General features: G+C 46.4%; 48 protein-coding genes (1 of these 48 running past the window's edge). 18 read left to right on the top strand and 30 right to left on the bottom strand.

Annotated elements, in window-relative coordinates:
* From rpoN to NTX75_09120, 9 genes are all read right to left on the bottom strand, one after another.
* Nucleotides 1–433, bottom strand: the start of a protein-coding gene (gene rpoN, locus NTX75_09160; protein ID MCX5816392.1) for an RNA polymerase factor sigma-54. It extends 932 nt beyond the left edge of the window; 433 of the gene's 1,365 nt are visible here — the first part of the coding sequence; it begins with the start codon at nucleotides 431–433; its stop codon lies off the left edge, out of view.
* Entirely contained in the window at nucleotides 420–1,163 is a 744-nt protein-coding gene (gene lptB / locus NTX75_09155) for an LPS export ABC transporter ATP-binding protein (protein MCX5816391.1), read from the bottom strand. Before lptB ends, rpoN begins: the two co-directional genes overlap by 14 nt.
* Nucleotides 1,163–2,074 (bottom strand): LPS export ABC transporter periplasmic protein LptC, encoded by a 912-nt coding sequence (gene lptC / locus NTX75_09150; GenBank protein MCX5816390.1) that lies wholly within the window; start codon nucleotides 2,072–2,074, stop codon nucleotides 1,163–1,165. Before lptC ends, lptB begins: the two co-directional genes overlap by 1 nt.
* A gap of 110 nt (nucleotides 2,075–2,184) precedes the next feature.
* Nucleotides 2,185–3,162: a KpsF/GutQ family sugar-phosphate isomerase gene (locus NTX75_09145; protein ID MCX5816389.1), complete on the bottom strand. Its 978-nt coding sequence runs from the start codon at nucleotides 3,160–3,162 to the stop codon at nucleotides 2,185–2,187.
* A gap of 145 nt (nucleotides 3,163–3,307) precedes the next feature.
* Complete coding sequence (kdsA, locus tag NTX75_09140; protein ID MCX5816388.1) at nucleotides 3,308–4,120, bottom strand: 3-deoxy-8-phosphooctulonate synthase; 813 nt, start codon at nucleotides 4,118–4,120, stop codon at nucleotides 3,308–3,310.
* On the bottom strand, nucleotides 4,105–5,754 hold the full coding sequence (locus NTX75_09135) for a CTP synthase (protein ID MCX5816387.1): 1,650 nt from the start codon (nucleotides 5,752–5,754) through the stop codon (nucleotides 4,105–4,107). The genes kdsA and NTX75_09135 overlap by 16 nt, the downstream gene beginning before the upstream one ends.
* Complete coding sequence (locus tag NTX75_09130; GenBank protein MCX5816386.1) at nucleotides 5,751–6,947, bottom strand: cofactor-independent phosphoglycerate mutase; 1,197 nt, start codon at nucleotides 6,945–6,947, stop codon at nucleotides 5,751–5,753. Before NTX75_09130 ends, NTX75_09135 begins: the two co-directional genes overlap by 4 nt.
* A 37-nt stretch (nucleotides 6,948–6,984) precedes the next feature.
* Complete coding sequence (locus tag NTX75_09125; protein ID MCX5816385.1) at nucleotides 6,985–8,277, bottom strand: homoserine dehydrogenase; 1,293 nt, start codon at nucleotides 8,275–8,277, stop codon at nucleotides 6,985–6,987.
* Complete coding sequence (locus NTX75_09120; protein MCX5816384.1) at nucleotides 8,274–9,458, bottom strand: aminotransferase class I/II-fold pyridoxal phosphate-dependent enzyme; 1,185 nt, start codon at nucleotides 9,456–9,458, stop codon at nucleotides 8,274–8,276. Before NTX75_09120 ends, NTX75_09125 begins: the two co-directional genes overlap by 4 nt.
* Nucleotides 9,459–9,589: 131 nt before the next feature.
* Between NTX75_09120 and uvrA the strand changes: the two genes are divergently transcribed.
* Nucleotides 9,590–12,400: an excinuclease ABC subunit UvrA gene (gene uvrA / locus NTX75_09115; GenBank protein ID MCX5816383.1), complete on the top strand. Its 2,811-nt coding sequence runs from the start codon at nucleotides 9,590–9,592 to the stop codon at nucleotides 12,398–12,400.
* A gap of 140 nt (nucleotides 12,401–12,540) precedes the next feature.
* Nucleotides 12,541–13,317 carry a 3-deoxy-manno-octulosonate cytidylyltransferase gene (gene kdsB, locus NTX75_09110; protein ID MCX5816382.1) on the top strand — a complete coding sequence of 259 codons (777 nt, stop codon included), beginning with the start codon at nucleotides 12,541–12,543 and terminating at the stop codon, nucleotides 13,315–13,317.
* 1,168 nt (nucleotides 13,318–14,485) lie between these two features.
* Here the strand turns inward: kdsB and NTX75_09105 are convergent.
* The 7 genes from NTX75_09105 to NTX75_09075 all read right to left on the bottom strand — a co-directional run bounded on the left by NTX75_09105 (nucleotide 14,486) and on the right by NTX75_09075 (nucleotide 25,656).
* Nucleotides 14,486–18,535, bottom strand: a complete 4,050-nt coding sequence (locus tag NTX75_09105) for a DUF4365 domain-containing protein (GenBank protein MCX5816381.1) — start codon at nucleotides 18,533–18,535, stop codon at nucleotides 14,486–14,488.
* 1,027 nt (nucleotides 18,536–19,562) lie between these two features.
* Entirely contained in the window at nucleotides 19,563–20,696 is a 1,134-nt protein-coding gene (locus NTX75_09100; GenBank protein ID MCX5816380.1) for a Fic family protein, read from the bottom strand.
* A gap of 258 nt (nucleotides 20,697–20,954) precedes the next feature.
* On the bottom strand, nucleotides 20,955–21,872 hold the full coding sequence (locus NTX75_09095; protein MCX5816379.1) for a ParB/RepB/Spo0J family partition protein: 918 nt from the start codon (nucleotides 21,870–21,872) through the stop codon (nucleotides 20,955–20,957).
* 369 nt (nucleotides 21,873–22,241) lie between these two features.
* The gene (locus NTX75_09090) at nucleotides 22,242–23,789 is read right to left on the bottom strand and encodes a radical SAM protein (protein ID MCX5816378.1); all 1,548 of its coding nucleotides are present in this window, start codon (nucleotides 23,787–23,789) and stop codon (nucleotides 22,242–22,244) included.
* A gap of 169 nt (nucleotides 23,790–23,958) precedes the next feature.
* Entirely contained in the window at nucleotides 23,959–24,381 is a 423-nt protein-coding gene (locus tag NTX75_09085; protein ID MCX5816377.1) for a pyridoxamine 5'-phosphate oxidase family protein, read from the bottom strand.
* Nucleotides 24,382–24,392: 11 nt separating this feature from the next.
* Nucleotides 24,393–24,878, bottom strand: coding sequence for a ferritin family protein (locus NTX75_09080; protein MCX5816376.1), 486 nt, complete (start codon nucleotides 24,876–24,878; stop codon nucleotides 24,393–24,395).
* A 37-nt stretch (nucleotides 24,879–24,915) separates the two neighbouring features.
* A complete protein-coding gene (locus tag NTX75_09075) occupies nucleotides 24,916–25,656 on the bottom strand; it encodes a hypothetical protein (GenBank protein ID MCX5816375.1) in 741 nt (246 codons plus the stop codon).
* A 173-nt stretch (nucleotides 25,657–25,829) separates the two neighbouring features.
* On the opposite strand from NTX75_09075, the gene NTX75_09070 reads away from it, so the two are divergent.
* The 3 genes from NTX75_09070 to NTX75_09060 all read left to right on the top strand — a co-directional run bounded on the left by NTX75_09070 (nucleotide 25,830) and on the right by NTX75_09060 (nucleotide 27,857).
* Entirely contained in the window at nucleotides 25,830–26,171 is a 342-nt protein-coding gene (locus NTX75_09070; GenBank protein MCX5816374.1) for a phage holin family protein, read from the top strand.
* Between the two features lie 24 nt (nucleotides 26,172–26,195).
* Nucleotides 26,196–27,125: a hypothetical protein gene (locus NTX75_09065; protein ID MCX5816373.1), complete on the top strand. Its 930-nt coding sequence runs from the start codon at nucleotides 26,196–26,198 to the stop codon at nucleotides 27,123–27,125.
* An 84-nt stretch (nucleotides 27,126–27,209) separates the two neighbouring features.
* Entirely contained in the window at nucleotides 27,210–27,857 is a 648-nt protein-coding gene (locus tag NTX75_09060; protein MCX5816372.1) for an EF-hand domain-containing protein, read from the top strand.
* Between the two features lie 47 nt (nucleotides 27,858–27,904).
* Here the strand turns inward: NTX75_09060 and NTX75_09055 are convergent, their stop codons facing one another.
* The 3 genes from NTX75_09055 to hcp are packed head-to-tail and all read right to left on the bottom strand — an operon-like array spanning nucleotide 27,905 to nucleotide 30,583.
* The gene (locus tag NTX75_09055; GenBank protein ID MCX5816371.1) at nucleotides 27,905–28,735 is read right to left on the bottom strand and encodes a 4Fe-4S binding protein; all 831 of its coding nucleotides are present in this window, start codon (nucleotides 28,733–28,735) and stop codon (nucleotides 27,905–27,907) included.
* The gene (locus NTX75_09050) at nucleotides 28,710–28,946 is read right to left on the bottom strand and encodes a hypothetical protein (GenBank protein ID MCX5816370.1); all 237 of its coding nucleotides are present in this window, start codon (nucleotides 28,944–28,946) and stop codon (nucleotides 28,710–28,712) included. The genes NTX75_09055 and NTX75_09050 overlap by 26 nt, the downstream gene beginning before the upstream one ends.
* 11 nt (nucleotides 28,947–28,957) lie before the next feature.
* Nucleotides 28,958–30,583: a hydroxylamine reductase gene (gene hcp / locus NTX75_09045; GenBank protein ID MCX5816369.1), complete on the bottom strand. Its 1,626-nt coding sequence runs from the start codon at nucleotides 30,581–30,583 to the stop codon at nucleotides 28,958–28,960.
* Between the two features lie 181 nt (nucleotides 30,584–30,764).
* Between hcp and ahbC the strand changes: the two genes are divergently transcribed.
* The 4 genes from ahbC to NTX75_09025 all read left to right on the top strand — a co-directional run bounded on the left by ahbC (nucleotide 30,765) and on the right by NTX75_09025 (nucleotide 36,044).
* A complete protein-coding gene (ahbC, locus tag NTX75_09040) occupies nucleotides 30,765–31,949 on the top strand; it encodes a 12,18-didecarboxysiroheme deacetylase (protein ID MCX5816368.1) in 1,185 nt (394 codons plus the stop codon).
* Between the two features lie 291 nt (nucleotides 31,950–32,240).
* The gene (gene hemB / locus NTX75_09035) at nucleotides 32,241–33,227 is read left to right on the top strand and encodes a porphobilinogen synthase (protein ID MCX5816367.1); all 987 of its coding nucleotides are present in this window, start codon (nucleotides 32,241–32,243) and stop codon (nucleotides 33,225–33,227) included.
* Nucleotides 33,203–34,213, top strand: a complete 1,011-nt coding sequence (locus NTX75_09030; GenBank protein MCX5816366.1) for a radical SAM protein — start codon at nucleotides 33,203–33,205, stop codon at nucleotides 34,211–34,213. The genes hemB and NTX75_09030 overlap by 25 nt, the downstream gene beginning before the upstream one ends.
* Nucleotides 34,214–34,235: 22 nt before the next feature.
* Nucleotides 34,236–36,044 (top strand): thioredoxin domain-containing protein, encoded by a 1,809-nt coding sequence (locus tag NTX75_09025; protein ID MCX5816365.1) that lies wholly within the window; start codon nucleotides 34,236–34,238, stop codon nucleotides 36,042–36,044.
* Nucleotides 36,045–36,866: 822 nt separating this feature from the next.
* On the opposite strand, the gene aroE is transcribed toward NTX75_09025, so the two are convergent.
* From aroE to NTX75_09000, 5 genes are read right to left on the bottom strand one after another with little or no spacing between them, the layout of a single operon-like run.
* Nucleotides 36,867–37,736: a shikimate dehydrogenase gene (gene aroE, locus NTX75_09020; protein ID MCX5816364.1), complete on the bottom strand. Its 870-nt coding sequence runs from the start codon at nucleotides 37,734–37,736 to the stop codon at nucleotides 36,867–36,869.
* 40 nt (nucleotides 37,737–37,776) lie between these two features.
* On the bottom strand, nucleotides 37,777–39,549 hold the full coding sequence (locus NTX75_09015; GenBank protein ID MCX5816363.1) for an aldehyde ferredoxin oxidoreductase family protein: 1,773 nt from the start codon (nucleotides 39,547–39,549) through the stop codon (nucleotides 37,777–37,779).
* 27 nt (nucleotides 39,550–39,576) lie between these two features.
* Nucleotides 39,577–40,755 carry an iron-containing alcohol dehydrogenase gene (locus NTX75_09010; protein ID MCX5816362.1) on the bottom strand — a complete coding sequence of 393 codons (1,179 nt, stop codon included), beginning with the start codon at nucleotides 40,753–40,755 and terminating at the stop codon, nucleotides 39,577–39,579.
* Between the two features lie 16 nt (nucleotides 40,756–40,771).
* A complete protein-coding gene (locus NTX75_09005) occupies nucleotides 40,772–41,737 on the bottom strand; it encodes a branched-chain amino acid ABC transporter permease (protein ID MCX5816361.1) in 966 nt (321 codons plus the stop codon).
* Nucleotides 41,734–41,976 (bottom strand): hypothetical protein, encoded by a 243-nt coding sequence (locus NTX75_09000; GenBank protein ID MCX5816360.1) that lies wholly within the window; start codon nucleotides 41,974–41,976, stop codon nucleotides 41,734–41,736. Before NTX75_09000 ends, NTX75_09005 begins: the two co-directional genes overlap by 4 nt.
* Here NTX75_09000 and NTX75_08995 point away from each other — a divergent pair.
* Complete coding sequence (locus tag NTX75_08995) at nucleotides 41,975–42,430, top strand: hypothetical protein (GenBank protein ID MCX5816359.1); 456 nt, start codon at nucleotides 41,975–41,977, stop codon at nucleotides 42,428–42,430. The genes NTX75_09000 and NTX75_08995 overlap by 2 nt on opposite strands.
* Nucleotides 42,431–42,609: 179 nt before the next feature.
* Here NTX75_08995 and NTX75_08990 read toward each other — a convergent pair whose 3' ends face one another.
* From NTX75_08990 to NTX75_08975, 4 genes are all read right to left on the bottom strand, one after another.
* Nucleotides 42,610–43,314 carry an ABC transporter ATP-binding protein gene (locus tag NTX75_08990; GenBank protein MCX5816358.1) on the bottom strand — a complete coding sequence of 235 codons (705 nt, stop codon included), beginning with the start codon at nucleotides 43,312–43,314 and terminating at the stop codon, nucleotides 42,610–42,612.
* Between the two features lie 24 nt (nucleotides 43,315–43,338).
* Nucleotides 43,339–44,061, bottom strand: a complete 723-nt coding sequence (locus NTX75_08985) for an ABC transporter ATP-binding protein (GenBank protein MCX5816357.1) — start codon at nucleotides 44,059–44,061, stop codon at nucleotides 43,339–43,341.
* 62 nt (nucleotides 44,062–44,123) lie between these two features.
* Nucleotides 44,124–45,425 (bottom strand): ABC transporter substrate-binding protein, encoded by a 1,302-nt coding sequence (locus NTX75_08980; protein ID MCX5816356.1) that lies wholly within the window; start codon nucleotides 45,423–45,425, stop codon nucleotides 44,124–44,126.
* Nucleotides 45,426–45,445: 20 nt separating this feature from the next.
* A complete protein-coding gene (locus tag NTX75_08975) occupies nucleotides 45,446–46,018 on the bottom strand; it encodes a cupin domain-containing protein (protein ID MCX5816355.1) in 573 nt (190 codons plus the stop codon).
* A gap of 514 nt (nucleotides 46,019–46,532) precedes the next feature.
* Between NTX75_08975 and NTX75_08970 the strand changes: the two genes are divergently transcribed.
* The 3 genes from NTX75_08970 (at nucleotide 46,533) to NTX75_08960 (ending at nucleotide 50,828) form a co-directional block, all read left to right on the top strand.
* Nucleotides 46,533–47,054, top strand: coding sequence for a nitroreductase family protein (locus NTX75_08970; GenBank protein ID MCX5816354.1), 522 nt, complete (start codon nucleotides 46,533–46,535; stop codon nucleotides 47,052–47,054).
* A gap of 487 nt (nucleotides 47,055–47,541) precedes the next feature.
* Nucleotides 47,542–48,486 (top strand): alpha/beta hydrolase, encoded by a 945-nt coding sequence (locus NTX75_08965; protein MCX5816353.1) that lies wholly within the window; start codon nucleotides 47,542–47,544, stop codon nucleotides 48,484–48,486.
* Nucleotides 48,487–48,704: 218 nt separating this feature from the next.
* Nucleotides 48,705–50,828 (top strand): PAS domain S-box protein, encoded by a 2,124-nt coding sequence (locus NTX75_08960; GenBank protein ID MCX5816352.1) that lies wholly within the window; start codon nucleotides 48,705–48,707, stop codon nucleotides 50,826–50,828.
* A gap of 536 nt (nucleotides 50,829–51,364) precedes the next feature.
* On the opposite strand, the gene NTX75_08955 is transcribed toward NTX75_08960, so the two are convergent.
* Nucleotides 51,365–52,048: a DUF1847 domain-containing protein gene (locus NTX75_08955; protein ID MCX5816351.1), complete on the bottom strand. Its 684-nt coding sequence runs from the start codon at nucleotides 52,046–52,048 to the stop codon at nucleotides 51,365–51,367.
* 104 nt (nucleotides 52,049–52,152) lie between these two features.
* Between NTX75_08955 and NTX75_08950 the strand changes: the two genes are divergently transcribed.
* The 5 genes from NTX75_08950 to NTX75_08930 all read left to right on the top strand — a co-directional run bounded on the left by NTX75_08950 (nucleotide 52,153) and on the right by NTX75_08930 (nucleotide 55,528).
* Nucleotides 52,153–52,440: a DUF134 domain-containing protein gene (locus tag NTX75_08950; GenBank protein MCX5816350.1), complete on the top strand. Its 288-nt coding sequence runs from the start codon at nucleotides 52,153–52,155 to the stop codon at nucleotides 52,438–52,440.
* Between the two features lie 81 nt (nucleotides 52,441–52,521).
* Nucleotides 52,522–52,899 (top strand): diguanylate cyclase, encoded by a 378-nt coding sequence (locus tag NTX75_08945; protein MCX5816349.1) that lies wholly within the window; start codon nucleotides 52,522–52,524, stop codon nucleotides 52,897–52,899.
* Between the two features lie 90 nt (nucleotides 52,900–52,989).
* Nucleotides 52,990–53,220, top strand: a complete 231-nt coding sequence (locus NTX75_08940) for a zinc ribbon domain-containing protein (protein ID MCX5816348.1) — start codon at nucleotides 52,990–52,992, stop codon at nucleotides 53,218–53,220.
* Between the two features lie 35 nt (nucleotides 53,221–53,255).
* Nucleotides 53,256–54,926 carry a cytochrome c3 family protein gene (locus NTX75_08935; protein MCX5816347.1) on the top strand — a complete coding sequence of 557 codons (1,671 nt, stop codon included), beginning with the start codon at nucleotides 53,256–53,258 and terminating at the stop codon, nucleotides 54,924–54,926.
* Nucleotides 54,923–55,528 (top strand): cytochrome b/b6 domain-containing protein, encoded by a 606-nt coding sequence (locus NTX75_08930; protein ID MCX5816346.1) that lies wholly within the window; start codon nucleotides 54,923–54,925, stop codon nucleotides 55,526–55,528. Before NTX75_08935 ends, NTX75_08930 begins: the two co-directional genes overlap by 4 nt.
* 213 nt (nucleotides 55,529–55,741) lie before the next feature.
* On the opposite strand, the gene NTX75_08925 is transcribed toward NTX75_08930, so the two are convergent.
* On the bottom strand, nucleotides 55,742–57,520 hold the full coding sequence (locus tag NTX75_08925) for an IS1634 family transposase (GenBank protein MCX5816345.1): 1,779 nt from the start codon (nucleotides 57,518–57,520) through the stop codon (nucleotides 55,742–55,744).
* Between the last annotated feature and the right edge of the window lie 151 nt (nucleotides 57,521–57,671).

The following is a 57,671-nucleotide window of genomic DNA, read 5'->3' as shown; positions in this document are numbered from 1 at the left end:
ATTTTGCTATCTCCGGTATGGGGCACGCCAGATACCCGTTATCATCGATATTTTCTATGATCCATTCAGCAACAATGCGCTCGTTTGGATCAAAAGCGGAAAGCCCCACCTGCCATCTTACATAATCCCTCAGATTGGAAGGCTTTTTTACAACATTTTCGTAATCAGGGTACTCCCGGTCCTCTCTTCCCATGAATTCCTCAGAAGAGGTGTATCTGTTGAGGAATTCCGTCATATCCACTTCTTCCTGAACCGGTTCTTCTGGTTCTTCCTTCTCTTCCTTCTCTGTTACTTCGAGAATGGGGTTTTCATTGAGTTCCTGCTCTATGGCCTCTGTGAGCTCTAATTGTGACAGTTGCAAAAGCTTGATTGCCTGCTGGAGTTGCTGGGTTAAGACAGGCAATAACTTCTGGGTCTGTTTAAGTTCCAACATCAATGTAAAATTCCTCTCCCAGGTACACCTCTCGAACCATTTTATCCTTTGCTACTTCATCAGGAGTTCCCTCAAGAAGTACCTGGCCGTTGTTTACCACATATGCCCTGTCGCAAATCGGCAAGGAGTCTCTTACATTGTGGTCCGAAAGGAGAATGCCGATACCTCTCCTTTTTAACCCGTTTATTATCTTTTTCAGATCTGACACAGATATGGGGTCAATACCCGAAAAGGGCTCATCAAGAAGCATGAATTTAGGGGAAATCATAAGGGCCCTCGCTATTTCCAGCCTTCTTCTCTCCCCGCCTGAGAGTGAATCAGCGTTATTCTTTGACAGGTGTTCCAGTTTGAAGGATTCAAGCAATTCCAAGGTTTTGTGCTCCATCAATTCCTTCTCCACATTATTGAATTCAAGGATAGACTTGAGGTTATCTTCAACTGTCATTTTTTTAAATATTGACGGTTCCTGTGGCAGATAGGTAATCCCCTTTCTTGCCCTCATGAACATGGGCAGTGTGGTAATATCTTCTGTATTAAGGAGAATCTTCCCGGAGTTGGGTTTGATAAATCCTATTATCATAAAAAAGGTGGTTGTCTTGCCTGCACCGTTAGGGCCAAAAAGCCCTACGATTTCTCCTGTTTTCATGTGTATGGAAATATCGTTAACGACCCTCCTTGCATTATAGGATTTTGACAAATGCTCTGCAAAAAGCGTTAGCGTACCGGACATTATTTTTCAATCCTCATCTTTGGTTTATTTATAAAGAACTTTCCACTGGAAAGGCTGTATACAATCGATTCACCTTCCATCTCAACATTATCTTTAAGTATCTTCGGTCTGTCGGTAAGCACTATCCTGTCCTCTTTAAAATGATATACTGCCTTTTCGCTTTTCGCAATAGTCCCTTTTGAAATTAATCTCACCTTTCCTTTTGCGTCGATTTTCTCAACCTCATCTCCCTTCGAAAAGATAATCAATTTATCACAGAGGAGGTTCATCTCTTCACCTTTCATGACAACCCTGCCGTCAAGAATGTATGCACTATCTTTCAAGAAGTATATGAAACTGTCAGATTCAAACCGGTATTTCCCCTTTTCCGTTTCAATGTAGCCTGTCACGTCCTTTTCGATTCTCACGGTCTCCTCATTCGTGTTGGCCGTCAAACCAACACCCCTGAGGGTAAGCTTAGCGCCTTTTATGTCCACAGGGGCCGTTGTTGAGGTAACACCTTTCTTGAAATCAAAGTCCATGAACCTGCTCTTCAGCGTATAGTTACCCTTATATATGATATCAACATTTTCAACGGTGCCTTTTTCCGCTTCAGTGTCCATAGAACCGCTCGTGCCTTTAAAAAAGACAGTGACATCCGGTTTTGGCTTATACATGCCATCGATGTCTTCCATTTCCACAATGGGTTTATCGATAAATTTTCTCGTAATCTTCGATTTTATTTCCCAGTCAACAATACCTCTTTTTTCACCTGAATACTTCACATCTTTGAAAACAATGACCTTGCGCTCCTGGTCTAAAAAGGGAGTGCTTATTTTGAGAGGTTTTTTAAAGAAGAAATAGAAAGCCAGAACAAGGCTTGAAATGACAAATCCTAATGCAACATACACTACAATATTTCGGTCTTTCATCTATCTCCATGGCTATCTTACATGATACGCGATACCCGATAAACGATAACATCCTATGTTTCTTTAGTTTTTCTGGTTTCCAGAGAAACTGCAGATCGTGCATCGTTCTTTCATACTATTTTAGCTTTCAAAAGGTCGTGGATGTGGATAATGCCCACCGGACGATTTTCACCTTCTTTCTCCATTACGAAAAGTGAGGTTATGGAAAACTCCTCCATATTTTTTAACGCAAACGCTGCAAGGGCATCCTTTTGAATAGTTTTTGGGTTACGGGTCATCACATCAACAGCGTTCTTTTCAAGGACATTATCAAATTTTTCGATGGCCCTCCTCAAATCACCGTCTGTTATTATCCCTGCCAACTCTTCCTTCTCGTTGAGGACGGCTGTAACGCCCATCCTTTTTGACGTTATCTCAAAGATAGCATGTTTCATAGGCATGTTTTCATGTACCCGGGGAACGGCTTCCCCTGTGTGCATAAGATCTTCGACCTTTAAAAGAAGTTTTCTCCCGATTGTACCCCCAGGGTGGAGAGAGGCAAAATCCTCCATCTTGAAGTTCCTTTTTTCCATAAGGGCCATTGAGAGGGCGTCACCAAGGGCAAGGGTGGCTGTGGTACTCGATGTGGGCACCATATTAAAAGGGCATGCCTCATCAACATTAACATCAAGGACAGTGTCACCATAGTTTGCGATAGTCGAGTTTATATTGCCTGTAATAATGATCGTAGCGATATCCATCCTTTTTATCCAGGGGAATATCTTTATGACCTCCTCGGTTTCACCGCTATTGCTTACAATAATAAGCACATCGCCTTTTTGAAGCATACCGAGGTCGCCGTGAAGTGAATCAGCGGGATGAAGAAACAACGCAGGAGTACCCACACTCGAAAGGGTCGATGCAATCTTTTTACACACAAGACCCGATTTACCGATACCGGTGAGCACTACTCGTCCGGTACAATGATAGAGGGTATCGACAGCCTTTTCAAATGAACCGTCAAGCCCGTCAAGGACCTTGAGAATCGCTTCGGCCTCTTTCTTGAGGACATTCTTCCCTATGTCGATTGAACGGGATTTACCGGACATCAGCAATCCCCAGGACTATTAGTTTTGAGTTTTGAGTTGCTCGTACGCAGGCTCCTGTCCGCCAGAACCGAGGGGCAGGCGGGAAAGCCTGCAGATCCCTGACCCTCGAACCCTCGAACCTTCGAACCCTCGAACCCTGCTTTTTTCATAACGCTTCTTCTATCCTCTTCAATACCTCGAGATACCGGTAAAGGTCAGCAAGCGCTACAGAATTTTCGCCATCACAGAGCGCCTTGGATGGGTCAGTGTGTACCTCCATGAAAATCCCGTCTGCACCTGTTGCAACAGCCGCTTTTGATAGCGGAAATATAAAATCAGGTTCTCCGCCCGATCTGCCTGTTGCTCCACCCGGTTTTTGAACACTGTGGGTAGCGTCAAAGATAACGGGATAACCAAACCCCTGCATAATCGGGATTGCCCTGAAATCATTTATGAGTGTGTTATATCCGAAGGACGTTCCCCTCTCTGTAACCATTATCTGGAAATTACCTGTAGATTCTACCTTTTCAATGGCATATCGAATGTCATGGGGAGATAGGAACTGGCCCTTTTTGATGTTAACAGGCTTGCCCGTATTTCCGCATGCAACAAGCAAATCTGTCTGTCTTGAAAGGAGCGCCGGTACCTGTAACACATCAACAACACCGGCTGCCATGCCTGCCTCATATACTGAGTGAACATCAGTTAAAACCGGCACACCAAGGTCTTCCTTTACCTTCGAAAGTATTGTTAATCCCTCTTCGATACCCAATCCACGGTAGCTTTTTACGGATGTCCTGTTCGCTTTATCGTATGAGCTTTTAAAGATAAAGGGGATGTTAAGATGCGCAGTAATGCCCTTGAGGCCTTCCGCTATCCTTAAGGTGATATCCGCACCCTCGATTACGCAGGGTCCACCGATAAAAACAAATGGTTTGCGTCCAATCCTGATATTTCCAACTGTCACTTCTTTTTGCATTTCTGCTTTTCTTGCCTCTGCTTTAAAGATGCCTTGATAAATTCCCTGAAAAGGGGGTGTGGATCAAAGGGCTTTGATTTAAATTCGGGATGGAACTGACAACTCAGAAACCAGGGGTGATCTTTAAGCTCCACGATTTCTACAAGCTTGCCATCCGGGGATATGCCTGAAATGATCATGCCGCATTGCTCGAGCCTTTCACGAAAATCCATATTGAATTCATATCTGTGTCTGTGCCGTTCATGGATCAGATCCTGACCATATGCCTTGCTGGCAAGACTCCCAGGTAAAAGCTCACATGGATATGCACCAAGACGCATAGTCCCGCCTTTATCGGAGAATTTATCCCTTTTCTGAACTGTGTTATCCCTGTCAACCCACTCTTCGATGAGATATATGACCGGATAAGGGGTATTTTCATCGATTTCACATGTATGCGCACCTGTGCACCCTGCAAGATGCCTTGTCATTTCCACAACGGCAAGCTGCATTCCCAAACACAAACCGAAATATGGTATTTTATTTTCCCGTGCATACCGGATTGCATTTATCTTTCCTTCGATGCCCCTGTCACCGAAACCGCCCGGCACCAGCACTCCGTCCACTTCAAGAAGTTCTGCCGTTAATCCTTTTTCCAGGTCTTCAGAATCTATATAGTGAAAATTCACCCTGCAGTTGTTTGCAATCCCGCCATGTACAAGGGCTTCGTTGAGACTTTTATAGGAATCTTTCAGTTTTACATACTTGCCGACAATCGCAATATCTACCTGCTTCTTCGGGTTTTTAATCACATCAACAATCTTTTCCCATTGGGAAAGGTCGGGTTTTTTCGCCCATATGTTGAGGAGTTTCGTAATCTTGTCGTCAAGCCCCTCATTATAGTAAATGATAGGAACTTCATAGATAACATTCACATCCTTGGCTGCAATGACCGCATCTTTATCCACATTACAAAAGAGGGAAATCTTATCCTTTAAACCCTGTGAGAGATCCTTTTCTGTGCGGCACAAAAGGATGTCTGGTTGAATGCCTATCTCCCTTAATTCCTTAACGCTGTGCTGAGTCGGTTTTGATTTCATCTCATCTGCAGTTTTAATGAAAGGTACAAGGGTAAGATGAATGAAAAGTGAATTTTCCTTGCCCAGATCATTCCTGAGCTGACGTATTGCTTCAAGAAACGGAAGGCTCTCAATATCACCCACGGTACCGCCGATCTCTACGATGACTACATCAATACCATCATCCACACTGAGGATTCTTTTCTTTATCTCATCCGTGATATGGGGGATAACCTGAACTGTCCCCCCAAGGTATTCTCCCCTTCGCTCTTTGGAAAGGACCGTATCGTATACCTGACCTGTTGTGAAGTTGCAGTTCTTTGAAATGGGAGCGTGCGTGAACCGCTCGTAATGGCCGAGGTCAAGGTCGGTCTCTGCACCGTCTTCGGTAACAAAAACCTCACCATGCTGAAAGGGGTTCATTGTACCCGGATCGACATTAATATAGGGATCAAGCTTTTTGATCATTATATTCAAACCCCGGGCTTCAAGGAGGGCTCCTATTGATGCAGAGGCAAGGCCCTTGCCGAGGGATGATACAACACCGCCTGTCACAAATATGAATTTTTGTCTCATGGTTTCTGCCCCCTTATAAAAAAGGTGATAAGCTCTTCGCCGGTAAACTCCTCCTCTCCTGCATTTTCATTATAGCCGGAAGGGGAAGAACCTCCGCTTTCCCCCTTGCCTTTTGTGAATATGATAAAAGGAACGGGGCAGCCATAGTGCGTTTTCATGGAGATGGGGGTTGCGTGATCTGTAACTATTAGAAACTTAACCGGTTCATTGAGGGATTCATACATAGTGCTTACAATTTCTCTGTCAATGTGTTCAATTGCCTGTATCTTTTCCTGGGTATTCCCGTTATGTGATGCCTCGTCGGGGGCTTCAACATGGATGTAAACGATGTCGTGATCCCGAAGAAGTTCCAACGCCTTTTGTGCTTTCCCTTTAAAGTTTGTATCAATATATCCTGTTACGCCTTTAACAAATGGGGTATCAAAGCCTATCATGCTGCTTATTCCCTTAACCAGGTCAACAGCAGCAACCGTTGCCCCTTTCAGTTGATATTTATCAAAAAATGATGGAAACTGCGAGCTTTTTCCCTGCCCCCAGAGCCAGATGCTGTTTGCGGGAAGCCTGCCCTCTTTGATCCTCTTTGTGTTGAGCGGATGCCCTCCGAGAATTTTCTGTGATTTATTCATCAAATCGACGAGTGTTTCTGAGCCGTTGCCTGACGGTATATATGGTGCAATGTCTTTTTCCGTTATATCGTGGGGCGGCGTTGTTTTCATTTGCCAGAGACCGTGCTTCCAGAGCATGATATGCCGGTAGCTTACCCCCGGATAAAAAACAAATTCATTATTCCCCAGCTTTTTGTTTATGTCTTCAATGAGGATTTTTGCTTCCGGCGTTGTGATGTGGCCTCCGCTGTAATCACCCATAACCGTTCCGGCAGAGGCAAATTCAAGGTTTACGAGGTTGCACCTGAAAGCCACGTCATTTTCGTCCATTGCTATTCCCATACCGAATGCCTCGATGGGCGCCCTTCCGGTATAATACTTAGCCGGATCGTAGCCGAATATGGACATGCAGGCCACATCACTTCCGGGCAAAAAGCCTTCAGGTACTGTGACAACCTTCCCGCAGAATCCTTCCCTTGCCATCATGTCCATGTATGGTTTTTCCGCAGCCATGAGAGGGGTTTTGCCGTCCAATTTTTCAAGGGGAAAATCCGCCATCCCGTCGCCGATAATCACTACATATTTCATTTGCTGTTCCTCATTATGTCAAAAGATGCATCGGATATTAAAGGTTTCCTTCCTCAATCCGTATATGTACACTCTCTCCCTTTATAAAAGGTAACCGGTCTATCTCGACTTTTGCCATTTTCAGGTTTTTTTCTACTGCTTCATGGGTGAGCATTATGATGGGAACGTGTCCCTTTTCTTTTCTTCCTTTCTGAATAACGGTAGAGATGCTTATATCGTAATTTGAAAGAATACCGGATATTTTTGAAAGAACACCGGTCCTATCCTCGGTTGTAATTCTCATATAAAATGGAACCAGGGTATCTCCCCCTTTCCGCATCATTGTCTCACCGTTTTTGAATCTGGGGATACGTGCCTTCAGGTCCTTTGCCTTGATCCTGTACGCCATATCCATGATGTCACTTACCACTGAACTGCCCGTAGGATCTGCCCCTGCCCCCTTTCCGTAGTAAAGATTCGGACCCACCCTGTCTCCTATGACATAGACGGCATTGTATACACCGTTTACATTACTCATGGGGTGGGTGGTGGGTATCATTGCCGGCTCAACGCGGGCATCGATTAAGCCGTCCTGTTCTTTTGCCAGACCAAGGAGCTTAATCCTATAACCGAATTCCTTTGCAAACTCTATGTCGATAGGCTCAATCTTTGATATGCCACCGGTTGTAATATCAGCCATGGTAACGGGACAATGAAAGGCCAGACGGATAAGTATGGACAGTTTGTGCGCTGCATCAATGCCTTCAATATCGAGAGTGGGATCTTGCTCAGCATATCCCAGCATCTGTGCATCTTTCAGAGCATCAGTGAAGGAAACGCATTCTTCCGTCATTTTCGTGAGGATGTAATTGCTTGTGCCATTCAGGATGCCGAGGATGTAATTAATTTTATTCCCCACAAGGCCATCCCGTATAGCCCTTATGACCGGTATGCCACCGCATACGCTCGCCTCGAAACCTATTTCACAATTCTCTTTTTCAACAAGCCCGAATATCTCGTCGCCCCTTTCTGCGAGGAGCGCCTTGTTTGCCGTGACGACCCATTTCTTGTTTTTGATAGCAGCGGTGATGTAGTCGAATGCAGGGGTTATCCCGCCGACAAGCTCCACAACAATATCCACATCTTTATCTTCTATCACTTCATAGGCATTCTTTGTGAGGATATTCCTGTCAATATCGATTCCCCTGGCACGTTCGAGGTCTATATCTGCAATTTTAATGACTTTGACTTCAAGCCCGGTCTTTTCAGTTAAAAGGGAACTATTCTGGCTGAGAATTTTGTACGTTCCTACGCCAACGGTTCCAAGACCTATAATGCCAACGCCGATCATTTCTTAGTTGCGGAATACAAAAGATTTCTGATGCCTTTTACAGCCTGTCTGATCCTGTGTTCGTTTTCAACAAGTGCAAACCTGATATAACCTTCGCCATATTCTCCAAACCCTATCCCCGGTGATGTAGCCACCTTCGCTTCCTGCAAAAGGAGTTTCGAAAACTCCAGAGAACCCATAGATGCAAACTGTTCGGGGATTTTTGCCCAGACAAACATAGTGGCTTTTGGTTTATCTACTGTCCATCCATAGCGGGTAAGTCCTTCACAGAGAACGTTTCTTCTTCTCCGGTATTTTTCAACAATGTCTGTAACGTCGTCGTCTCCTTCGTTGAGTGCGATGATAGAGGCAATCTGGATAGGCTGGAAAACACCATAATCAAAATAGCTTTTGATTCTGCCCAGCGCTGAAATCATCTTTTTGTTCCCTACAACAAAACCTACCCTCCATCCTGGCATGTTATAACTCTTCGACATGGAAAAAAACTCCACACCCACTTCCTTCGCCCCCTTTATCTGGAGAAAACTCGGCGCATTGTAACCGTCGAAAACCAGGTCCGCATACGCTAAATCATGGACTACCATGATGTTGTGTTCTTTTGCAAATTCATATATCTTCTCGAAAAAGTCGATTTCTATGACCTCTGTGGTAGGATTATTCGGGAAGCTGATAATAAGCATCTTCGGTTGCGGCCATGTGGTCTTTACAGCGATGCTCAACCTGTCAAAAAATTCCTCTTTGGGAATAAGCGGGATTGTCCTTAAATCGCCACCGGCAATAACTACGGAATACATATGGATAGGATAACCCGGGTCAGGAACAAATACAACTTCGCCCTGGCTTATCGTTGCGAGCACAAGATGACCTAAGCCCTCTTTAGCCCCCATAGTGACAACTATTTCTGTTTCCGGATCTATATCTACGTTATATTTCCTTTTATACCAACTTGCTACGGCTACCCTTAATTTGTATATCCCTTTGGTAACGGAATATCTGTGATTCTTAGGGTTTCGTGCAGCCTCTACAAGTTTTGAAACAATATATTTCGGTGTCGCCATGTCGGGATTGCCCATGCCAAGGTCAATGATATCCTCGCCCTTTCTCCGTGCCTCAAAAAGAAGATCTCTTACTACACCCAGACCATAGGGCGGCAATCGTGAAATTCTGTAAAATTCATCCATTTCATTGAAAACTACCATATTAAGATGGGAACAATCAATATTTAATCCATGACGGGTAATCCGCATTGCATAATCCGTCACGGTCTTTCCAGTCTTTACTACCACCACTAAATCTGTTACATTTTAACGCTATGGATAGAATATTTGTGAAAGGCGCCAGAGAGCATAACCTTAAAAATATAGACGTGGAGCTTCCCCGGAATAAGATGGTGGTTATTACAGGTCCCAGCGGCTCCGGGAAATCCACCCTCGCCTTTGATACGATCTATGCAGAGGGCCAGCGCAGGTACGTCGAGTCCCTGTCTTCCTATGCAAGACAGTTTCTGGAGCTCATGGAAAAACCCGATGTGGATTATATAGAAGGCCTGTCCCCTGCAATCAGTATAGAGCAGAAAACCCTCAGCAAAAACCCTCGGAGCACCGTGGGAACGGTAACGGAGATCTATGATTATCTGAGGCTTCTTTTTGCACGGATAGGCCATGTGTTCTGCTATGGCTGCGGCAAAGAGATAAAAAGCCAGCACGCCCCCCAGATAGTAGACATAATACTTTCACTTGGCACGGGAGCCATGCTGACAGTGCTTGCGCCTATCGTGCGCGGGAGAAAAGGAGAATACAGGAAGGAACTGGATGAATTGCGGAAGCAGGGCTTTACAAAAATAAGATTGAATGGAAAAGTAACCGATCTATCTGAAGAAATTCAACTCGACAAGAACAAAAAACATGAAATTGATGTCATAATCGACAGGATTACCATCAGGGAGGGGATCGAGAGGAGACTTTTTGAAGCGGTAGAACTTGCCCTCCAGAAGGCCGATGGCATTATTAAGATACAAACAGATAAGAGCATGCATGTCTTCAGTGAAAAGTTTGCCTGTCCGGACTGCGGGATAAGCTATCCTGAGATTGCCCCGCGGATGTTCTCCTTTAATAACCCTTATGGGGCCTGTCCCACCTGCAACGGTCTCGGCGTAAAGGAGTATTTTGACCCTGTCCTTATCGTACCGAATCTGGACCTTTCTTTGAGGGAAGGTGCGGTAGTACCCTGGGGCGAGAAAAACCCCGTCAGTTTCCTGCCGTTTCTCGAAGCCTTTGTGAATCATTACAAGATAGACATAAGAACCCCTTTCAAGGGTTTACCAAAGAATGTCCAGGACGTTATCCTCAATGGCTCAAAGGGTGAGGAGATCGAGTTTTTCGTTGACAGGGGCGGGAGGAGATATTTTACGAAAAAACCTTTTGAAGGGGTCATCAACGAACTCCAGCACGAATGGGAAAATGCCCAGTTCTATGAAAAAGAGAAGCTTGAGAGGTTTATAAATCTCATACCATGTCCAACATGCAACGGTGCGCGTTTAAAAAAGGAGATGTTGTGGGTAAAGATTGACGGTTTGAATATTGACGATGTTGCGAGGATGACCTTAACAAAATCCCTCCGTTATTTCAGTGAATTAGCCCTCAGCGAAAAGGAAAGGGAGATAGCACGGAATATCCTGAAAGAGATTATATCACGCCTGAAATTCCTTATAGATGTGGGTCTTGATTATATAGCGCTCAACAGGAATTCTTCTACCCTGTCGTCGGGGGAATCCCAGAGGATACGGCTTGCAACCCAGATAGGATCAGGTTTAACCGGGGTCCTCTATGTACTTGACGAGCCGAGTATCGGCCTCCATCAGAGGGACAACGAGAGACTCCTTGCAACGCTGAAACGGCTCAGAGACCTTGACAATACGGTGATTGTGGTAGAGCATGACCACGACACTATTGTTTCGTCTGATTACGTCATCGACCTCGGGCCAGGCGCCGGCGAAAACGGAGGCTATCTCGTGTTTCAGGGCACACCTTCCGAGCTTGTGAAGCACGATGAATCAATTACCGGCCTCTATATATCGGGCAGGTTAAAGATTGAGCTTCCCGAAGAAAGAAGAGAAGCAAAGGGGTTTCTCACCATTAAGGGTGCACGGGAACACAATTTAAAGCATATCGACGTGGAAATACCACTCGGTGTTTTTACCTGTATTACCGGCGTTTCAGGGTCAGGTAAAAGCACATTGGTGGTTGATACCCTCTACCCGCTCCTCAAGCAGAAATTGTACAAATCTAAGGATAGGGCCGGGGAGATAGATACAATAACAGGTCATGAAGCCATAGACAGGGTAATAGACATAGATCAGTCACCCATTGGCAGAACGCCAAGGTCAAACCCTGCCACATATACAGGCATTTTTACACATATCCGTGAGCTTTTTGCAAAACTCCCCGAATCGAGAATCAGGGGATACAAGGAAGGCAGGTTCAGCTTCAACGTGAAAGGCGGCAGGTGTGAAACATGTACAGGGGAAGGCTTTGTCAAGATTGAAATGCAGTTTCTCCCCGATGTGTATATTGTCTGCGATATCTGCAAGGGAAAACGGTACAATAGGGACACCCTTGAGGTAAAATACAAAGGTAAGAGCATTGCCGATGTGCTTGAGATGTCCGTTACCCAGGCCACAGAGTTCTTCGATGCCCATCCTCTCATCAAAAGCAAACTAAAGGTACTTAACGACGTCGGGCTTGGATACATACGCCTCGGACAGGCGGCAACAACGCTTTCAGGGGGCGAGGCACAGAGGATAAAGCTTTCGAGGGAACTGTCGAAGAGGGATACAGGAAGAACATTATATATTCTCGATGAGCCCACAACAGGACTCCACTTTGCTGATATCGACAAACTCCTCCACGTACTGTCCGAACTTGTTGAAAGAGGGAATACGATAGTTGTAATCGAGCATAATATGGACGTGATAAAGTGCGCCGACTATATCATTGACTTGGGGCCCGAAGGCGGCGACAAGGGCGGGTCGATTATTGCAAAGGGGGTTCCGGAACTGATCATGCACGAACCAGCGAGTTATACAGGGATGTTTTTGAAGAAATATCTGTATGGTGAAAGGTGAAGAGTGAAACGTGCAAGTTTTAATCCTGCCGAAGGCGGGACAAGGTGTAATGTGAAAAGTGAAATAACAAGGGTTCGAGGGGTCAAGGGTTCAAGTGGAAGGAAGACGGTAATATACTGTTCAATGTTAAAGGTTAAACTATGAAAAAAATAATAGTCATACCGGCACGATACGCTTCAACACGGCTTCCGGGGAAACCGCTACGGGAGATCGGCGGAAAACCGATTATCCGGTGGGTGTACGAAAAGGCTATGGAATCGAAGTTGAAGGACGAGGTCATTATTGCCACAGACGATGAGCGAATACGGGACAGGGCATTAGCATTCGGGGCAGTTGTGGCAATGACAAGCCCCGATTGCAGGAGCGGCACGGACAGATGCCGGGAGGCACTTCAAGGAAAAAATGCGGATATTATCGTAAATCTCCAGGGGGACGAGCCGTTTATAAGGTCTGATATGGTGGATATGCTTTTCGATGCAATGGCAAAAGAACGTCTTGATATGGCCACATTATGCAGCCCCATTATTGATGAAGAAGAATACACAAACCCCAACACGGTCAAGGTTGTCCTCGACAAATCCGGTTTTGCCCTCTATTTTTCCCGTTCACCGATACCATACTTAAGGGGCCAAGGGTTCAAGGGGCCGAGGGTTCAAGGGGCCGAGCAAACTGCTCCGAACTCCAAACTCCGAACTCCGAACAGCATTTACAAACACATCGGTATTTACGCCTTTTCCCGTTCATTCCTCGAAAAATATGTCGCCATGGAAAAGGGTATTCTTGAAGAGGCAGAATCCCTCGAACAACTCAGGGTCCTCGAAAACGGCTATAAAATAAAGGTCTTGCTAACCGATTATAATGGTTTCGGCATCGACACGGAAGAAGATCTCAAACGGGCACAATCTGCCATTTCTTAATAATCCCGGATTTATCGTTAGAATCATATGGGTGTCGGACCATCCCTCTCAAACACACTCATTCCGCTCCAACGGCTTCAATTACCGGGGCTCGCGTCGCCCCCTCCGCAAGCAAAGCTCGTGGAGCCTCCCCCTCTCGCCCGCTGTGCGGGCTGTTTATGCTCGCGTTCGGCTTCGGAACTTTTGCTTAACAGCAAAAGACCAAGCTTCCTCGCCTCTCGACGGTTTGCTCCGGGGCGGTTTAATTGCGAGGTCAGTCCACGAGCAACTACCCCGACACCTTCCTAACGACATATTTGGGTTTATTGTTTCTCCTCGCTGCCGATGATAATTGTGGCCTCTGGCATTGAAGATTGTTCCATCCCCGGCTTCGTCAACATAATAATTTCTGGTTGTTCCGTCAGTCATCTTTTTGTCTCTACAGGTGAGTTCTCCTAATTTGTTGCTGTCCCTTCCTTATGAATGAAGGAGAATGCCCGATTCCGTCCAGCCTGTTACCTTCACTCCTTTGTATATATAGCTTTCGTTGCCGCCATAAATAAGTGATGGTTGCCCAGTTCAATATTTATGCTAATTGTAAATAGCATTGACAAATTGGGTATAATACGACTTTTCAGGGCTTTTTTTCATGTAATAGCACTTAAGGATCGCTTGGCTATCCAATTGCTATTACATGACATTTTTTCTTTGTCAAATGGTTTTAACGGGAATTTGAGAGGTTTTTTAAAGATGTTTTTACAAGCATTTCTATTTTACACCTCTTCAATCCGCACCAATACGACATATATGAGCAATTTAAGGCCCTGAAAAATCGTATTAAGCCACAAATTGCATAATTGGTTGCAGTGCTGTCAGGGCGATTAAACCTGACTCCGGGCGACATTTTGTCCCCTATTTTATCGAGAAGGCGGTAAAGAAGGAATAACTAATGCACGCCGAGAAACAACGTCCCCATCGATATTTCGTCTCGTCTGCGAAGCGTTGTATTTATTGGCTTTGCGGCGGATTATATGTTTGTAGACACAGTGTCTACAAATTGTCTGAAGGGGTTTTAAGGATGGTAGGATATGCCGAACCTTCACCTGCCGGAATTCAAAATTCAAGGGCAGGCCCTTTGTCTCCTCCCTGTCCTATGTTAAGGACTACCTTCTTGGCTTGTGTGCCCGGTTTAAGTCAAGAATGATGGCCTGATATGGCGAACAATATATTCTTCTATCAATGTTCTGTCACCGTTAGGCAGTTTGGTGGTGAAGGAGGCCAGTATTTTTACCTTGTCGTAGCTATTGGTTTTGACACGCATTTCCAGCAACTTTACAAACCAGTTTGGAAGTTTTTCAAAAATGACTTTTTGAAAAGTTGCCTGGTCCCGATAATGCTCTTCGCAATAAGTCTTCACTGCAGACCAAGCCGCCGGTATTAATCTACTGTCTTTTTGACTGACCTTCAGTAAGAAAAAAGTGAGAAGAGCAGCCCGTATTTCATCGGGTTCATCCTTCACTACTCCCTTGAGTACGCCTCCAACCGTCCTTTGAGAGAAGGCAAAGAGAAGGTAAACCATGCTCTGTTCAAGTATCCCTGTCGGCAAACCCTTTTCTAGAATCGCGATCCACCAGTCTATGGCAATTCGATAAAGACCCGCAGGCTCTATCGAAGAATCTGCGAACTGACGCAGCAGACTCCCAAGCGTCTCATCTTGAATCAAATCCTTAGCTCGCGGAATTCTACCCTTTGTTGTAAGAGAATTTGCCACGTTCTCCAAGCTGCAGTAAAGATGCTGAGAGTTGAAAGGTACGATTCGAAAATTCAGTTTCAGCATTTTCCCAAAGACCTCAGTCTCACTGGCCAAGCTGATCTTGCCTTTTTCTCGAAGCGCCGCAACCATGCTGATTGTGCTGAACCCTTTTACGTTATTATCTTTTAATGCAATATATCTCGCGAAGACATCGTCAGAATAGAGTGGCAAGTTCAAGAAGGCCGCAAGTTTCACGGATTCGCCGACCCCGTAAGGCAACATCTTTGCAATTGATGGCTGAAAAGGCGTAAGAAGACCAGGCACGTTGCTCTCAGATTCATTATCTTCAAAGTCGAAGCCTTTAGACCAGGGAAACCTTCGCACACGCACCCTGCTCCTGTTTGTACGGAGCCAGACATCAATTTTTTGGGCAAGAGGGTAGGGGGCGCTCAGGATACCTTCAAGCTCGATGGCCAATGCCCTCTTTGTGCTGAGCGAAATAACCACTTGATCAAGGATCTCTAACAGGTCTAACATATCAAGTTGCGCGAGGGCGAGCAGGGTGGTAATGTCTACACACGCCGATTTTGCGGCTCCCGCAGTCTTATTCTCCTCATCCAATGATATATCCGGACTCCAGATATGGATAGCGTGTGAACGTTCTTCGGATGCTGTGCATAGAGACCAGTAGGAAAAAACTGAATTAGATAAGACCTCAGCCCTAAACACGAAAGCCCATGTGCCGCTCCGCGCGGCCATCTCAAGCTGCGCGCCCCTCATACGAGCCGGAAGAGTCACTGATGAGATAGTTGTCATCATGTCCCAGGCCTGCTCCTCAGGGGAGAGTGCTGTGTTAATTTTGAAGCCCTTTAGAAAGGGGTTTTTCGGATGCTTCCGTTCGAACTCACCTAATCTCCGTTTGGCTTCTTCAAACCACAATTCGAGTTCCTTATCGGCTTGGTCAGATGGTTTCGGAGCCATCAATATCATCGTTAGATACCGTGCTTCTCTCGTGGTATCATCGCCTGTTATAGTTTTGCCGAATTCATGTATGTGTGAAATCAGTTCCTTTGTCGAAACGCCCTTTCTCCTTTTTAGCTCGTATAACTGGCAGTGGATATCTCCTTGTTCATGAGCATCATGACTTTTACTGAGCGCCCTAGAAAACAGTTTAATTGCTTCATCTGTTCGCCCGGTCATCTCAGCCAGAATGGCTGTGTTCTTTAAAACAGCATAACTCTTGCCCCCGAGCCTGATGTAATCCGAGCATAATTGGTAGGCTGTTTCCTGATCCCCGGTACATTCTACTGCAAGGGCCAGATCATGAATAAGACTGGGTATCCCAGGATAACGCTTGACAGCCTTGTACAGTATATCTCTGGCCTTTTCATATTTGTTGAGCGTGTTTACGGCACGGGTGTAGTTTGAATATTCTTCAGGTAGAAGGTCCCTGAACTTGAGGATATGCTCAAAACAATCTTCTATGATCTTGGCATCTTCAACAGTCGTTGGATTTAGATAACCGGCAATATGGGTTCGAACTGTAAGGTTCTCCGGATCGGCTTCAAGGGCTTGGTTCAGAATGCCGATGATGGTCTCTTTTGATGCCCTGTTTTTGCTCGCTATAGTACACTTGACCGTCAGGGCGTCGGCCACAAATTCCTTTTCGTCAAGTGCTCGAATCTGTTTGCTACTTTCCTCTTCCTCTCCGATTTCATAATAAGCGATAGCACAGAGGGATCGCAAAAGGCATTCTTCGTCCACATCTTCAAACCCCTGCTTACGGTTCTCAGAGATCGTTGTGATCAGTTTTTCATAATCCTCAGCCAAAAATAGGCATAGACACAGATTCTTCAATTTATGCGAGGTTGGTTCTCCGGCAAAAGCTTTTTCGGCATAGGGAACTGCATTTTCCGGTTCGCCCTTTCTGAAGAGCGCAGAGGCGAGAGCATCATTTACCATTGGGCTTGCAGGATGTCTCTGCAAAAATGGTTTGGCTACGTTAGCGGCTTCCTCGTATTTGCCCAAGAGGCTTAAGATCATTGAGTAGTTGGAGATAGTATCTTCCCAGGGAAGCGGAAATCCGGCAGAAATAAGTTCCTTAAAAGCGAGACCATAGTAGTGACTTGACTTTTGCAGTAGTTCAGGACTTATATCTGCTGGTCCTGTAGAGAACCTGACATGCCCCTTATGTTCATGACCTTTCACGGCCTTCATGAGGAAGATGAAGCCAGCCAGGGAATAAAAAAGAGAATTTAACGGAACGTCCTCCTTTTCTGTCTGTTCCACAACATCTATAGCTCGATCATACTCCCCGGTGTCCTTCAAGAGTTCGATCAAACAGAGCCTGGAATCTAAAGGTTCTTTTTGCCATAGCTGACTTTTAACAATGAAATCGGTTGCCGCCTCATGTCCTGAAGCCTGCGCTATTTGCATAGCCTTCAGCCTGACTACAGGGCCAAAGGTCGGGTTAGACGCCAATACCTTATCAAGCCTGTCTTGCCAGTCAATACTGAGATCGGCTTTGCCCTCATCATTACGTATCGAGAACTCTGTCCATAGCCCATTTGTCACATATTTTGGTTCTGAGGGTCTTAACTGGGCCGCCATAGAGAAGAACTTTAAAGAATCCAAATCGTTCTTCTCCGTATGAAGGGCCAGAACACCCCTATTGTTAAAGTATGGGGCCTTTATCCCATCTGATGCTTGTTCAATTTCACTTTCCAAACGGTCAAGCCGCTGGCAAGCCTCGTCGTCCTTAAAGACGTTTAGTAATAAAGAAATCTCTCGGATGTTTTTGAATCGTCTTTGGTCTTCGGGGGACAGAATATTGATTTGCTCCGATCCTTCGTCTGTGGACAGCTCGATAAGTCCTGCCTTGACTAACGTGGGTTTTATGGCCTGCTCCATTAGTTCTGGTGCTGATGAAGTTCGCATCTGTTCTTTACTTAGGCCGGAGGCAACTCCCATGACCTCAAGTATCTCCGTGCCTATCTGAAGGCGACTATGACATTCTGATACATAATCGGATACCGTGTCCGATACATTCTGGTCAATCCTCTGAATAGTGGGAACCCTGACAGTTACGGTTTCTTGTCCGCTCCAAATCGGGTTTTGAGTCTCGATCTCTCTAATTACTTCATCGAGCCAGGCATAGTAGACAGGAGTATCTGCGGCTCCTGTATCGCATATACAAACCATGGCGGGGACAAGGTGGCCTTGAAGGAAGTTTACAGTGGCAACTTTTAGCCCCACGCTGACGAAGTCTTTCTCACTCGAATAGGAAGGATCGCCGGAGCCCTTCATTTGCACCAAAAAGGACAGACCGCCAGTCCCAATTTCGACGAGCCCGTCCCACCCATAGTCTCTAACCGAAGGATTGACTATCCAATGCTGCGGACGACGGTAATTGAAGACGTCTAAAGCCCGCTGTCCGACAATGTGAGATTCTGGTTGTTCAGGAAATTTCTCTGCTTTTTCAATCATATGTCTAAAACCAGTGGATAAAATCAGTAAGAATCAAACTTTGCAATCCAGCACTTCTCATTATCCTAACTCTTCATTATTCTCCATTTTGCTGCTAATTAATTAACATGTCAAGGAATTTGTTAGCTTTCAAAGATAAGTAGGCAGTTAGCGAAAAACTTTGTTTAAGCACGGCGGGGCAGAGTAGAGAAATGGCGCCTTGCTGGAACCGCTTCTGAATTTTTTGACGCACGGGGAAAACCTGTGGGGCCAAATTCTGCAATCATACATTTTCTCTCCATCTTTGTGAGTCAATGGCCAGTGAATCGCTTAAAACACATGACCGGAGTGTTGCTTCCTGCACTGGATAACTTACATGTCCTTTCGTCAACCCCTTTGAATACTACCGGAGGGGTGTCAATCAGAACCTGCGTGGCTGAGATTGTGTGGCCAAATTCTCCACATACATTCACGCATTCCCATTTTATCCTTCTCAAAACATTCAACGGGTAATAGTCCATTGTCCATAGCTTTCAACTCACAATCATTTGCTGACAATGTGTCAGCAAACCCCTGAAATCCTCGTAAAACCAATACAAACAGGCAATTCCGCGGCATGCACTTTGAAAACCGAGATTTCCGGTTTTTTAGATTCTCAGTTTGGATTCACAATTTGCGGCCTGTTGCCCAAATAACTTTTTAGTTAACTCTTTCGGTAAAAGCCGGAAGAACTTTTTGCGAGTCGCGACTTCGAGCATTTCTTGGGGCCCTGCCGGTAAGCAGAAATGTGCCCGCGGCCAGTGCCGCGCCTGGGCCGGCCTGATTTGCTCGAAGCCCAGTGGCAAGTTAGAAGGCCGAATGGATGCGAACCGTTGCATGGGTAAGAAAGCGCAGGGAGCAGGGAGCAAAACAGTGTTCCGGCAACATCCAATGAAAAAGTCAGGAAACTCCAGTTATTGGTGATGAAATACCGGTTACAAAATAGGGGTTCGCAACCCGTGTCTCCTCAATTTGCATTCCCTACATCCCTGCCGGTTTCTATTATTCATTATCTGAACATTCTCAGATAGTCTTCAAACACAAAAACCCGGTTGCGCTGATAGCCTGTCGTTTCTTTGAGAATTCCTTCCGCAAAAAAAACCTTTACAAGATCGTTAGCTGCTTTGGGAGAAAGTCCGGTGATGTTTTGAACATCCTTTATTGTCACCACGGGCTTGGAAAAAAGCGCATGTAGAAAAATTGATCCCTGCTTTGCGCGTTTGCCCATCATCAGAATTTTTCCACGCTCGATAGATGCCTTCAAGCTTATAATTTTGGTAAGGGTGGATACCCCGGCTTCCGCTGTTTGAATGACCCCGGTCAGAAAGAATTTGATCCACTGCCCAAGATCGTTTTTGGTCCTGACAAAGGTCAGGTTATCATAATAGAGGGTTTTGTTTTTCTCGAAAAACTCTGACAGATAGAGTAAGGGCTTCTCTAAAACACCGGTGCTCACCAGATACAGCGTGATAAGCAAGCGCCCTATCCTGCCGTTACCGTCAAGAAAAGGGTGGATGGTTTCAAACTGATAATGAGCAATGGCAATTCGGATCAGGTGGGGGACCTTGATTTCCGTATTGTGCAGAAATAATTCAAGGTCTGACAACAGTTCCGGCAACTCTGTGAGGGCAGGCGGAATGAATACTGCGTCCGTAAGACTAACTCCCCCGATCCAGTTTTGCGATTGCCTGAATTCTCCCGGATTTTTATGTTCTCCTCGTCCGCTCGAAAGAAGAATCCTGTGGGTATCCTTGATCAGCCGATTCGACAGGGGCAATGTTTTCAATTCTTCGATGGCCTTATTCATCGCGGAAACATAGTTGTTTACTTCCCGCCAGTCATCGCGCTTTTCGGGGTCAATCTCTTTCTCTTCGATTAAGGCTTCCTCGATATTGGTCTGTGTTCCTTCAATCCGGCTCGATATAACCGCTTCCTTGAAGATGTGCATGATGATGAACATGGCCGTGTCGGGGACAAATCTTGAAAAGGAGTTTAGTTCCCCAAGCTTTAATGAAGCCCTTTCCAGGAGTTCATTGATCCCCTCGTCTGTCCAAAAAAATGAATGGTTTATTTTTTCCGGCAGGAAATACTTATATTGGTAACCTTTCTGAAATGTTCCCGCCCTGAAATCGGAGATATTCATAAAGCACCTCTTACCTAAAATATAAGCTTACCTATTTTACTTATTAAGTGTAAAGTAAATTATAAAGTTTATTATTTTACTTTGGCTAATGAGCACTCCCATGCTTCCACTTTGCTGTATCCAAGAATTCTACCCCTATGAAATGGAAAATACAAACAATTTCAACTTGAATGTTAAATGAATTTTTGGAGCAAAGCCTTAAAATAATACTGCTTATCCATCCCAATTAATTTTCCCTAATGCTATCGAATCACCCCTTCACAACTGCGGTTTGCGCGGTTTCGTCGACACCGCGACAGAGGCCTGCTGCTGAATATAGTCATAGAGGACGTATAATTCATGAAGGAACTCCTCAAGGTCTTCTTTGGTATATTTGCCGGCATTTTCTTCTATAGTGGTCATTATATTTTTGACGCTTGTTCGCTGTCGTGAGAGTTTGGGGTGCAAGGGTTTCTTCGGCGGTTCTGACTTCCGCGTGAGCATCCGCTCAAGGGTAGAGTTGGTAACAGGTTGTGTTATAACACTATCAAAAACCTTCTTGAGATCGGGATAGTCAAGGTGGGAGGCAAAGATGTAACCCTGTGAAACAGGTAATTTCCCCTCCCGGATAGCGGCCTGTATTTCATCAGATAGTTTCAAAAGTGATATCGTGCGATGCAGCGTCATTATTGATTTTCCGACGATTTCAGAAATCGTTATCACAGTGTTAACGATTTCTTCAGGGAGGGTTTCGGGCTTACGATTATACCTAACCAAGTCGCTCATCACCCCATCCACGTCATAGTTTTTATCAGGGTGTTTCGCCTGAATATATGCCAATATCCCTTTCGCCTGATCCATGGGGTTTAAGTCTTCCCGCTGGAGGTTTTCAGTCAATTGGAAGGCAAGTATCTCGTCCTTCTGGGTTACTGCATCCACAACCCGCACGGGGATGGATGTGAGTCCCAGCTTCAGCGCTGCCAGGAAACGTCTCTCCCCGCAAAGCAGTAAGTATTTACCGTCTTTCGGCGTCACGAGGACAGGCTCTAAGACGCCCCGGTCTTTGATTGACTCCATAAGAGCCTTAAATGATTCACTTTCTGTATCTATGCTTGAGCGAATCTGTTCTTCTACGAGAATGCTTTCGAGAGGCAAATACATAAATTCCGGGCTTTCAGTCTTTTCCTGTTCAGTCATCTTTCCCCCTTTTTTTTAAAAGTTCAAACTGTTCAAGCTGTTACAACTGTTTGAACCGTTATTTTTCTCTAATGCTATCAAACAGGAAGAGGGGTGTCAACTTATTCTGCTGAGGGGTCAGGGTAAACGTACTTGGAATTGTTCTATGCTTTTGCAGCAACGCACCTTTCTTGTGGTGCGACATCGAGCACCGCTTGGGACACCCTTCACGATGAACTGTAGCGTGTCTGGGGCCAGGCCTCGTTTAGACCGATTCCCGCTGTCTGAAGCTCAGAGCGAGTTCGGGAATCGAGCGGAAGAGAATCGATGAAAGGGTAAGCGGAGCGCAGCAGGAGCATAAGGGAAATGGTGCAAAGCTGTATGTTTTTTTCAAATGCATTTGCCTTGACTGGGAAGTTCCATCGCAAACAACGGGGCATGGCTGGAGGTAAATAAGGGCGGATGGTTACGGAGAATCTGTTGTATGGCAGGATGCTTTTTAAATTCTTTGTCAAGAAACTGCCTGATCTGGCGTCTGTCCCATCCTTTCGGGTGCTTAAAATCAGTATACAGCGAAAGGTCACCCTCGTAGAATTTCCCGGTTGAAAGTCCGGAGGTCTCAGGGCTGTTGATCGACAGGTTGAATATGGCCAGGTTTAAAAAGTCAATATATTCAGCGTGTTTGACTGTAAAGTCAAGGGTGCGACGGGCTTCTTTGATTGTCTCGGAAGGTGTTCCGAATAGAAGATAAACATACGTGGCGATGCCGGCGGCTCTCAGTGTCATTAATGCCTTTGAAGCCGTTTTAAGATTGATACCCTTGTTCATAGAGTCAATGACCCCCTGATCGCCCGATTCAAGACCAAGCTTCAGCATAACGCAGCCGGATCTTTTCAGCGCCTGGCAGAAATCCATATCAACAAGGTGAGGGGTAATCCTTACGAAACCATACCATGGCGCTCCGGGAGGATTCTCAGCAATTTTCTTCAACATGGCAGGGCTGATTGCATTATCAACCAGATGAATAAGTGCGGGCTTCACCTGTTTGGAGAGCGCACTGAGATCACCGATAACCGAATCGGGATGGGCTTGCAGAAACTCATTCCCTTCCGCCCTTTCCGGACAGAAAGAGCATTTGCTCCAGTAACATCCCGTTGAAGTGCTGTAAGGTAAAATAAATCCCGGCGCCAGATACTTGCCATCAAGGAAGGAATCATAGCAGGGCGGGCAATGTCCTGCCATTTTTGTCTTTTTCCCAAGGAGCGAGATGAGCTGCGCTTCTCCCGGACCTGCAACGAGATGATCTATAAGCCCTGCGAAGGGATTCCTCCATAAAGGGCTCCTCATCCATGATGTAACGAGTCCGCCACCAACAATGATTTTAACGGCAGGGAACCTTTTTTTTATGAAGCCGATGATTGAAAAGGTTGTCAATGCCTGGCTCAGGTAGTTCAGAGAGATGCCTGCAAATCCATGATTTTCCCTCTCTATAAGCTGAGCTATCCGTTCCCTGAAGTAAGGGTAAAAGGGGTTCTCCTCGTAATGCCCGGCGGCATGGAGAAGATCGTCGCTCTTTGAGGGGGAAAGCTTTTTTTGCTGGTAATCGACGAGGCTTATCTGCACGCCATATTCCGCAGCCGACATGCCTGTGAGGCGGTTTACGTCCATCACCGCACGTTTATACCGGTCAATGTTCGTGTAAATCTCCCAATCTTTCAGTCCCTTAAGATTATTGGAGAGGTTGCGCAAAGCCCTCCGGGTCCAGGTGTCAAGTTCCACAGGCCCTGTTATTGCTTTATTCAGTAAATAATATAAACCTTCGATATTTGCATCGATGACGTGGTGGCGGATACCGCAAGCAGTGAGCACCCCGGAAAGTTTTGCAATGCCTGGCGGCGGCTCGGATGGTTTGACAACAGGTGGGTGTATGAGAAGCACGGTTTAGCTCATAGTTGATAATGGGTTCAAGGGGTAAGGGGTAAGGGGCCAAGGGGCCAAGCGAAATTCACTAGAACCCTTGAACCCTTGTTTAATCTGGTATCCAGCATCATGCCCTTGCTGACAGCTATGAGCTGACAGCTCGTAATCACACGCTCAGCGCGTGTGGTTACGAAATTGCCTTTTCCCATCCCTGCCCGAAATCGGCAAGGGGTTTGATCTCATAAATTTCAAAGCTCACAGCGGCATAGACCATTTTGGCGCCGGCTTCGCCTGCAACCTTTGCAATCTGGGCCTTCATGTCGTCCAGTTTTGACCCGGATGTCTGGCAGTCAGCCATCTTTACGTAAACCCTCACGCCCTTCCATTCGCTCAGGGACTTGCCCGGCTCCATAATCATGAAGACCGCATAAGGGTTTTCCTGAAGATATGCAAAGGTCCTGTTCTTGCCAATACCCATCGTGATGGTCTTCTCATTGATCATCCTCGGCGAGCCGAAGTAGGCCACATTTACCTTGCCTTCCTTGTTTGCGGTACTGAGACATCCAAGTCGCGGCTGTTTGTTGAAATACTCCATAAGTTTTGCTGACATGGTGTACCCCCTTATTTGTTTTGATAATTCTTTTTTAATTCCGATAATACTGCAAAGTGCTTTTGCTCTTCTTCAATAATCTTATCGATCTGACCGTGCTGTTTTGGAGCAACGAACTGTTTTGCCTCCTGATAATAAAGGATAGAATCAAGTTCTCGCTGTATGGCGAAATCAATGGCTGATTGCGCATCGAAAACACCCTTAAAGCCTTTCTCCTTTGATTCTTTTGTAAAAATAACCTTATTGTCGATATAATCCCTGAGATAGGCCATGTATTCACCGCTATAGCTTTCAGTTGGCCTGTATTCTTCTATTTTCACCAGCATGTCCTGAAAAATCCTTTTGTGCCGTACTTCTTCATCGGCAAGACGGTCAAAGAGCTTTTGTATTTCCTTATCTTCCGCCATCATTGCTGCCCTATGGTAGAATAGCTCACCATCTTCTTCGATGCGGATAGCAAACTGGAAGACGTCACTTGCCTGTAAAAAGATACTCATGGTATGCCTCCTTTTCTTAAATGAACAATACTGCTGCTTATTGGAACTTCATAACAACTGCGTGAGAAGTTCCGGTATCAACCTCTATTATCCTTAACCGTAATTCCTTTGCCTTTGCTGCCTCCCCCGGAAAGAAAATAAAGCCATATGCAATCTGATGGGCAGGCACAGCCTTGTTTTCCAATGTGCCTTTCTGCAAATCTTCACGTATCTTGTCCTGGGCATCTTTATCGAATATGCCTGCAGCGCCTCCGGCAGTGGCGCCGGCTGCAGCTCCAATTGCTGCACCCTGCAGCACAGCAGTGCCCACATTTGTACCCGTCACAATCCCGACTGCAGCACCTATCATAGCACCGGCAATACCTGCGAAAATGCCACCCTTGGCAGCTTTAGGTGCAACTTCTCCATACTGTGTCTTCTTTGCAATCCGTTCATAGGCAAGTTTTGCATCAAGGATAGGCCAGATATTGTCCTCCACATCAATGAGAAGGGTCTGACCGGGGAGGATTTCGATGGGGTGAGTGCCTTTGTTATCGAATATCACCTGGACAGGAAGCACACCTGACCCTATGATATCGAAGCCATAGACTGCTTCTGCTTCCTTGTTATTATTAAACATTTTAGCTGCTATTGTGGCGCCGGCAACCTCTGTTGCGTTCGGGTATGCAGAAGGCATCTTGAACGGGATAATCTGCCTCTGGTAGCTCTGGCAAGCCGCCAGAAAAACCAGAGACACACATATTACGAAAAGCTTTGTGGAACCATATTTCTTTTTCATGGCAAAACCCCTTAACCCCGATAAACGGGAGATGTTATACAGATGAGTTTATAAAAAGCACTATAGCTTGTCAATACAAACTCCGTTATGAGCCCTTAGCATGCAATATACTCACCCCATCTTTCACATTTTATTTGAATATTTTTTATTTTGTGACATAATGTATACAAAAGATGATGCTACTTCTTAAGTGGCTTATCATGGCCACATCAATTATGCTTGCCGCATACGTTATTCCTGGCGTTGTTATAAAGGGTTTTTTTGCCGCCCTGTGGGTGGCTCTTTTTATCGGGATTATCAACGTTCTCGTAAAGCCCTTCCTCATACTGATTACCCTGCCTATTAACATTTTGACGCTGGGGTTATTTACCTTTGTGATAAATGCGCTTTTGATATTGCTTGCTTCATCAATAATAAAGGGATTTGAAGTTAAAGGTTTCTGGGTTGCTATGCTTTTTAGCATTGTGCTGTCCATCATTAACTTTCTCCTGGGGCATTTGTTGGGAACTAAATAAACATGGTATCTGCGGGTATTCTTTATGAGCATGACAGCCTATGTAGATTTTAGCATACTCGACACATTAGCATCTTCTCTCCCCGAAAAAAGTAAACAATTTCCTCATTGGCAATCCATGCGTACCATCTGGAGAAAATTTATAGATAACGATATAAGGCTTGTCACTTCCGGCATGGATCTGGAGATGGATATCATACTCTGGCTGAATAGTCGTGGTTGTTGTATAACAGATACAATGAGGGCTATGGAGGCTATAGATGAATTTGAAAGATGGGACAGGATTGAAAAAGATAACATCAGGAAATGGAAACGCATTTTCGTTTTTTACGAGCAGATCGATTTCCTTCCGAATACAGCGGATAAGCTTAAAGATGACACAGAGAATAAACTTGCCTCGCTCATCAGGGATGAGGTCCTTGATTTCAGAAAATATGAACCCGCATTTTTACTTTCAGAAGAAGATTTCAACATCCTCAACGACTGCTCAAAATCTCTTCACCTCTGGTATACAGATGCTTCCTGGAAAGACTTGAAACGTACCGATTACCAGCTAAATTGGGAAATATTCCTGTCAGCATTAAGCCGGTATGGCAGAAAATCTATCTTTGAAGGTGACGAAGGAGAGAGAAACCGGAATCTTTTCGGTCTCTGGAACAGGATCGTGGGATTAAGTAAAAAAAGTTCCGGGAAATTGCCTTTGGAGAAATCACATATAGATTTCGTCCTTGCCACGGTCTTAAAAAAATATCAGTCCAAACAGGCAGACAGAGATACCCAACATATTCTTAATTGTATCAGACATGGGATAGATTTTTTTATGACCACCGATGACCGATTAATTGAAGCGTTTAATGAAAAAAAACATATATATTTGCAATACCCTGAGTATGCTGCTATTAAGCTAAATCTGGTTAGTCCGTCCGGACTGGAAATAAAATTATCATATACATAAAAGGTCTTGACATGCTGTATACAAATGTTAGAACATTAAAATATAGTCACAAATTGATATAAAAAAGAAGGGAGGTGAAAAAGTATGAAGAAAGTCTTAATGGTTGTGTTTGTATTATTCATCAGTATTGCTTTCGTATCAACAGTTTTTGCACAGGCAAAACCAGCGGCGGCACCCGAAAAAGCAGCTCCTGCACCGGAGAAGGCAAAACCGGCACCGGAGAAAGCAGCGCCTGCAGCGGAGAAGGCAGCACCTGCCCCTGAAAAGGCAGAGGCAAAAGCTGACAAACCGGCGGATAAACCAAAACCCAAACCAAAACCAGCAGGGTATTATGGTGAAGTAACAAATGTTGATGTTGCAGCAAAAACCCTTACAGTGAAAGATAAGAAGGATGCTGTCACGTTCGACATAGCGAAAGCCACATTTAAAGGTTACAAAGATGCTAACGAAATTAAGGTGGGTGACAAGGTTGCTGCCAAGTACACAAAAGATGGCATTAATGTAAAGAAAATAGCTGCTGCAAAACCGGCAAAGGAAAAGAAAGAAAAACCTGCAGCAAAGAAAAAAGGATTCAAGGACATTGATGCAAATAAGGACGGGAAGATAACTATTGAAGAATTAACAATTGTCTTTGTCAATGTCACCCCGGAAATGTTCAAAGCAATGGACAAGAATGGTGACGGCGCCCTCGATGAAAAAGAATTTAAAGATGCATCAAAGGTATTAAAGTAGTTCCGGTTTGAACCCCGCCAGCCTTCAATGGTTGGCGGGGTTTTTTGTTACAATTTTTCCTTTTTCAGAATCTTCCCCTGTACGCTTATAACAACAATTTCCATGGGATGTTTTTTTCCGGCAAGCGCCATGCCCTGTTGAATGAGGAAGGGCATCTTTGAACAACATGGCACTTCCATAATCAAGGCAGTGATGCTTTTTATATCGGCTATCCTGAAAATCTCTGCAAATTTATTGATATATTCCTCAGTATCATCAAACTTCGGGCATCCCATTAATACGGTTTTCCCTTTTAAGAAATCATTGTGAAAGCTGGGATATGCTACAGGAGTACAGTCTGCGGCAATAAGAAGATCGGCCCCCTTGAGGAACGGTGCGGCGGGTGGTACAAGCTTGATCTGAACAGGCCAGTGGGTAAGGGCAGAGTCCACGTCTGCATGTTGAACGGGCCGGTTTGCCGCTTCGCAGGGTGAGGCAAACGTCTGGAGGTGGGTAGAAGGACAACCGCATGGTAAATTCAGTTCTGAGTTTTGAGTTCTGAGTTTTGAGTTAAAAACTGTCGGGGAATTCCCTTGCCTCTTCCCCTTAAACCCTTGAACCCTTGAACCCCTCTTCCGTATGACCCCTGACCCCTGTTTTTCCAGGTATTGTTCAACCGCTTCGGGATCGAAGGTATCAGCGTCGCGTTCTACAATTTTAAGGGCGCCTTCGGGGCACTCCCCTAAACAGGCCGCAAGTCCATCACAGTAATTTTCCGATACAAGCTTTGCCTTGCCATTAACCAGTTGAATTGCCCCCTCGGCACAGGCCGATACACACTGGCCACAACCGTTACATTTCTCTTCGTCAATCTCAATTATGTTTCTTTTCGTTTTCATTTTGCCTTTCTCCATCATTAGCGGGTTTTATCAAAACTTCTATAATTATTTTGCCGCCCATCAAATATTCAGCCCTAACGGGCGAATATATTAAATTTTCACTCTGCCCGAAGGGCATGGAGTATATCGGGTGCCGGGTCGGCAGCCGATATAAAATGCTGTCCAGCCTTTGTCTGCGTCCGTCTGCGGCTAAATAAAAAAGATTTTTCATGTTTTTTAGCATTATCCCAATATCGCCTTCAGGTCTTCATCGGGGGTGGTAATCGGTTTTATGCCGAAGTTTTTCACCAGCACATCCAGTACATTCGATGTTACAAATGCCGGTAACGATGGTCCAAGACGTATATTCTTAATACCAAGGTACAGAAGGGTCAGTAAAATTGCCACGGCCTTCTGTTCATACCACGAGAGAACAAGCGAGAGAGGAAGGTCGTTGACGCTTACATTAAAGGCCTTTGAGAGGGCAACGGCAATCTGTATCGCTGAATAGGCATCATTGCACTGACCGATGTCGAGAAGCCTCGGGATGCCGCCGATGTTACCGAGGTCTTTATCGAAGAAACGGAATTTTCCACATGCAAGGGTAAGGACGATACAGTCTTCCGGGACCTTTTCAACGAATTCGGTGTAATAATTTCTTCCCGGTTTTGCGCCATCACAGCCTGCTACGAGGAAAAAATGACGTATGGCTTTGTTTTTCACCGCTTCTATTACTGCACCGGCTACACCCATTACCGTATTCCTTGCGAACCCGACCATGACCGATTTACCGTTCACATCCTCCAGGAAGCCTGGCATGGCAAGGGCCTTTTCAATGGCTGGTGTATAATTGTGATTTGATATGTGGGTTACATTGGGCCACCCTACGGTTCCCAGCGTAAAAATATTGTCTTTATACGAATCGTTCGGTTTCTGAATACAGTTCGTGGTCATAAGGATCGCACCGGGAAAACCGGCAAATTCTTTATGCTGGTTCTGCCATGCAGTACCGTAGTGTCCATAAAAGTGGGAATATTTCTTGAGGCCCGGATAGCCGTGGGCAGGCAACATTTCACCGTGAGTATACACGTATATCCCCTTCCCTTCAGTCTGTTTGAGGATTTCTTCCAGATCCTTGAGATCATGGCCGGAAACGAGAACAGCCTTTCCCTTCTTTGCTCCAAGGGGAACTTTAGTGGGAACGGGGTGACCGTATGCACCGGTATTGGCTGCATCCAGAAGCTCCATAGCTCTCAGATTTATCTCACCGCATTTTAGAACAAGAGAAAGGGCCTCATTGAGGTCAGGCGCCTTTTTAAAGATGGCAACCAGCGCTTCGTGGATAAAGGCATAGACGGCATTGTCTTCCTGTCCGAGGATCTGCGCATGGTATGTATAGGCTGCGACACCCTTGAGACCAAACAGGAGTGTATGTTTCAGCGATGTAATATCCGGGTTTGAGCTGTCAGGTTGTATTGCCACGCCTTCTCCCTGCCTGATCAGCCCTTCGAGAGTAGCTTCAGGCTTGAACCGGCTTTGACCTGCCGGTAATTCTGCCTTTCCGCCTGCCGCCTTTACCGTTTCTTTGAGCGTATCCCTTAAAGCAACCGCACGGTTAATAAGCGCTACAAAACGTGCGGGGTCAAAATCGACATTTGTAAGTGTAGCAAAGAGCGCTTCAATCGTAAAAACATCCGCTTCACGATCAACAACCGCCACCTTTCTTCCTTCTGCAGCGTAAAAAGAAAGTTCAGCCAGGGTATATACAAGGAGGTCCTGGAGTGCCGCAACATCAGGCTGTTTCCCGCAGACCCCTACCTTTGTACATCCTTCACCTTTCGCCGTCTGTTCACATTGATAACAAAACATAATTACCTCCTCATTTTTTTATTGAATGCCTTTCTGTAGATACTATAACCCCGGCAGACGAAATATTCTTTGACTTAAATCAAAAATATAAATAAATGTAACCGGTGGTAATCAGGACAATTGGCAGAAAGATAACATATCAAAGATTGACTTTTTTTGGTTTTGTGCACAAAATAACCCTATGATCGGGATTTCAAAACTTTATTGCGGTGCCGTTGAGGCATCTGACCCGTTGCGGTACGGAAGGGATTCCCGGAAACTCCCGTCCCACCTCCTTCAATTTTCCGCAGACAAGAAGCCCGTTGTGGTCTGGAACATGACAAAACGGTGTAATCTGAAGTGTGTCCACTGTTATGCACGTGCCGAGAACGAGACCTACAAAGGGAATGAATTATCAACCGATGAAGGAAAACGATTAATTGATGACCTCGCTGATTTTGGTGTGCCGGTCATCCTTTTTTCCGGTGGAGAGCCTGTTCTCAGGGAGGATTTACCGGAATTGATCGGTTATGCGGTTAAAAAAGGATTAAGGGCTGTCATTTCCACAAACGGCACCCTCATTACTGAAGAAAAGGCAAAACAGTTTGCACGGTATGCACTATCATACATAGGCATCAGTCTGGATGGAACAGGTCAGATAAATGACGCCTTCAGGGGCGCCAAAGGCGCCTTTGACCGTGCAATCGCAGGGGTGAGAAATGCGAAAAAGGCCGGCATAAAAGTGGGGTTGCGCTTTACCATAAATAAAAGAAACTATGATGAAATTCCTAAGATTTTTGACATTATCGAAGCGGAAGAGATTCCGCGGGTCTGCTTCTATCATCTTGTCTATGCAGGAAGAGGGTCAAAACTTATCAATGAGGATATATCGCACGAAGAATCACGAAAAATTGTAGACTACATCATGGACAGGACAAAGGTATTTTTCGACAGGGGAAAGCCTCTTGAAGTCCTTACCGTTGATAATCATGCGGATGGGCCCTATGTATATCTGAGACTACTGGAAGAAGATAAGAAAAGGGCTGCAGAGGTCTATGAATTGCTCATGATGAACGAGGGGAATGCATCGGGTGTGGGGATTGCATGCGTGGATGAGGAAGGAAATGTCCACGCAGACCAGTTCTGGAGACATTACAACTTTGGGAACGTGCGCGAAAAACCCTTCAGCGAAATCTGGATGGACACGAATAATGAGTTGATGGCAAGGCTCAAGGAAAAGAAAAAGCATGTTAAGGGGAGGTGCACACGGTGCAGATGGCTCAATATCTGCGGCGGTAATTTCAGGGTAAGGGCAGAGGCGGCAACAGGGGATGTGTGGGCAGAAGATCCCCAGTGCTATCTGACGGAAGAAGAAATAAGCGGTTAGCTAACAGCTAATGACCAATATAACACATGAAGAACCTTTTTTTATTTGCCGCAGACGGACGCAGACAAAAGCCGGACGGTATTTTATATCGGCTGCCGACCCGGCACCCGATATACTCCATGCCCTTCGGGCAATGTAGATATATTCGCCCGTTAGGGCCGAATATTTGACAGGCGGCAATGTCGCCGGTTGGCAAAATAACTATTTGTCTGCTCTTGTCCGCATTTGTCGAGCGAAGCGGGCGGCAAGATAAAGGTTTTAACAAAACCGAAAAGCCAAAAAGGAGTAAACATGAAATTTCCTGAATACAGACCGAGAAGATTGAGAAAGAATGAGAAATTAAGAGGGTTGATCCAGGAAACAGACCTCTCGACAAAACATCTGGTCTACCCCTTGTTTGTCAAAGAAATGACCCAGGCGAAGGTGCCCATCCCTTCCATGCCGGACGTGTACCAGTTTTCCGTGGAGGGGTTACTGAAAGAGGTCGAGGATGTTATAAGTCATGCTCTGCCGGCAATCCTCCTCTTCGGTATCCCGGAAAACAAGGATGAAACAGGAAGCGGCGCTTATGATGAGAACGGTATTGTTCAGAAGGCAACAAGAAAAATAAAAAAGCTTTTCGGTGATGACATCCTTGTCGTAACCGATGTGTGCATGTGTGAATATACAAGCCATGGCCACTGTGGCATAATAAAAAACGGTTACGTTGACAACGACGAAACCCTTAAACTCCTTGCGAAGAGCGCCCTTTCGCATGTTGAGGCAGGCGCTGATATGGTCGCCCCATCGGATATGATGGACGGGAGGGTAAAGGCAATACGGGAGTTGCTGGACAGTAATGATTATAACACTATTCCCATCATGAGCTATGCGGCCAAATACGCTTCGTGCCTCTATGGTCCATTTCGTGATGCCGCCGAATCTCCACCCCAGTTTGGTGACAGAAGGGCCTATCAGATGGACCCCCCCAACCAGAGGGAGGCATTAAGAGAGATACAACTGGACATTGAAGAGGGTGCAGATATTATTATGGTAAAACCTGCCCTTTTCTACCTCGATGTATTGTCAATGGCAAAACAGACATTCAACATACCACTGGCAGCCTATTCGGTAAGCGGCGAGTATTCAATGATCAAGCTCGCGGCCTCAAAAAACTATTTTGATTATAAAAGGACAGTTCTCGAATTCATGACCGGCATAAGGCGTGCCGGCGCAGACATCATCATCACCTATTTTGCAAAGGATATAGCGGGATGGCTCAAAGAGAATACCCTCTGAGAATGGTTGCGTGGGAGCTTACGAGGAACTGCAATCTCAATTGCATCCACTGCAGGGCTGCCGCAACCCTTGGGCCACATACAGGTGAACTGAGCACCGGCCAATGCAAAAACATCCTCGACGACATAAGTAGTTTCGCTTCGCCTACCATTATCCTTACAGGCGGGGAACCCCTCATGAGGGACGATATATTCGACATTATAGAGTATGGGAGTGAGAAGGGCTTACGGCTTGTTATAGCAATCAACGGAACACTGCTTGATAAGGCGAAAGGCAAAAAGTTGAAGGCAAAAGGGATAAAGAGGGTGAGCATGAGTCTTGACGGAAAAGACAGGATGAGCCATGACTCATTCAGAGGCGTTGACGGCTCATTCAACGCTGTGATGGAAGCGTCAGGGATACTCGCGAACGAGGGACTCCCTTTTCAAATTAATACCACTGTTACACGCCTCAATGTTGACGACCTTGAACATATATATAATGTTGTAAAATCTAGTGGCGCCTGTGCCTGGCACATATTTCTCCTTGTACCGGTGGGAAGGGGGGAAGGATTGAAGGGCAAAGAGCTCGATGCGGAGATGTACGAAAACATACTGGAATGGCTCTATGGGATCGAAAAGAAAAACGAAATTGAGATAAAAGTAACCTGTGCGCCACACTATTACAGGATTGTGAAAGAAAAGGGCGATTCGCCGAAGAGTGCGGGCTGCCTGGCCGGGAAAAGTTTTATGTTCATCTCCCACAGGGGTATTGCTCAGCCATGCGGTTACCTGGAGGTCCCCTCAGGCGATGTGCAGCAGAATGGAGTCAAAGATGTCTGGATGAATTCTCCGGTCTTTAACCAGTTGAGAGACCTGTCACAGTATAAAGGCAAATGCGGCACATGCAGATACCTTAAAATCTGTAGCGGTTGCCGGGCAAGGGCCTATGAATCCTGTGGGGATATGATGGAAGCTGAACCGTTCTGCACATACAGCGGCGCGTGAAGACCAGTAATTGAGGTGGAATATGAATCGATTAGCAAATGAAAAATCTGCATATCTTCAGCATGCATCCCACCAGAAGATAGACTGGTATCCCTGGTCCGAAGAGGCATTCGAGAGGGCGGAAAGGGAAAATAAACCGGTTTTTTTAAGCTCCGGGGCAATATGGTGCCACTGGTGCCATGTTATGGCAAAGGAATGCTTTGAAGATGAAGAGGTGGCAAGACTGCTCAACGAATATTTTATTCCCGTAAAGCTTGATCGGGACCAAAGGCCCGACATAGACAGGAGATACCAGCAGGCCCTTGCTGCCATGGGCGTAAATGGAGGCTGGCCGCTCAGCATGTTTCTCACCCACGACAAAAAACCCTTTTATGGCGGCACTTACTTTCCGCCCGATGAAGGCTTCGGAAGACCCGGGTTTAAAGCCATACTGCTGGCAATAAGCCGGTTATACAGGGAAAAGAAAGACGAAGCAATCGGGTATGGTGAAAAATATATCGAATTTCTTAAAAATCAGGTCACAGTATCCGGCGAAGGCTTTGACAAGTCCATGCTTGACGAGGCGGAGGAGAAGATGCTCTCAGGTATGGACCGCCTCCATGGGGGGTTTGGGAGCGCCCCCAAGTTCGCCATGTCCGGTGCGCTGGAGTTTCTCATTCACAGGTATTTTTTCCGCAAGGACGAAGCCCTTGGGAGCGCTATTGAAAAAACGCTTACCTCAATGGCAGATGGCGGTATTCATGACCAACTTGGCGGTGGATTTCACCGGTATTCTACGGATATGGTGTGGGCTATCCCGCATTTCGAAAAAATGGCCGATGATAATGCATGGCTTCTAAGGAACTATACCGATGCGTATTGCATCTTCGGGGATAATTATTTTAAAGAGGTGGCAGAAGGCATCATTACCTTTTTGAGACGTGAGCTTTCGCATCCGGATGGCGGTTTTTATGCAAGTCAGGATGCCGACGTTACCCCTGACGATGAGGGGGGATATTTCCTCTGGCGGGATGAAGATTTTAAGAACCTCCTGACTGCTGAGGAGTATAAAGTCCTTTCTCTGTATTTCCTCCATCAAAAGGGGGCAATGCGCCACGATGCTTCAAAAATGGTGCTCCATATCACAGAGGGAACAGGGGAACTTGCAAAAAAACTGGATATGGAGGAAAGAGACGTTAAAAGGATTCTCTTAAGTGGAAAACAAAGGCTTTTGAAAGAGAGGGGGGGAAGGCAGAAACCCGTTATAGACAGAGCAATGTATACGTCTCTGAACGGAATGCTCATATCTGCATTCCTGAAGGCATACAGGGCGCTTGGCGACGAAAGCGTCAAAGAATTTGCCATCATGAGCCTTAACAGGATTTCAAAAACAAATGTTTTCGATGGAAAGCCCTTCCATTCAGAAGGGGTGGAAGCCTTCCTTGACGATTATGTAAATTTTATCGATGCGCTGATCAGCGCCTATGAGGTAAGCGGGGACAAGAACTATCTGGATCAGGCCGATCTGTATATGGGGCAATGTGTCGGGAAATTTTGGGATAAAAGGGATGGCGGATTTTTCGACACAGAAGGCGAAGTTATCGGCATGCGGTTAAAGGGCGTTGAAGACACCCCTCATCCTTCAGCAAACTCCACTGGTATCATTTGCCTTATAAAACTCTCATTAATGCTTGGAAGAGATGAATATATGCGATATGCGGAATCAGCTTTGACGCACTTTGCATTAGTGGCAAGGACAATGGGTATCCATGGAGGTTATTATTTCTGTGCTCTGGATGCCTACTTCCATATGACCAAACTCGATGTAATACCAATTCGGATTCAAAGATAGAACGAGGCATCAAGGAGGAACCGACGCAGACGTACATGTAGTACGTCGAGGAGCGCGACGACGAAATAACGAAGTTATATGAATGAAGGCGAACTGGTATAAATGCATTGCCGGGCTCCGGCCTTGCGGGTGAAAGCACTCACCGGTTTCTCCCCCTATACGTGTGTGGTGTATGGTGAAAATGCTTGACCTGCATCTCATCGGAAAGTTTCAGAAGGGAAACCGCTCTATGCAAGGACTGTATTGACTTTGCATCGCACGATATCACTTTTAAAACTGTTTCCTAAAATTCAGGAGGCAATTGTCCCTCCGCTGTCGGGATTAAACCGTACGGAAGGGACACTCCCCGTCTCTCAGGGGTATCTCTTCGCTGCGAACCTCGATTGTCCCGACCTTAGAGGCAGTGAATAGTGAATGGTGAATAGTTTATAGTTGAACCCCCACATAATAATACTAACCATCTCAAATCAGCATCAGTGATTTTGTCTGTTTTTAACTTAAAACTTAAAACTTGGAACTTAAAACTTCCTTGAGATGGACATCGCAACATACACACGACCTGACCTTGTGACGCTTCTTGATGAACTGTGGAACTGCGGATACCGATTGCCCCGGAACCTGCGCCAGAGAAAAAAAGCCCCCTCAGGTGTGAAAAGGGCAGTGAATGGTAAATAGTAGACAGTGAATAGTTAAAAAGGCAAAAAACATGAAAAGGCTGTGAATGGTAAATAGGTTTTTGACTAACGACTATTCACTGAATCACTGCTGATATCCGCAATCCGAAATCCTAAATGGGATGGGGGAAGATGGTAAAAGGGACGATTACGTTGTGGCCCTTGTGGCGAAGAATCTTTCCAGGACATCCATAACAATCTTCTTATCAAGCTCTTTGCCAGTCCATAATCTGAAAGCAAGAGTGGCCTGATGAACGAGCCACTCCAGGCCTGACAATATGCTGCAGTCTTTCTCCTCGGCTGCAGACAGGAGCTTTGTCTTTTCGGGAAGATATATGGCATCGAGAATTCTTGTGCCCGAAGGGATAAGGGCCCTTGGAAGGGGCGAAGCATCCGTGTTGGGATACATACCGACGGATGTGGTATTCACGATAATATCACTGGCCGGGAGATAGTCCCTTATCGTGCTTTCGTCAAGGGCTCCTGCAATGAGATGCAAGTCTGTTTTGTCTGAAAAGAAATCCTTTAGCGCATGAGCCCTGTCAATCCCTCTGTTCAAAATTACGATCTCCGCGGTCCTGTGGAAAAGGAGGGCTGCTATCACGGCTCGGGCAGCGCCGCCGGCCCCGAGGACCACCGCCCTTTGAGATCCTTGGGGAAGACCGAGCTTTTCGAGGGAGTAGCGAACCCCGGCAACATCCAGATTGTATCCTGATCTCTTCCCATTTTCAAAAACCACCGTATTTACCGCACCGGTCAGCCTGGCGGCATCATCCGTCTCATCCATGTACTTGTACGCCAATTCCTTGAGGGGCACCGTGACGGTCATGCCCCGGACGCCTAAGGCTTGAAGACCCTTTATCCCGACACTCAGGTCGTCAGGATGAAGGGCAAAGGGAACGTATACAAGATTGAGACCGTGGGCCTCAAATCCGGCGTTATGGATTGCAGGGGAGAGTGAGTGAGCAATGGGATAACCTATTATGCAATATACACCCGTCTCACCTGTAATCAACACATTCTCTCCTCGTGCAAAAGCGAAGAATTTACAAACTTGTTCAAATCACTACCGGAAGTTGGCCGACAGGTTCTCCTCTCTCGTTCCATCCCCTGAGTTGGTAGTAGTCCTTCTTCATTTTCTCGAAATCTTCCCGTGCAATAACAAGTTTCCTCGACCCTATGGGTTCTTCGAAAAAACGTTTCGGGAGTGTGTCTTCAGCCCCGGTCATACCCTCTCTCAGGTTAAAAATCCTCACGGCATTCCGTATGTTGCAGGCGATCTTCTGAATGTTTTCCTTGTCCGGCGAGAGTCCTGTGGTCGCCTCGATAATCTGTCCGAGTTCCGGCCAGAGGTAAATGTCCCGGTAAAATCTGCAAATAATAAGTGCGTCCTGGAGAGTCAGCCTGTCTTCAAAATCGATGACGACCGCTGCTTTCCCTTCTATCTGATCAGGAGGAATTATGCCGGCAAGTTCAGGCCTGAATGCAGTGGTGCGCATATGGCAGGCTCCTCTGTCGGATGTCGCATATGCAAGACCCATAGCCTTAAAGTACCTTGGATCATATCCGGCCGGCTCCAGGCCCTTTACGTGGATAGCTATATCTTCAAGACCCCACTCTTTTGCCGCATGGCGAATGCCTTCGGCGAGGATTGACCCGATGCCTTCCTTGCGGGAAATCTGCCATAAGAGTTCGGCAGTCCTTTTCGCATCCCCGTATTCGATCTTCTCCGATATTTTACCCCGTGCGGACGCTTCCATGGCAAAGGCGGCCAGGTTTCCCGCTGTTATCGTATCTATACCCACTTTGTCACAAATATCGTTGAGATTGATAATCTCAGCAAGGTCCTTAATGAGGCATAGACCGCCGAGCGCATAAATGGTTTCATATTCAGGGCCGTCAATCGTGAGCCCGGCATATTTCCCTGTAGTTACTGTAGTCAAACGGCCACAGGCAAGAAAACATTTGTTGCAGGATCGGGCCCTGACGGAAAATTTGGAGTGCAATGTCTCAGCGCTTATATCCTCCCAGCCTTCCATGGAACCTTCAGCCCAATATTTTGTGGGAAAGGCTTCCACTGTATTGATCATGGCTACAAGCCCAGGTGTTCCCAAGCGTTTAAAAAAATTGGTGGCAGGGAGGGTTTTGGCCTTCTTTCCCCATTCGCTGAATAATTTGGCAACGGCATCAGGATTTGCGGGCTCCCTAACGGTTTTGCCGTAAAAAGCGATACCCTTCACTTTCTTGGAACCGAGAACTGCTCCGACACCTGTCCGGCCAGCGCACCGCCAGTGGTTGTTAACGATACTTGCGAAACGGACAAGATTCTCTCCGGCAGGTCCGATGACCACCGCCTGAGCCCCTTTTTTGCCAACTTTTTCAATGATCGTATCCTCTGCAACGTAGGCGTCCTTACCCCAAAGGTCATCGGCATCATGGAACTCAATCTTTTCGTCACTTATTTCAAGCCACACCGGCCTACTGGAAATTCCTTGAAGGATTATAGCATCATAACCTGTTTTGCCCATGGGTTCTGCCACTCGTCCACCAGAATAGGCTTCGGAGAAAATTCCCGTGAGAGGCGATTTGGTAACCACACAGTAACGGCTTGAACCCCAGATCTTGGTGTCATTTGTCGGTCCAAGAACAAAGATCAAGTTGTTTTCAGGAGAGAAGGGTTCGACCTTAGGTTTGTTCTTCTTGAGCAGGAGATATACGCCGAGACCTTTACCACCGAGAAAATGCTCATACGCCTCATCGGGGATTTTTTCTACCGTATAACTTTTGTCTGTAAGATTGACAATAAGTGCTTTCTGAAACACGCCTTTCATTGTTCTCTTCCTCCTGGGCAAAGAATGCTATAATGCTGCTTCGTAAATCTGCCTTACGTCTTTCTCGGATGGGTCTCTCGGATTGGGAATAAAGAGTCTCGCCTGTTTTAGTCCGCCCTCTACAAGCTTTGACAGATCGCTTTTCTTTACACCATAATCTCTGAGTTTGTACGAAATGTTGACAATATTCAGCAGGCCCTTGATTGCATCCACGGACTTCTTGGCTGCCTCGTAGGGGGAAAGGCCTTGAATGTTTTCTCCCATGGTCTCAGCAATTCGTGCGTACTTCTCCATGTTCCCCATGAAATTGAAATTTACAATGTGGGGGAGCATAATAGCATTTGACTTTCCATGGGCCATATGAAAGTCGGTGCCAAGAGGATAGGAAAGACCGTGCACTGCCCCGAGGCCGCCGCTTGTAAAGGCCATACCGGCAATGGAGGCTGCAAAAAGCATATTGTATCTCGCCTGAACATTCGTGCCCTTGGAGTAAGCTATGGGGAGGTTATGAGCAATGAGACTGATCGCCTGAAGGGCCAGCACCTCCGCAAAGGGGGTGGTATTAACCGAGACATAGGATTCGACTGCATGAACCAGGGCGTCGAAGCCGGTGTCTGCTGTCACGGAAGGAGGCATGGAAAGGGTCAGCATGGGATCGAGAAGGCCCACCTCAGCGAGGTTATAGTTCGTATAGATAACCTTCTTTGTATTATCCGTTTCATCGGTAACTACGAAGACCCGGGTCACCTCGCTTCCTGTCCCTGCTGTGGTAGGAATAAGTATCTTAGGAATACCGCGTTTTGGAACCATGTCGATGCCTGTGTAGTCGAGTACCTTCCCTTTGTTTGTGGCAACGATGGAGACACCTTTTGCCACGTCGAGGGAACTTCCGCCTCCAAAGCCTACGATTGTGTCACATTTGTTGTCAATAGCTGCTTGAGCGCCTGCATCTACCACCCTTGCAGGGGGTTCCGGTTCCACCTTATCGAAGACCTCATACTTGATGCCCTGGCTCTTGAGGGCATCAAGTATCACCTGAACCAGCCCTGCCCGAACCACACCGGGATCTGTAACGATAAGGACCTTTTTGCCCCCGAGGGCTTTTACTTCAGATCCCGCCTGCTGGGCAGCACCCTTGCCAAGAATCACCTTGTTGGGGGAAAAGAAAATGCTTGTCTTTTCAATTTCACTAAATGCCTTATTCACGGTACACCTCCGTTAGTTACTTTTTTTGAAATTTCTCCCTCAGGGTACCAAAGATCCCTTTTGGAAGAAACATGATCAGAACAACCAGGGCGATACCATAGATGATCTGAGATATGCTTGTGTACGTTCCGCCATAGGCTGCCCTTATATACTCTTCGAGGGAGACGATAATGGCCGAACCTATGAAGGGTCCCCAGAGAGTGAACATACCTCCCAGAATAGCCTTGAAGGGGATGGAAAGGGACATCCCCACCCCGCAGACGGTCTCAGGGGATAGATAAAGGAGATACTGAGCGTAGATAGTACCCCCCAGGGCGGTGAAGAACGTACTGATCATGGTAATGGCCATCTTGTTCTTGATGATATTGACTCCAAGGGAAGATGCGGCAAGTTCGTCCTCGCCGATCGCCATCAGGGCTTTTCGCATGTCGCTCCTGTCAATCAACCGCCAGACAAAGAGGACAAGGCAAAGAGCCACGAGGGCGATATAGTAAAAGTAGATTCTATTATCAAACTGGAAAAGCCAGGGCGACGTCCCCACGGATTTGACTGTCAGGCCCAGAGACCCACCCGTCACTTCCCTGAAAGCTACAACAAGGAGTGCCACCAGTTCAGCCACGGCGAGGGTGACCAAGGCAAAATAGTCTCCGATTACACCGAAGCGAAAGCATGCATACCCGAGGACAGCCCCCATGAAACAGGCCGCCGCGCCTCCCGCAAACATGCCTATCCAGGGCGAGAGCCCAAAATTATTAAAAAGGAGGACGGTGACATAGGCCCCCGTTCCCATGAAAGCCCCGTGTCCCAGAGAGACAAGGTAAAAGCGGCCCATAAAGGACCAGGCGGTGGCCACAAGGGACCAGATGAAGATAATGGTCACCACGTTGATTATATACGTTGAGATTGGCAACATGGGCAGGATTACGAGACACACGAAGAGGACAGCCGGTACCACTTTTCCGATCTTTCCCGCGCAGTTCATGACGACACCCCTGTTCCGAGGATGCCTTGCGGCCGTATGAGCATGACGAGAATGAAGATAACGAGAACGACTATCTCGGCAATTTCAGTTGAAGTAAGTACCGCAGCCACAGAAGTGATGATCCCGATGAGAAAAGCAGCGATGAAACCGCCAAGGAGGTTGCCCATACCGCCCAGTACCACGATAATAAATGCGGTCAGGGTAAAGGCCGAGCCAAAATGGGGATGAACGGTATAGATGGGAACAAAGAAGGCGGCTACAATAGCCGTGAGGACTCCCCCCCAGCATCATAGTCACATAGTAGACCATTTTGGGGTTAATACCCATGAGTTTTGCAACCTCAGTGTCCTGGGCAACAGCCCTGATTGCCAGACCAAGATAGGTTTTGTTGAGGAAGAGATAAAGCAGTCCCATGACTACCAGGGCCCCGATGAAGGCAATGAAACTGGAGGTTCTGATGAAAATGTTACTGATCTCGATGACGGGGAGGTCAAAGGGAATGCCCCGGTAATCCGCCCCCCATACAAAGAGGGCGAAGTTTTCGAAGATTATGATCAGGCTTGCGAGCGCAAGGAGCTGATTGAGTCGCAGTGCAGTCAGGAGGGGTCTGATGACCACAAACTGGGTCAGGAACCCGACGAGTCCCATCACTACGATGGCGAGAAAGATGGCGAGAAAGATGGGCAGCCCTAACTGCTCGTAGAACATGTAAATTATGTAGAACCCCATCATGACGAATTGACCGTAAGCGAGGTGAATGATCTTGACGACCCCGAAGATGAGATTGAGGCCGAGTGCAAGGAGTGCAAAAACCCCCCCAAGCAATATTCCGTTGATAAGTGCGTTTAGTAGTTGTTCACCCATAGTATCCCCTAAATGCCGAGGTAAGCTTTCCTGATATACTCGTTCTTGTCGAACTCCTCTTTGCCGCCCTCGAATACCAGTTTGCCGGATTCGAAAAGATATGCGTAGTTTGCAAGCTGTAAAGCCTTGACGGCATTCTGCTCCACCATAAGGATGGAGTATCCCCGTTCCTTGATCTGCTCCACGAAGTTGAAGATGCCCTGGATTACCTTTGGGGCCAACCCAGCCGAGGGCTCATCGAGTATGAGAAGCTTCGGTTTTGACATAAGACTTCGCGCTACGGCAAGCATCTGCCGTTCGCCACCACTCATGGATCCGGCTATCTGTGTCTGCCTCTCCTTCAGTCTCGGAAAGAGAAAGAAGACCTCGTCCAGGGATTCCTGGAACTGCTTCCGCACCCTCGGGATGTAGCTCCCTATCTTCAGGTTCTCGTACACGCTCAGGCCGGGAAAGAGTCTCCCCCCCTCGGGCACAAGGGCTATTCCTGTTGCTGCTATCTCATGTGCCTCTTTCGTGTCGACCCGCTCGCCATCGAGATAGATTTCGCCGCTCCGTATCCGCTCAAGTCCGGAGATAGCCTTCATAAGGGTTGTCTTTCCGGATCCATTCGGGCCGAGAACAATAGTAGTCTGTTTGGACTTGACCTCGAGGGAGACATTGGAGAGCGCCTTAAACTCACCATAAAAAACACTGACATTTTGAACGCTTAACACGGTAGTTTCCTTCCTTCTTTATTCTTAGCCAAGGTATGCCTCCAGTACACACGCATCATTTGCTATCAATTGAGGCGTCCCGTCTGCAATCAGCCGTCCATAATCAAAGACCACCACCCGATCCACGAGACTCATGAGAACGGAGAGTATATGCTCGACCCAGATGATGGTGATGCCCATCTCTTCCCTTATTTTTTTGAGGACGGTTGATGCCTCTCCCAGTTCGTCATGGTTCAGTCCACTTAAGATTTCGTCGGCCAGAAGGAGTCTCGGCTTTGTAGCCAAGGCCTTTGCCAGTTCGAGTTTTCTCAGGTCAACGGCGGTAAGTTTGTCCGGCATGGCATCTTTATCGAGCTTTAGCCCTACAAAGTCGATAAGTCTCACTGCTTCATCCTTCATGGCTTCCCGTGCATGTTTCTTGGGTCGCTCGGCATTGCCAAAAACAAGACCCAGGAGCACGTTGTCCAGAATGCTCATGCCCTTGATGGGTCGAGGAATTTGGAAGGTGCGAGTTATTCCCGCGTGACATATGCGATCAGGGGTAAGGGCAGTCATGTCATGACCTTCGAATATCACGTGCCCGGATGTGGGTTTATATGCTCCGGATATGACGTTAAAAAGGGTGGTCTTACCTGAACCGTTGGGTCCGATGAGGCCTACAAATTCGCCTTCCTCCACCGAAAAGGAAACATCTCTTAACGCATGTACACCACCAAAGTTTTTCACAATCTCTTTTATTTGCAGCATCAACGAACCTCTCGTTAAAATCCGGAGGGCTGGTTTTACCACGCCCTCCGGTTCCATTTACACTATTTTACCGCATACGGAGAATCTGCGGGTATCGGGAGCTTGGGTTCGGCTGTCCGCAAGCTTGCCGGCCATACGATCTCCACCTTGCCATTGACCCACTGGCTTACCACGGGATAAGACCTCAGGTTCTGCCCGGCGTACTTGTGTTCGGGGGGCGCAAATTTAACCCCATAGCCGCTTGGTGTTCCACCCTCAGGTATATCGATTTCGAGGGCTGCCTGCCGTATCGTATCCGGTGTGATCTTTCCGTATTTCTCCAGTGCCAGGGGCATAACATTGTTGAGGAGCACCCATGCGTGGGAAAATCCCTGTGTGGCGTGGGTTTCCGGGTCGGATTCTTTATATTTTTCCTTGTACCTCTTCAGGAATTCACCAACCAAATCGCCTATGCCAGGTTTAAGCTTTTTTAAATCAAGGAGTTGTGCAGGGGCAGGGTCTACATTGCATACATAGTTGACCATGGACCTACCCAGGGATTTTTCCATTTCACGAAAATTGGCGTAACCAGCTCCATGGCCTATGAGTCCTTTCCACTTAAGACCGAGTTCTCTTGACTGCCGGAGGAAGAGCACCACATCTGGGAAGTAGCCGGTATGGAGCATCACATCAGGGTTGGCCCTTTTTACTTTAAGGACCAAAGATGAGAGATCTTTCGCAGTATGGGTGTAAGCCTCGGTAAGGCCTACAGGCATCTGATATTTCTTTGCCCTGTCGAGGTTTGCCTTCGATACGATCGTTCCATACGGTCCATCCTCATAAGCAACAGCCAGTTTTACCTGGCTCGGTTTGCTGTAACCGAGTTTTCCGTAAATCTCGGACAGCATATCCACGGAGGAGTTACCCCACTGGGAACCCATTGGCTGGATACGAAAAACATATTTCAGATGTCTGTCTTCAAGAACTTTATCGGAAATGGCGATGCTGATCCAGAAGATGGTCTTATTCTTATCGGCAATCGGAGCGAGAGGCACTGCAATGGAACTTGAAAAAACCCCGACAATAACAGGTACCTTTTCAACAGATATAAGCCTCCCCGCTTCACGGATCGCTACTTCCGGGTTGCTCTGGGCATCAGCCTCTACAGCCTTTACCTTATATTTCCCTGCTACCCCTCCTCTTGCATTTATCATGTCGATCGCGATCAACGAACCTCTTTGTCCGGAAAGACCACCGGCCGGAGCGAATGGACCTGTCAGGGAGTGTAAAACCCCGACCTTAATGTCTTCCTCTGCTGACGATACGGCAAATGCCGATAATAATACCAAGCCAAAAGCCAAGAACAACAACGAGCACCTTTTCATAAAACCCTCCTTAAGTTTATTTAGTAGGTTGGTGGGCTGATTACCCACAGTATCTCTGCCACTTCCTCTCCATTGTTGACGAACCCATGAGGCCGGCTTGAGTTAAAATAAAAACTGTCACCCTTCCTCAAGGTGTACACATTCTCCTCAATCATTAGATCGAATTCTCCCGAAAGCACATATCCGAATTCCTGACTGCCGCTGTGGGAATAGAGGCCGTCGCTGCCTTCCTTCGGTTTCAGTATCTTTATCAGCGGTTCCATGAACTTACCATCAAGGTGCTTAACAAGAAGATAGATAGACGAATCTCCTTGCGGGTAGCGTATTTCGTACCCATGATCGCTTCTTACAACGACATCATCTTCTTGATGGTCATCAGTGATAAACAGGTCTACGAGGCGAACCCCAAGGGCGTTGGAAATATTTTTCAGAACCGATATGGATGGACTTACCAGACCCCGCTCGATTTGCGAGATATGGGCGCTTGTACATGATGAATGTTCAGAAAGATCGGAAAGCTTAAACTTCCTGCTGAGCCGGAGGGCCTTGATCTTGCCACCGAGAATCCGCAATTCCTGAATACTGTCTCTCATTCTAACCCCCTTGCCTAAGGAGATTCTAACCCCGATAAAAGTATGGTGGAACTAAAATTAAATGTCAAGGAATAAATTAAAACATACTTTATTATTTTAACTATCACTTTATTTTTACGGGGGGGGGCTTGTCAAGCTAATTGTGTAAATTTCTTATAGATGGAAAATTGGACGTGTATTTCTATTTTCGTTGTCCTCCAGTTCATTTCTTGAAACATTTGAAGCCAATACGAAATAGAGATTATGTATCTAAATATTCCCCGGTAGTAGATATAGATGCTGAACTGGCGCCAGAGATTTTGCACGAAAACGTTGTCACCGTAATTGAAAGCGAAACAATTTGGAAACCCTCCGTAACCACCTTGGGGCTCCACGTATGATTGCTTAAAGAAAAAGGTTAAGGACACAAGTCATTTCTATTTTGTCTCGACACCTCTGTTTATACCAGTTGCAATTCTCTGAAAATGCTATATCATGTCTACATCAGACTACACGATTCGACGGGAGGCAGACAATGATCGAGATTCTCAGAACCAGGCGCAGCATAAGGCAATATGAGAAAAAGGGGATTGATAAAGGCTTGGTGGATATCCTCAAGGAGGCCCTGCTCCGCTGCCCCTCATCACGTGGCAACAATCCATGGACCTTTATATTTGTTGACGATCGCGAACTGCTCCGCCGGCTTTCCCATGCAAAAGAGCACGGGTCAACTTTCCTTAAAGATGCGGCGCTGTGTATCGTGGTCTGCGGAGATGAGACAAAGTCGGACGTATGGGTGGAGGATTGCTCCATCACCTCAATTGTTGTACAGCTTACAGCTCATTCATTAGGTCTTGGAACATGCTGGATTCAGGTCAGAAACAGGTTTCACGCCGTGGAAAAGACTTCGGAGAGCTATATTCAGGAACTCCTCGGCATACCCGACCACTTGCGGGTAGAGTGCCTGATCAGTATGGGTTATCCCGCGGAAACAAAAACGCCGGTCCCCTTCGAACAACTCGAGTACGGAAAGATAAAATACAACGGTTACCGGTGATCACTGTCGGCAATCGGGGTCGGACCAAACCAACCTAATTGAAATAGGTAGTTTTATGTATTGAAAATGGCCTATTTTACGGTTTAAAGTGCTGTTTTTGAAGCAATTTAAAAAAGCATTGGGGTCTTGTTATCTGTATCCAAAATGCTGTTCATAAAACCAACATTTTTTCTCGTAATTCACGACTGAAGCCAAAAGGCCCTATGCGCGACTTGTAGATGTCGAGAATAATAGGTAAATTCCATTTTTACCTTCACAAATACTGCACATTATGGGTATAGCACTGGTTGCCAGCCAATTTTCAGTGCACGTGGACTCCGTCTTCCTGAAACTATGCCTTTGCATCTCACACGCATGATGCTCCATTGCAAATGGTAATTCATTGTTGCCGCCTTCTTCCCGTTGACATATAGATTTACAACACCGTATACTTAAACTGTAAAAAAGCAATGCCTTATATCAATGAACATTTATGGAGGCTATTATCATGCATGAAAGCATCGACAATGATGAGGAATTGAGCATCCTGTCCAAGGACGAATTAGAGGAGCTGGAAAAAGCGGTGCAATTCCATACGACGCGGCAGGGAACGAAGCTGGCGTTCCATGAATATGGAGATCCTCAGGGGCGCCCTCTTTTTTTCTACCACGGGACAGGTTCCCATGTCCACGGCATGCTCCTCCATAATCCCGGCCGGAAGCACGGCTTTCGCATCATTGCCCCGGATCGTCCTGGAGTTGCCCAATCGGATTTTCGCCACGGATGGACCATCCTGGAATACGCGCAAAACATGGCCGATCTGGCTGACGAGCTCGGAATCCATACCTTTGGGGCTATCGGCATCTCCGGTGGTGGGCCTGCCCTTATGGCCAGCGCCTTTGCTATCCCTGACCGCCTGCGCTGCGTCGTGGATCTGGCTTGCGCTATGCCCCTTTATCAAGATCAAGAAATGGTAAGACATCTGGGCGCCATGGATCGTCTCTACGCAGAGCTCGGCACGCATTTGCCCCTGCAGCTCTTTGAGATTCCCTTTTCTCTCCTCGGGATAATGCAGAAGGTCATGAAAAGTCCAAAATCTTTTGCGAAAATGTTTGATTCCAGCTTGTGCCCTGCCGATAAAGAACTGTTCAAGCTCCCAGATTTACAATACCTGTTCATGCGTGACTTTCAGGAACTCTTTCGTCATGGGGCCGAAGGACCGGCCTATGATGCTCAAACAGTGTATAAGGAATGGGGCTTCAACCTTGCTGATATCGACATCCACATAGAAGTTTACCAAGGTACAGCGGACATTTTTATTCCCCAACAATTCAGCGAGTATTTAGCCCTTACCGCCAAAGATGTCCATCTCAATCTTATTGAAGGCCAAGGGCATTTTTATCATCTTGCCTACGGTTACCAAATGCTGAAAAAAGTTAATGATATATATTAGGTGGGAAATGGATATGCGGAAAAACAGACAAAAGGAAAACAGGCAGTAAGTACAGCTTCCCGTAATCCACGCAGACAGCATTTTAGCTTTCATAGCGGCTTTCAAACTGCTAAACGGCCTGAATTAGCTAATTTATCTTAACTTCATAAGGAATTATGCGATAATGATAATCAAGCACAAATTTGCTTAAACTACTATTCCTCGAAAGGCCCACGTGAATGAACATTATTAATCCTGAAAAAGATCCGCGAAGAAACCGTCTTCACATTACAATCATCGCTGCCGCAACGATCGCGACCATTCTTATCAGCCTGCATTATCTATACTCCGGCTCATTTATTGTGTTTCAGAATCTTTTCTATATCCCCATTATACTGAGCTGCATGTATTACACGATGAGAGGGTTTGTATACTCTGTTTGCCTTGCAGTTTTCTATTTGCTGTTGATCATCGTCTTTACATCGGAAAGCAATATCATCACGCAGGCATTGATAAGGGTAGCTCTGTTCATCGGTATCGCTGGAGTCGTCACTTTTTTATCGACACGGCGCAAGCGGGCAGAAAGGTTGCTGCTGAAGAGCGAAGAGAGATTTCGTTCCCTCTTTGAAAATTCTGTACAAGGCATTTACCAGACCACCCATGAAGGACGATTTCTCTCAGCCAACCGAGCCCTTTCAGAAATGTTCGGATACGATTCCCCTGAAGAACTTATTAGCTCTGTTAACGACATAGGGAGCCAGCTCTATTTCAACCCGGAACAACGATTGGAGCACCTCCGGATATTGGGTGAACGGGGAGTAGCTGATAATTATGAAGCTGAGATGTACCGGAAGGACGGAAGTATCATATGGGTTTCCATGACTACCAGGGTGGTGCGTGATCGTGCCGGTATACCTTTCATAAACGAGGGTTTTGCCGAAAATATCACCGAGCGCAAGCAGGCCGAGGAAGCACTACAGGCGAGCGAAGAAAAATACCGCAATATCTTCGATGATGCAATTCTCGGAATCTATCAAACCACCCCTGATGGATGCATTTGCAGTGCTAATCCTGCCCTTGTAAAAATGTATGGGTATGATACATCTGACGAGTTAATCAATAATGTAACTGCAGCGCAGATGTACGTCAATTCTGAAGATAGAGAAATATTTAAAAGAATTTTATCTAAGGAAGGAAAGGTAGAACAGTACGAGGTACAGTTTCGTAAACGTAACGGAGAGATATTCTGGGTTTCAATTAATGCTCATACCGTAAGGGATGGACAAGGCAATATAACACATTACGATGGGACAATTGAGGAAATTACCGAGCGCAAACGTTTGGAGGAGGCCCTGGAAAACGATCAAATACGCCTGATAAATGATCAAATACGCCTGACAGCAGTGCTGGATAGCATTGATGCACTTGTGTATGTGGCGGACTTCAATTCTTATGAGGTCCTGTTTTTAAACAAGTATGGTCACGAAGTATGGGGTGATATAGTAGGGCGGAGATGCTGGGAAACGATTCAGGAAGGTCAGGGGGGTCCATGTAAATTTTGTACAAACAACAGGTTGCTGTCCGATTCCGGAATCCCGACAGGCGTGTATCGTTGGGAATTTCAGAATACAAAAAACAGTAACTGGTACGACTGCCGAGACCAGGCAATACGTTGGATTGACGGACGGCTGGTTCGTTTGGAAATCGCCACTGACGTTACCGAACGTAAACTTACCGAAGAGGAAATACAAAACCTCCTCTCAGAAAAGGAACTCATCCTCCGTGAGGTACATCACAGGATCAAGAACAACATGACCGTGATCGTGAGCCTCCTCTCTCTACAAGCAGACGCACTGGAAGACAATCCACCGGCTATTGCTGCCCTTGAGGATGCGGGCAGCCGTGTCCGGAGCATGATGGTTCTCTATGACAAGCTATATCGATCGGCCGATTTTAGAAAAATATCAACAAAGGAATACCTCCCCTCTCTGGTTGATGAAATTGTCGGCAATTTCCCCAACCGGGGATTGGTCACCATTAAAACACAGATCGATGATATCATCTTTGACGCAAAGACCTTATCACCTTTGGGTATGATTCTGAATGAACTGCTTACAAACGCAATGAAGTATGCATTTACCGGCAGAGAAAACGGCATAATAGCGGTATCTCTTTCGGCAAAGGATAACCATGTAACCCTAATGATACAGGATAACGGTGTTGGAATTCCTGAATCAATTGATATTACAGCCTCTACCGGATTTGGTATGCAGCTTGTCGGTATATTAACAGAACAGCTCGAAGGAAGCATGACGTTTGGACGGGATAATGGAACAAAGTTTATTCTGGAATTTGAAGTATGATGGATAACATAGCTGGAACCAGAAAATACGCCATTCCTCTTTTTAAGTAGGGACGCTACCAATGAATATACTATGAAAAAAATCATAAACTATCTACCCTTTTTTGCCTTATTTCTCTTGCCTTTATTGTTTTATCCTTGCGTTGCTACATCAGACTGAAGAAGCAGCAGCGATGTCCACGCTCTTTTTGAATTTGCGTCATCACTGCTCGCCATAACGGCAGGAATAATGGTTCTTTATCATCAAAACATGCCCTCCATATCAGAACTATAATACCACTATCATTATAATCCCCCTTGAATAAAAACACACCATTTGGCATAATAAAACTGGGCTTAATACTGAAAAAAAAGTTCTCATTAACGCAACATTTTACCATAACTGGTTTATGGGTTGCCGGGCAAGCGGATTAAACAGGGCTGAGGCGAACCCCGGGACCTGGCAATATATGTAAGATAGGATGGTTTTAGCTTTTAACATATGACAGGGTAGGGTATGCCACAATAGCATGAAAATCGAGAAAGAGCCGATCAAGATTATTGTCCGTTGAGCCATGAATAGTAGTTTCCGCACAAGTAAACAGCGGCAAGGGGGTTATGGCCCGTCACCCTGTCCTTTACCGCCAGCACAGTTGTCGGCGCTTCTGCATATTTGAAAAAGAGTGAGTCGTGACCGACGCAGAGTCCCAACAAAATGTTAAATTCACTTTTTGCTTCGTTGACGATCATAGCCTGGAGAATGGGGTTGCACATGGATTCGTGTTCCCCGATATAAATCTTCTCGTTCTCTTTCACGCCGATCTCTTCCTTAGGGATAGCCCCGACTTTACAAATGACAGATACTACTTCAAAGCCCTGGTTTTTCAATATATCATTAACAATGGATGCCTCTTTTGCAAGACCGGCACAGAAAACGAGACCGAGGCGGGTATATTCCATCTTCCGGGCAAATTCGCAGATCTCCTGAATCCTCGGTTTTGTCGGATGCATGGTATAGGGTCTCTTGTCCCGTCCTGCGTAGCATTCCCCTTCCTGTATGGATGTCTGACGGGCAAATTCACCGATGTCACTATTTTCATAATGCTTCTTTGCCTGAGCAACCAACTTTTTCATGCCGGTCGTGGGACATCCTTTTGATCCCTTGCCTTTGCGGCTTACGCAAATACGCTCTTTTACCGGATATCCGCAACTTGCACAGTTAGATAGATTACCCTTCTTCATATAACCTCCTCTTATGTACAATCTTATTGCATAAAAGCCCTGAGGAGTCTACAAATTGTTGAAAAACGCTTGACATTTTATGAGCATATGCTTACAATGTGTGCATGTCGAGACCGAAGAAGTGCAGATGCGTCAACTGTTCTCCTAATAGCTCTTGCTTTAAACCAAGGGGTATCCCCCTTATTCAGCTTGAAGAGGTCTCCTTAAACATGGATGAATTAGAAGCAATACGGCTTGCTGATTATGAAGGATTCTATCACGAGAAGGCAGCGGAGCATATGGGCATCTCACGCCCCACATTTGGTCGTATCCTCGACGGCGCGCGCCGTAAGGTTGCCGATGCCATTATTAACGGAAAGGCGCTCCAAATAAAGGCTGTGAATAGTGAATAGCAAAAAGTGAAAGACAGTAGCCTAATATCAAATTCCAAAATTGGTCATTGAAATTTGCAGTAAAAAAACGGAGGTTAATCAATGAAAGTATGTTTTGCAGTTCAGGAAGATCAGGGAATTGAGAGTATAGTGTACGGCCATTTCGGTTCTGCCCCAATATTTATCGTTGTCGACACGGAACTCCAGAAGACGGTTACGGTTAACAACAGGGACTTAAACCATGTTCACGGTGCATGCAGCCCGATTAAGGCAATCGGAGGACAGGACATAGAGGCGGTGGTTGTCGGCGGTATAGGCGCAGGTGCCATAAGGGGACTTAATGCGGCAGGAATCAAGGTCTACGGGTCGGTAAAAGAGACAGTGAAGGACAATCTCAATTTGCTGATAGAAAACAAGCTCCCGGAATTGAGCATGTTCAACGCATGCAGCGGTCATCAGGGCGGCGGATGCGGACATTGAGAATTAAGAGTGAAACGTGCAAGTATTAATCCTGCCGAAGGCGGGACAAGGTGAAAAGATACAAACGATTCAAATAAGCAGGAGGACAGCATGCCCATATATGAATATAGATGCAAAGATTGCGGCGGGATAAGCGAATTTATAGTCTTCGGCAAAGACGATGAGTTGCACTGCAGATCGTGCAATAGTGAAAATCTTGAAAAACTGTTGTCGGCCCATAATACGAAAGGCTCGGGCGGCAGCTTTGCATCCGACAGTCCGGCAAGTTGCTGCGGAGCTCCGGGTTCCTGCGGGAGTCCGGGTAGCTGCTGCGGAGGATAGATTAATACCTGCTTAAATCAGGTGTAGGTATTTTGATGAATGTTATTGTACTCATATTTGTCGCCCTGTTCCCACTCGTTTCGTATGCCTCGATATCAAATGAAGATTGCCTTGGATGCCACGACAAATATAAAGAATCCAGACATGGACAGACAACGACATGTGTCCAATGCCACGACGATATCGGCTCCGTGCCCCATGATGAAAAGCTGAAAAGACCATCCTGCAAAGCCTGTCACAGCAAAGCTGCAGCGGAGTATAAACGAAGCATTCACAGCGAGAAAAACCTTTCCTGCAAAGACTGCCACAGCGTTCATTTTCCAGCAGGAGAGAAAAAGGGCTGTCTTTCATGTCATTCGGGGGTATCTCATGCATCTCTGCCCTCCAGTGAAAAGCACCTCAAGGCAATCGACTGTCTTGTCTGTCATGGAAAATCAGAAAAAGGTGAAGTCAGGATACACATAGATACGGGCAAGAAAGACCCCATAAAAAGGGAAACTATTGATCCTGACGGAAATCAGTTTATAGACCATAACGAATGGAATAATCTTCAGGCGCTGCTTCAAAAAGTGCCCACGGGCAAGGGAGAGATAAAAAAACAGTTTTCGGCAAAGACAGAGCCTCATTCAGTTACAAAAAAGCCTTTGTCATGCAAAAGCTGCCATAGCGACGGGGGTATTTTTCAACAGGCAAGAGTGACAATCATGGGGAAACAATCCTATGAACTTTCCGCAGACCGGAAGATCTTCATCCCTGAGTTGCCCTCTATCGAAGATTACAAGCATACAGTCCACGGGAAAAAAGGCATTGAGTGCTCTGATTGTCATACCTCCCAGAAGCGGATCGATGATAGCGCCTGTATAACCTGCCACGACAAATTATATAGCATTTATAAAGATACGGCTCACTCTGTGAAGGGTGCAGCCCGTTGTACTGATTGCCATAACCCCCATCACGTAAAGGCATATAAAGAGCTGAGCGCCCCCGAAAGGCTTTCGGTATGCGTGCGCTGTCACAAGGACTATATTAATAAACACAAATGGCTGCCCAATACGGTTCTGCATTTCCACTACCTCGAATGTTCCACCTGTCACAGCCCAAATTCGACAAAGAGCATGGTCTTCAGCTTTGTTGTCAAAGAAGGCGATAGAACGGCTCCTCTCAAGTATCAAGACTTAGAAAAAGTATTCGGAAAAAATGTTGAATTGGAAAAATTGATTGACCGTAATGGAGACGGCACGGTTTTCTGTAAGGAATTGGCCGGTTTCTTTATCGAGTTAAGAAAGAGGCTTCAGAAAGAGGTCACCATAAGCAGTTCGATTGTTGTCACAAAGGCTTTTCACAACTACTCAGAAAAGGATACAAAGAGCAAGGTATGCGCCACTTGTCATTCGGAAAAAGCCCCATTTTATGAGTCCATGTTCCTTTCTGTACCTGACGGAGATAAAATTATCCATATCCCCGTCAAGGGTCCTGTGCTCTCAGCGTTTCCAACATCGGTGTTTATAGATATATGCCTTTTAGGCGAAGGGAAGATGCGCGCCAAAGATTTTGACAGCATCCTTAAGACGGGCTGGAAAGATAAGTCCCAGGTGATAGATGAACTTGGTTTCAAAGTAATCGATCTCATTGGCATAGTCTTTTCTCTGTTGATTTTGTTCGGGATTGCCGTCCATATATTCTTAAGGATTGTGGTGAAAAAATGAGTAAATCATACCTCCATTCATTACCGCTCCGTATATGGCACTGGGCAAACGCATGTATCGTTCTTGTCCTCATCATAACCGGCATTCAATTGAGGGTACCTTCGATTCAAATCCTGCATGATTACAGATATGCGGTTCTTCTCCATAAATATTTCGGCTATGCCATGACAGGTTCCTTCCTCTTCTGGTTTTTTTATTACCTGGCGACGGGCGGGCTGACAAAACATTACCTCATGGGTTTCGAGGATATAAAAGGCATGCCCCGGCAGGCGTTGTACTATATATTTTCGATTTTCAGAGGAGAAAAAAATCCTTTTAAACCTTCCCCTGACAACAAATTCAATCCCATGCAAAAACTTGCCTACTCATCAGTTATGCTTGTTTTTGTTCCCATTATTGTTATTACCGGGGTTCTCTTCAGCGACATACTTTTCTTCTTTTCATGGATTAAAGCCCTGGGAGGGTTGCGAATCCTCGACGCGGTCCACGTTGCTGCGGCGTACGTTTTTATCTTATATCTTCTCGTACATCTCTACATGACAACCCTGGGGCCGAAGCTTCATTCCCACATCAAAGGCATGATAACAGGGTATGAGGAATAATCGGGCACTTTAATTCAGGTTTTACCCTCTCAATCCCACCATTAAAAATAATCAGAAACCCAGTTGATCCGAGGAGTCAGCCATATTTTTAATTAAGTTTGATGAACTCGCCAAGGGTGAGGACACGTACAGGCAGCTTCTTTCTTCATTAGCCCAACTTAGCGGATTCGAAGGATATGTCGATCAGAAGTCCTTTAATATCAAGTGGTGCCTCTAAAAAGTCTTCACTACATTTTGTTTATTCACATCTTCTTTGGCCACCATGCGGGGGGAGGACTGTTTAGGGAAAGAGAGCCGTAGTTGCTGGAGCAGGATCTGCAGTTCCGGTTCAGGTCGGGTATACCGGGACATGATCACTGTGCGGCCGTCGGTTGTCGGAAGATGCACATCTATCATCTGGACGACGCTGAACTTCTCCAGAACAGCCCGGGGCATTAATCCGGGTGCAAGAGCGCTGAGACGATGGCGTAGCGTCACATGGAGGGCATATGCCATGAAGGCCACAAAGATGTGTGCTTCGATACGCCTTTCTTCCTGATGATGGATCGGCCTGAGTGCCAGGTCTCCTTTGAGGTTCTTGAACGCTTCTTCGACATGAACCAACTGAGTATAGAACTCCCACATCTCGGCGGGATCGCGGCCGATCAGGTTGGTTCTAAGGAGATACCTCCCCTCCCGGCGCTTGGCTTTCCGCAGCCGGTCCTTGCGCAGGGAAAACCGGAAGGGTTCATCTGTTGTGGGAATATGGATTTCCACAAGCCTCCATGCCGACGGTGATTGCTGACGGGCTGCCCCCAGTTTGAGGAGTAGCTGGTCCCGGGTTAACTGCATGTCCTGCAACTGATGAAGACGTTTCCACAGCCGCTTCAGTTGACGCTGCCGCATCGAGCGTTCCTTATGGATGCGGTCCCTGCTTTGCGCCAGCACATAGACCTCATTATCCTGAGGAAGCAGCTTCACATCCACGCCATCTCGGACCCTATGCCACGGTTGGTCAGTCAATGCCTTCTCATAACGGCTCAGGCGTCCTTTGGGTGTTCCCACCAGGTAGTATACAGGAGGGGCGCCCGTGCGCATATTCTGTAATACATTTTCTGTTGGAATGCCCCGATCCATCACCCATATACGTTCAGCTTTGCCGTACTGTTCCTCGATTTTCTCAAGAAACTCCTGCAGGGTAGTATTGTCGGCGGTATTTCCCGCCATCACCTCATAGGCCAGGAGGAACCCTTCGGGGGTAACAATCAGGGCAATGACTACCTGCACGCAATCGAACCGTTTGTCCCTGCTGTAGCCGTACCTTCGCTTGTCCCCCTCCGGGAAGGGAGGATCGCTCTCGAAGTAGGTGCTGGTCAGGTCATAGAGGAGGACATCGAACTTCGCGTTGAACAAGTCTCTCCAGCGTTGCGTCAAATAGTCGAAGAATGCCCGCTTATGTTCAATGAGCAGGTCCAGACACGCATAGAGCTTATGGATCTCTACCAGTTCAAAACCGGCTCCCAGAAGATCGGCCATTGCGCTTGTCTCATACCAGTGCCGGTGAAACCGCCATTCGCTCCCCGGATCGATCAGGCAATAACAGCAAAGCGCCTGGACGATAAGGTCCCACCGTGTCCCTTTGCGGCTCGGGGGCAGTCTTTCTCCCCAGAATGTACCGAGACCCAGTTGCTCATACAGCGTACATGCCAGCCAGCACGCACCCCACTGTCGGGGCCGGCGCAGCTCTATGTCCTTCAGCCGAACCTTCACTACCTGATTGTCGTCGATCTCATAAGAGCGATCCTCGGGAAAGAGCGCCATCGTCTTTGGGGATCCATCCTCAAAGACTTCAATTGTCCTACGCCATGCCTCGCGTTGAGTATCGTTTATCTCACCGAGGTAGAGTACCTGTCTCTGAACAACCCTCCCGCCTGCGACCCGGCGGTTCTCCACCACGCTCCAATAACGGTGTTCTTTACCATCTTTTTTACGATTCGTGCAACGGAGGAACATGGTACCTGCAGGATACCATTTGCCCCATATTTCTGAAAAGGGGGTAGGTCTTCACTACAGCCAGTTTTGGGGGGTCATGGGCTTGCAACCTATTGGAATTACGTGACCTGAAAAATAATATTAACGATTCTGAGGGTCGAATCCGCTAAGT

The organism is Pseudomonadota bacterium (assembly GCA_026388315.1).
Taxonomy (GTDB): domain Bacteria; phylum Desulfobacterota; class Syntrophorhabdia; order Syntrophorhabdales; family Syntrophorhabdaceae; genus MWEV01.
This window is presented reverse-complemented; position numbering and strand designations above follow the sequence as displayed.

Excerpts from the sequence above, each read along its gene's own strand:
- lptB (MCX5816391.1), bottom strand. The coding sequence starts at position 1,163 with ATGTCCGGTACGCTAACGCTTTTTGCAGAGCATTTGTCAAAATCCTAT.
- lptC (MCX5816390.1), bottom strand. The coding sequence starts at position 2,074 with ATGAAAGACCGAAATATTGTAGTGTATGTTGCATTAGGATTTGTCATT.
- NTX75_09145 (MCX5816389.1), bottom strand. The coding sequence starts at position 3,162 with ATGTCCGGTAAATCCCGTTCAATCGACATAGGGAAGAATGTCCTCAAG.
- kdsA (MCX5816388.1), bottom strand. The coding sequence starts at position 4,120 with ATGCAAAAAGAAGTGACAGTTGGAAATATCAGGATTGGACGCAAACCA.
- NTX75_09135 (MCX5816387.1), bottom strand. The coding sequence starts at position 5,754 with ATGAGACAAAAATTCATATTTGTGACAGGCGGTGTTGTATCATCCCTC.
- NTX75_09130 (MCX5816386.1), bottom strand. The coding sequence starts at position 6,947 with ATGAAATATGTAGTGATTATCGGCGACGGGATGGCGGATTTTCCCCTT.
- NTX75_09125 (MCX5816385.1), bottom strand. The coding sequence starts at position 8,277 with ATGATCGGCGTTGGCATTATAGGTCTTGGAACCGTTGGCGTAGGAACG.
- NTX75_09120 (MCX5816384.1), bottom strand. The coding sequence starts at position 9,458 with ATGGATGAATTTTACAGAATTTCACGATTGCCGCCCTATGGTCTGGGT.
- uvrA (MCX5816383.1), top strand. The coding sequence starts at position 9,590 with ATGGATAGAATATTTGTGAAAGGCGCCAGAGAGCATAACCTTAAAAAT.
- kdsB (MCX5816382.1), top strand. The coding sequence starts at position 12,541 with ATGAAAAAAATAATAGTCATACCGGCACGATACGCTTCAACACGGCTT.
- NTX75_09105 (MCX5816381.1), bottom strand. The coding sequence starts at position 18,535 with ATGATTGAAAAAGCAGAGAAATTTCCTGAACAACCAGAATCTCACATT.
- NTX75_09100 (MCX5816380.1), bottom strand. The coding sequence starts at position 20,696 with ATGAATATCTCCGATTTCAGGGCGGGAACATTTCAGAAAGGTTACCAA.
- NTX75_09095 (MCX5816379.1), bottom strand. The coding sequence starts at position 21,872 with ATGACTGAACAGGAAAAGACTGAAAGCCCGGAATTTATGTATTTGCCT.
- NTX75_09085 (MCX5816377.1), bottom strand. The coding sequence starts at position 24,381 with ATGTCAGCAAAACTTATGGAGTATTTCAACAAACAGCCGCGACTTGGA.
- NTX75_09080 (MCX5816376.1), bottom strand. The coding sequence starts at position 24,878 with ATGAGTATCTTTTTACAGGCAAGTGACGTCTTCCAGTTTGCTATCCGC.
- NTX75_09075 (MCX5816375.1), bottom strand. The coding sequence starts at position 25,656 with ATGAAAAAGAAATATGGTTCCACAAAGCTTTTCGTAATATGTGTGTCT.
- NTX75_09070 (MCX5816374.1), top strand. The coding sequence starts at position 25,830 with ATGATGCTACTTCTTAAGTGGCTTATCATGGCCACATCAATTATGCTT.
- NTX75_09065 (MCX5816373.1), top strand. The coding sequence starts at position 26,196 with ATGAGCATGACAGCCTATGTAGATTTTAGCATACTCGACACATTAGCA.
- NTX75_09060 (MCX5816372.1), top strand. The coding sequence starts at position 27,210 with ATGAAGAAAGTCTTAATGGTTGTGTTTGTATTATTCATCAGTATTGCT.
- NTX75_09055 (MCX5816371.1), bottom strand. The coding sequence starts at position 28,735 with ATGAAAACGAAAAGAAACATAATTGAGATTGACGAAGAGAAATGTAAC.
- NTX75_09050 (MCX5816370.1), bottom strand. The coding sequence starts at position 28,946 with ATGAAAAATCTTTTTTATTTAGCCGCAGACGGACGCAGACAAAGGCTG.
- hcp (MCX5816369.1), bottom strand. The coding sequence starts at position 30,583 with ATGTTTTGTTATCAATGTGAACAGACGGCGAAAGGTGAAGGATGTACA.
- ahbC (MCX5816368.1), top strand. The coding sequence starts at position 30,765 with ATGATCGGGATTTCAAAACTTTATTGCGGTGCCGTTGAGGCATCTGAC.
- hemB (MCX5816367.1), top strand. The coding sequence starts at position 32,241 with ATGAAATTTCCTGAATACAGACCGAGAAGATTGAGAAAGAATGAGAAA.
- NTX75_09030 (MCX5816366.1), top strand. The coding sequence starts at position 33,203 with ATGGCTCAAAGAGAATACCCTCTGAGAATGGTTGCGTGGGAGCTTACG.
- NTX75_09025 (MCX5816365.1), top strand. The coding sequence starts at position 34,236 with ATGAATCGATTAGCAAATGAAAAATCTGCATATCTTCAGCATGCATCC.
- NTX75_09015 (MCX5816363.1), bottom strand. The coding sequence starts at position 39,549 with ATGAAAGGCGTGTTTCAGAAAGCACTTATTGTCAATCTTACAGACAAA.
- NTX75_09005 (MCX5816361.1), bottom strand. The coding sequence starts at position 41,737 with ATGAACTGCGCGGGAAAGATCGGAAAAGTGGTACCGGCTGTCCTCTTC.
- NTX75_08995 (MCX5816359.1), top strand. The coding sequence starts at position 41,975 with ATGGGAACAAAGAAGGCGGCTACAATAGCCGTGAGGACTCCCCCCCAG.
- NTX75_08985 (MCX5816357.1), bottom strand. The coding sequence starts at position 44,061 with ATGCTGCAAATAAAAGAGATTGTGAAAAACTTTGGTGGTGTACATGCG.
- NTX75_08980 (MCX5816356.1), bottom strand. The coding sequence starts at position 45,425 with ATGAAAAGGTGCTCGTTGTTGTTCTTGGCTTTTGGCTTGGTATTATTA.
- NTX75_08975 (MCX5816355.1), bottom strand. The coding sequence starts at position 46,018 with ATGAGAGACAGTATTCAGGAATTGCGGATTCTCGGTGGCAAGATCAAG.
- NTX75_08970 (MCX5816354.1), top strand. The coding sequence starts at position 46,533 with ATGATCGAGATTCTCAGAACCAGGCGCAGCATAAGGCAATATGAGAAA.
- NTX75_08965 (MCX5816353.1), top strand. The coding sequence starts at position 47,542 with ATGCATGAAAGCATCGACAATGATGAGGAATTGAGCATCCTGTCCAAG.
- NTX75_08960 (MCX5816352.1), top strand. The coding sequence starts at position 48,705 with ATGAACATTATTAATCCTGAAAAAGATCCGCGAAGAAACCGTCTTCAC.
- NTX75_08955 (MCX5816351.1), bottom strand. The coding sequence starts at position 52,048 with ATGAAGAAGGGTAATCTATCTAACTGTGCAAGTTGCGGATATCCGGTA.
- NTX75_08950 (MCX5816350.1), top strand. The coding sequence starts at position 52,153 with ATGTCGAGACCGAAGAAGTGCAGATGCGTCAACTGTTCTCCTAATAGC.
- NTX75_08945 (MCX5816349.1), top strand. The coding sequence starts at position 52,522 with ATGAAAGTATGTTTTGCAGTTCAGGAAGATCAGGGAATTGAGAGTATA.
- NTX75_08940 (MCX5816348.1), top strand. The coding sequence starts at position 52,990 with ATGCCCATATATGAATATAGATGCAAAGATTGCGGCGGGATAAGCGAA.
- NTX75_08935 (MCX5816347.1), top strand. The coding sequence starts at position 53,256 with ATGAATGTTATTGTACTCATATTTGTCGCCCTGTTCCCACTCGTTTCG.
- NTX75_08930 (MCX5816346.1), top strand. The coding sequence starts at position 54,923 with ATGAGTAAATCATACCTCCATTCATTACCGCTCCGTATATGGCACTGG.
- NTX75_08925 (MCX5816345.1), bottom strand. The coding sequence starts at position 57,520 with ATGTTCCTCCGTTGCACGAATCGTAAAAAAGATGGTAAAGAACACCGT.